This is a genomic window from Mesorhizobium sp. B2-7-1 (genome assembly GCF_006440735.1).
GTDB lineage: Bacteria > Pseudomonadota > Alphaproteobacteria > Rhizobiales > Rhizobiaceae > Mesorhizobium.
Window position 1 is genome coordinate 1 of record NZ_VFUA01000009.1, and the last position, 56,609, is coordinate 56,609.

At 65.1% G+C, this 56,609-nt stretch carries 53 protein-coding genes (1 of these 53 running past the window's edge); 36 read left to right on the forward strand and 17 right to left on the reverse strand.

Annotated features, from left to right (window positions below; genetic code table 11):
- Positions 1-104: 104 nt before the first annotated feature.
- A complete protein-coding gene (locus FJ471_RS05670; protein WP_140802178.1) occupies positions 105-743 on the reverse strand; it encodes a DNA-3-methyladenine glycosylase I in 639 nt (212 codons plus the stop codon).
- Between the two features lie 212 nt (positions 744-955).
- On the opposite strand from FJ471_RS05670, the gene FJ471_RS05675 reads away from it, so the two are divergent.
- Together FJ471_RS05675 and FJ471_RS05680 are read left to right on the forward strand one after the other, a co-directional pair.
- Positions 956-1,696: a L,D-transpeptidase gene (locus FJ471_RS05675; protein WP_140802179.1), complete on the forward strand. Its 741-nt coding sequence runs from the start codon at positions 956-958 to the stop codon at positions 1,694-1,696.
- Between the two features lie 375 nt (positions 1,697-2,071).
- On the forward strand, positions 2,072-2,992 hold the full coding sequence (locus FJ471_RS05680; RefSeq protein WP_140802180.1) for a bifunctional 5,10-methylenetetrahydrofolate dehydrogenase/5,10-methenyltetrahydrofolate cyclohydrolase: 921 nt from the start codon (positions 2,072-2,074) through the stop codon (positions 2,990-2,992).
- 151 nt (positions 2,993-3,143) lie between these two features.
- Here the strand turns inward: FJ471_RS05680 and glcF are convergent, their stop codons facing one another.
- From glcF to FJ471_RS05705, 4 genes are all read right to left on the reverse strand, one after another.
- Positions 3,144-4,469, reverse strand: coding sequence for a glycolate oxidase subunit GlcF (glcF, locus tag FJ471_RS05685; RefSeq protein WP_140802181.1), 1,326 nt, complete (start codon positions 4,467-4,469; stop codon positions 3,144-3,146).
- Positions 4,470-4,481: 12 nt separating this feature from the next.
- Complete coding sequence (locus FJ471_RS05690; protein WP_140802182.1) at positions 4,482-5,699, reverse strand: FAD-binding protein; 1,218 nt, start codon at positions 5,697-5,699, stop codon at positions 4,482-4,484.
- A gap of 242 nt (positions 5,700-5,941) precedes the next feature.
- Positions 5,942-7,438 (reverse strand): FAD-linked oxidase C-terminal domain-containing protein, encoded by a 1,497-nt coding sequence (locus tag FJ471_RS05700; protein WP_140802183.1) that lies wholly within the window; start codon positions 7,436-7,438, stop codon positions 5,942-5,944.
- Between the two features lie 287 nt (positions 7,439-7,725).
- Positions 7,726-9,048 carry a DUF3422 family protein gene (locus FJ471_RS05705; protein WP_140802184.1) on the reverse strand — a complete coding sequence of 441 codons (1,323 nt, stop codon included), beginning with the start codon at positions 9,046-9,048 and terminating at the stop codon, positions 7,726-7,728.
- 208 nt (positions 9,049-9,256) lie between these two features.
- Here FJ471_RS05705 and FJ471_RS05710 point away from each other — a divergent pair, with 208 nt between their 5' ends.
- The 3 genes from FJ471_RS05710 to FJ471_RS05720 all read left to right on the forward strand — a co-directional run bounded on the left by FJ471_RS05710 (position 9,257) and on the right by FJ471_RS05720 (position 12,041).
- On the forward strand, positions 9,257-10,054 hold the full coding sequence (locus tag FJ471_RS05710) for an FCD domain-containing protein (protein WP_140802185.1): 798 nt from the start codon (positions 9,257-9,259) through the stop codon (positions 10,052-10,054).
- 17 nt (positions 10,055-10,071) lie between these two features.
- A complete protein-coding gene (locus FJ471_RS05715; RefSeq protein WP_181179187.1) occupies positions 10,072-11,211 on the forward strand; it encodes an alpha-hydroxy acid oxidase in 1,140 nt (379 codons plus the stop codon).
- A gap of 62 nt (positions 11,212-11,273) precedes the next feature.
- Positions 11,274-12,041 (forward strand): metallophosphoesterase family protein, encoded by a 768-nt coding sequence (locus FJ471_RS05720; protein WP_140802187.1) that lies wholly within the window; start codon positions 11,274-11,276, stop codon positions 12,039-12,041.
- Between the two features lie 39 nt (positions 12,042-12,080).
- On the opposite strand, the gene FJ471_RS35515 is transcribed toward FJ471_RS05720, so the two are convergent.
- Positions 12,081-12,212: a hypothetical protein gene (locus FJ471_RS35515; RefSeq protein ID WP_263498119.1), complete on the reverse strand. Its 132-nt coding sequence runs from the start codon at positions 12,210-12,212 to the stop codon at positions 12,081-12,083.
- Positions 12,213-12,503: 291 nt separating this feature from the next.
- Complete coding sequence (locus tag FJ471_RS05730) at positions 12,504-13,202, reverse strand: type 1 glutamine amidotransferase (protein WP_140802188.1); 699 nt, start codon at positions 13,200-13,202, stop codon at positions 12,504-12,506.
- Positions 13,203-13,287: 85 nt separating this feature from the next.
- Between FJ471_RS05730 and FJ471_RS05735 the strand changes: the two genes are divergently transcribed.
- The 4 genes from FJ471_RS05735 (at position 13,288) to FJ471_RS05750 (ending at position 17,415) form a co-directional block, all read left to right on the forward strand.
- Positions 13,288-13,935, forward strand: a complete 648-nt coding sequence (locus FJ471_RS05735) for a hypothetical protein (RefSeq protein ID WP_140802189.1) — start codon at positions 13,288-13,290, stop codon at positions 13,933-13,935.
- A 31-nt stretch (positions 13,936-13,966) separates the two neighbouring features.
- Positions 13,967-14,701 (forward strand): 16S rRNA (uracil(1498)-N(3))-methyltransferase, encoded by a 735-nt coding sequence (locus FJ471_RS05740; RefSeq protein WP_140802190.1) that lies wholly within the window; start codon positions 13,967-13,969, stop codon positions 14,699-14,701.
- Between the two features lie 205 nt (positions 14,702-14,906).
- A complete protein-coding gene (locus FJ471_RS05745) occupies positions 14,907-16,280 on the forward strand; it encodes a glutamate--cysteine ligase (protein WP_140802191.1) in 1,374 nt (457 codons plus the stop codon).
- A 103-nt stretch (positions 16,281-16,383) separates the two neighbouring features.
- Positions 16,384-17,415, forward strand: a complete 1,032-nt coding sequence (locus tag FJ471_RS05750) for a DUF937 domain-containing protein (protein WP_140802192.1) — start codon at positions 16,384-16,386, stop codon at positions 17,413-17,415.
- A gap of 300 nt (positions 17,416-17,715) precedes the next feature.
- Here the strand turns inward: FJ471_RS05750 and FJ471_RS05755 are convergent, their stop codons facing one another.
- Positions 17,716-18,006 carry a DUF1127 domain-containing protein gene (locus FJ471_RS05755; protein ID WP_041010015.1) on the reverse strand — a complete coding sequence of 97 codons (291 nt, stop codon included), beginning with the start codon at positions 18,004-18,006 and terminating at the stop codon, positions 17,716-17,718.
- Between the two features lie 237 nt (positions 18,007-18,243).
- Between FJ471_RS05755 and FJ471_RS05760 the strand changes: the two genes are divergently transcribed.
- Complete coding sequence (locus tag FJ471_RS05760) at positions 18,244-19,200, forward strand: LysR substrate-binding domain-containing protein (RefSeq protein ID WP_140802193.1); 957 nt, start codon at positions 18,244-18,246, stop codon at positions 19,198-19,200.
- A gap of 3 nt (positions 19,201-19,203) precedes the next feature.
- Here FJ471_RS05760 and FJ471_RS05765 read toward each other — a convergent pair whose 3' ends face one another.
- Positions 19,204-21,414 carry an EAL domain-containing protein gene (locus FJ471_RS05765; protein WP_140802194.1) on the reverse strand — a complete coding sequence of 737 codons (2,211 nt, stop codon included), beginning with the start codon at positions 21,412-21,414 and terminating at the stop codon, positions 19,204-19,206.
- Positions 21,415-21,534: 120 nt separating this feature from the next.
- On the opposite strand from FJ471_RS05765, the gene xseA reads away from it, so the two are divergent.
- Together xseA and FJ471_RS05775 are read left to right on the forward strand one after the other, a co-directional pair.
- The gene (gene xseA, locus FJ471_RS05770) at positions 21,535-23,100 is read left to right on the forward strand and encodes an exodeoxyribonuclease VII large subunit (protein ID WP_140802195.1); all 1,566 of its coding nucleotides are present in this window, start codon (positions 21,535-21,537) and stop codon (positions 23,098-23,100) included.
- 7 nt (positions 23,101-23,107) lie between these two features.
- On the forward strand, positions 23,108-24,226 hold the full coding sequence (locus FJ471_RS05775) for a P1 family peptidase (RefSeq protein WP_140802196.1): 1,119 nt from the start codon (positions 23,108-23,110) through the stop codon (positions 24,224-24,226).
- Positions 24,227-24,255: 29 nt separating this feature from the next.
- On the opposite strand, the gene FJ471_RS05780 is transcribed toward FJ471_RS05775, so the two are convergent.
- From FJ471_RS05780 to FJ471_RS05790, 3 genes are all read right to left on the reverse strand, one after another.
- Entirely contained in the window at positions 24,256-24,507 is a 252-nt protein-coding gene (locus FJ471_RS05780) for a DUF768 domain-containing protein (protein ID WP_140802197.1), read from the reverse strand.
- Positions 24,504-24,707, reverse strand: a complete 204-nt coding sequence (locus tag FJ471_RS05785) for a hypothetical protein (RefSeq protein ID WP_140802198.1) — start codon at positions 24,705-24,707, stop codon at positions 24,504-24,506. The genes FJ471_RS05780 and FJ471_RS05785 overlap by 4 nt, the downstream gene beginning before the upstream one ends.
- Before the next feature lie 180 nt (positions 24,708-24,887).
- The gene (locus tag FJ471_RS05790) at positions 24,888-25,559 is read right to left on the reverse strand and encodes an FCD domain-containing protein (RefSeq protein ID WP_140802199.1); all 672 of its coding nucleotides are present in this window, start codon (positions 25,557-25,559) and stop codon (positions 24,888-24,890) included.
- A gap of 224 nt (positions 25,560-25,783) precedes the next feature.
- On the opposite strand from FJ471_RS05790, the gene FJ471_RS05795 reads away from it, so the two are divergent.
- The 11 genes from FJ471_RS05795 (at position 25,784) to FJ471_RS05845 (ending at position 39,533) form a co-directional block, all read left to right on the forward strand.
- Positions 25,784-26,662, forward strand: coding sequence for a fumarylacetoacetate hydrolase family protein (locus FJ471_RS05795; protein WP_140802200.1), 879 nt, complete (start codon positions 25,784-25,786; stop codon positions 26,660-26,662).
- A complete protein-coding gene (locus tag FJ471_RS05800; protein ID WP_140802201.1) occupies positions 26,659-27,438 on the forward strand; it encodes an alpha/beta fold hydrolase in 780 nt (259 codons plus the stop codon). The genes FJ471_RS05795 and FJ471_RS05800 overlap by 4 nt, the downstream gene beginning before the upstream one ends.
- A gap of 52 nt (positions 27,439-27,490) precedes the next feature.
- Positions 27,491-28,831 (forward strand): amidohydrolase family protein, encoded by a 1,341-nt coding sequence (locus FJ471_RS05805; RefSeq protein ID WP_140802202.1) that lies wholly within the window; start codon positions 27,491-27,493, stop codon positions 28,829-28,831.
- On the forward strand, positions 28,828-29,877 hold the full coding sequence (locus FJ471_RS05810) for a branched-chain amino acid ABC transporter permease (protein ID WP_140802203.1): 1,050 nt from the start codon (positions 28,828-28,830) through the stop codon (positions 29,875-29,877). The genes FJ471_RS05805 and FJ471_RS05810 overlap by 4 nt, the downstream gene beginning before the upstream one ends.
- A complete protein-coding gene (locus FJ471_RS05815) occupies positions 29,874-30,902 on the forward strand; it encodes a branched-chain amino acid ABC transporter permease (RefSeq protein WP_140802204.1) in 1,029 nt (342 codons plus the stop codon). The genes FJ471_RS05810 and FJ471_RS05815 overlap by 4 nt, the downstream gene beginning before the upstream one ends.
- A gap of 51 nt (positions 30,903-30,953) precedes the next feature.
- Positions 30,954-32,195, forward strand: coding sequence for an ABC transporter substrate-binding protein (locus FJ471_RS05820; RefSeq protein ID WP_140802205.1), 1,242 nt, complete (start codon positions 30,954-30,956; stop codon positions 32,193-32,195).
- A gap of 23 nt (positions 32,196-32,218) precedes the next feature.
- The gene (locus FJ471_RS05825) at positions 32,219-33,004 is read left to right on the forward strand and encodes an ABC transporter ATP-binding protein (protein WP_140802206.1); all 786 of its coding nucleotides are present in this window, start codon (positions 32,219-32,221) and stop codon (positions 33,002-33,004) included.
- Positions 32,997-35,216: an ABC transporter permease gene (locus FJ471_RS05830; protein ID WP_140802207.1), complete on the forward strand. Its 2,220-nt coding sequence runs from the start codon at positions 32,997-32,999 to the stop codon at positions 35,214-35,216. Before FJ471_RS05825 ends, FJ471_RS05830 begins: the two co-directional genes overlap by 8 nt.
- A gap of 89 nt (positions 35,217-35,305) precedes the next feature.
- Positions 35,306-37,492, forward strand: a complete 2,187-nt coding sequence (locus FJ471_RS05835) for a flotillin family protein (protein ID WP_140802208.1) — start codon at positions 35,306-35,308, stop codon at positions 37,490-37,492.
- Between the two features lie 63 nt (positions 37,493-37,555).
- On the forward strand, positions 37,556-37,993 hold the full coding sequence (locus tag FJ471_RS05840; protein ID WP_140802209.1) for an SRPBCC family protein: 438 nt from the start codon (positions 37,556-37,558) through the stop codon (positions 37,991-37,993).
- A 10-nt stretch (positions 37,994-38,003) separates the two neighbouring features.
- Entirely contained in the window at positions 38,004-39,533 is a 1,530-nt protein-coding gene (locus FJ471_RS05845; RefSeq protein ID WP_140802210.1) for an SRPBCC family protein, read from the forward strand.
- A gap of 8 nt (positions 39,534-39,541) precedes the next feature.
- Here FJ471_RS05845 and FJ471_RS05850 read toward each other — a convergent pair whose 3' ends face one another.
- Entirely contained in the window at positions 39,542-40,429 is an 888-nt protein-coding gene (locus FJ471_RS05850; protein ID WP_140802211.1) for a polysaccharide deacetylase, read from the reverse strand.
- Positions 40,430-40,531: 102 nt separating this feature from the next.
- Here FJ471_RS05850 and FJ471_RS05855 point away from each other — a divergent pair, with 102 nt between their 5' ends.
- Genes FJ471_RS05855 through FJ471_RS05865 form a run of 3 tightly spaced genes read left to right on the forward strand, consistent with a single transcriptional unit; the run spans position 40,532 to position 42,905 of the window.
- Positions 40,532-41,269: an SDR family oxidoreductase gene (locus tag FJ471_RS05855; RefSeq protein ID WP_140802212.1), complete on the forward strand. Its 738-nt coding sequence runs from the start codon at positions 40,532-40,534 to the stop codon at positions 41,267-41,269.
- Positions 41,266-42,000 (forward strand): glucose 1-dehydrogenase, encoded by a 735-nt coding sequence (locus FJ471_RS05860; RefSeq protein WP_140802213.1) that lies wholly within the window; start codon positions 41,266-41,268, stop codon positions 41,998-42,000. The genes FJ471_RS05855 and FJ471_RS05860 overlap by 4 nt, the downstream gene beginning before the upstream one ends.
- Positions 41,997-42,905 (forward strand): MurR/RpiR family transcriptional regulator, encoded by a 909-nt coding sequence (locus tag FJ471_RS05865; RefSeq protein ID WP_140802214.1) that lies wholly within the window; start codon positions 41,997-41,999, stop codon positions 42,903-42,905. The genes FJ471_RS05860 and FJ471_RS05865 overlap by 4 nt, the downstream gene beginning before the upstream one ends.
- A 96-nt stretch (positions 42,906-43,001) precedes the next feature.
- Here the strand turns inward: FJ471_RS05865 and FJ471_RS05870 are convergent, their stop codons facing one another.
- Both FJ471_RS05870 and FJ471_RS05875 read right to left on the reverse strand, forming a co-directional pair.
- A complete protein-coding gene (locus FJ471_RS05870) occupies positions 43,002-44,309 on the reverse strand; it encodes a glutamine synthetase family protein (protein WP_140802215.1) in 1,308 nt (435 codons plus the stop codon).
- Entirely contained in the window at positions 44,306-45,154 is an 849-nt protein-coding gene (locus FJ471_RS05875) for a MurR/RpiR family transcriptional regulator (RefSeq protein WP_140802216.1), read from the reverse strand. Before FJ471_RS05875 ends, FJ471_RS05870 begins: the two co-directional genes overlap by 4 nt.
- 101 nt (positions 45,155-45,255) lie before the next feature.
- On the opposite strand from FJ471_RS05875, the gene FJ471_RS05880 reads away from it, so the two are divergent.
- From FJ471_RS05880 to FJ471_RS05920, 10 genes are read left to right on the forward strand one after another with little or no spacing between them, the layout of a single operon-like run.
- Positions 45,256-46,032 (forward strand): N-formylglutamate amidohydrolase, encoded by a 777-nt coding sequence (locus FJ471_RS05880; RefSeq protein WP_246684622.1) that lies wholly within the window; start codon positions 45,256-45,258, stop codon positions 46,030-46,032.
- Positions 46,033-46,035: 3 nt separating this feature from the next.
- Positions 46,036-46,683 carry an isochorismatase family cysteine hydrolase gene (locus FJ471_RS05885; RefSeq protein WP_140802217.1) on the forward strand — a complete coding sequence of 216 codons (648 nt, stop codon included), beginning with the start codon at positions 46,036-46,038 and terminating at the stop codon, positions 46,681-46,683.
- Complete coding sequence (locus FJ471_RS35200; RefSeq protein ID WP_246684623.1) at positions 46,680-46,877, forward strand: hypothetical protein; 198 nt, start codon at positions 46,680-46,682, stop codon at positions 46,875-46,877. Before FJ471_RS05885 ends, FJ471_RS35200 begins: the two co-directional genes overlap by 4 nt.
- Positions 46,878-46,880: 3 nt before the next feature.
- Positions 46,881-47,990 (forward strand): ArgE/DapE family deacylase, encoded by a 1,110-nt coding sequence (locus FJ471_RS05890; protein ID WP_246684624.1) that lies wholly within the window; start codon positions 46,881-46,883, stop codon positions 47,988-47,990.
- Between the two features lie 48 nt (positions 47,991-48,038).
- Positions 48,039-49,271, forward strand: coding sequence for an ABC transporter substrate-binding protein (locus tag FJ471_RS05895; protein ID WP_140802218.1), 1,233 nt, complete (start codon positions 48,039-48,041; stop codon positions 49,269-49,271).
- Between the two features lie 9 nt (positions 49,272-49,280).
- Positions 49,281-50,015 (forward strand): ABC transporter ATP-binding protein, encoded by a 735-nt coding sequence (locus FJ471_RS05900; protein ID WP_140802219.1) that lies wholly within the window; start codon positions 49,281-49,283, stop codon positions 50,013-50,015.
- Entirely contained in the window at positions 50,012-50,692 is a 681-nt protein-coding gene (locus FJ471_RS05905) for an ABC transporter ATP-binding protein (protein ID WP_246684625.1), read from the forward strand. Before FJ471_RS05900 ends, FJ471_RS05905 begins: the two co-directional genes overlap by 4 nt.
- 42 nt (positions 50,693-50,734) lie before the next feature.
- Positions 50,735-51,598: a branched-chain amino acid ABC transporter permease gene (locus tag FJ471_RS05910; RefSeq protein ID WP_140802220.1), complete on the forward strand. Its 864-nt coding sequence runs from the start codon at positions 50,735-50,737 to the stop codon at positions 51,596-51,598.
- Positions 51,598-52,575 carry a branched-chain amino acid ABC transporter permease gene (locus FJ471_RS05915; protein WP_181179181.1) on the forward strand — a complete coding sequence of 326 codons (978 nt, stop codon included), beginning with the start codon at positions 51,598-51,600 and terminating at the stop codon, positions 52,573-52,575. Before FJ471_RS05910 ends, FJ471_RS05915 begins: the two co-directional genes overlap by 1 nt.
- A gap of 19 nt (positions 52,576-52,594) precedes the next feature.
- A complete protein-coding gene (locus FJ471_RS05920) occupies positions 52,595-54,928 on the forward strand; it encodes a penicillin acylase family protein (RefSeq protein ID WP_140802222.1) in 2,334 nt (777 codons plus the stop codon).
- Between the two features lie 75 nt (positions 54,929-55,003).
- Here the strand turns inward: FJ471_RS05920 and FJ471_RS05925 are convergent, their stop codons facing one another.
- Positions 55,004-55,780 carry a glucose 1-dehydrogenase gene (locus FJ471_RS05925; protein WP_224668634.1) on the reverse strand — a complete coding sequence of 259 codons (777 nt, stop codon included), beginning with the start codon at positions 55,778-55,780 and terminating at the stop codon, positions 55,004-55,006.
- An 8-nt stretch (positions 55,781-55,788) separates the two neighbouring features.
- Positions 55,789-56,609 carry the 3' portion of a sugar ABC transporter ATP-binding protein gene (locus FJ471_RS05930; protein ID WP_140802266.1) on the reverse strand. It continues 691 nt past the right edge of the window, so only the last 821 of its 1,512 coding nucleotides appear in the window; its start codon lies off the right edge, out of view; the stop codon is at positions 55,789-55,791.

Here is a 56,609-nt window from a genome sequence, read left to right on the forward strand (position 1 = left end):
GAACCCCCTCGCGCAAAACGCGCAAAACTGTTCGCGATGTCCTCGCACACCTGTTCGCGATGTCCCCAGTCCAAACACCCTTGTGGGAGAAGGAAAGAGCGCATCTACTTCGGCCGCTTCAGTTTCTTGCGCTCCTTCTCCACCTCGGCGCGGCAGTAGCAGCCTTCGAGGTGGTCGTTGACCAGGCCCATCGCCTGCATGAAGGCGTAGACCGTGGTCGGGCCGACAAAGCTCCAGCCGCGCTTCTTCAGTTCCTTCGATATCCTGACCGACACCGCCGTCGTCGGATTGGCGCGCAGATGCGCCAGGTCGACGATTTCGGGGCGCTCCTGCGGACCCGGCTCGAACTTCCAGAACCAGGCGGCCAGGGAACCGAACTCGTCGGCCATCTCGCGGGCGCGTTTTGCGTTGTTGATGGTCGAAACGATCTTGCCGCGATGGCGGATGATGCCGGCATTGCCAAGCAGGCGCTCGACATCCGCGTCGGTGAACGACGCCACCTTATCGAAATCGAAGCCGGCGAAGGCCTCGCGGAAATTCTCGCGCTTGCGCAGGATGGTCAGCCACGACAGGCCCGACTGAAAACCTTCCAGGCAGATCTTTTCGAACAGCCGGCGATCATCCGTTACCGGCCGGCCCCATTCATGGTCGTGATAGTGGAGATAGTCCGGCAGGTTGCCGTGCCAGAAGCAGCGCGCCTTGCCGTCGGGGCCGTCGAGAATACCGGCATTTTCAGTCGCCATCGCTCGCAAATCCATTCGTTAATGCGCTTCAGCGCCGTTTTACCGTGGCTTTACCAGATTCCTGAACCGGCCGGTAACCACACCAAAAGGTTTACTGACAAAGCGGCATTTTACGCATTCCGATTCATGTTTTGCTTGCCGCTCCGCGCCAAGGATCGCGAAACCGAGGGCGCCCTCTCCGCCCCGGATCAGTTCGATCAAGGTGCGTTCCGATGAAGACAGCGTTTTGTTCCCTGCTAGGTGCCGCGGCGATCCTGGCCGCCGGCGCCACGACCTCCCTTGCCAATGACCGTTACACCGACCGGCCGCCGGTGATGGTGAGCCCCGACCTTTCGGCGCCCTGGGTGCTGCAGCTTGGCCATGCGCCGGGCATCGTGCGCCCGACCCCGCAGGCAACGCAGCAGCCGCTGCGCCGTCTGTTCCAGGCCCAGCCCGACCGGCAGAGGACGGCGGCCGTCCAGCAGCCGGCCAAGCGCATGGTGATGCGGCCGCAGATCAACCCGGTCTACCTGCCGCAGGAAGTCGCCTATGACGGCCCGGCGAAACCCGGCACCATCGTCATCGACACCCACCAGAATTTCCTCTTCCTGGTCGAGAAGAACGGCAAGGCGCGGCGCTACGGCGTCGGCACCGGCAAGCCGGGCTTCGAATGGTCGGGCACGCACAAGATCACCAACAAGCGGGAGTGGCCGGATTGGCGCCCGCCGGCGGAGATGATCAAGCGCGAGGCGGCCAAGGGCCGCTATCTGCCGACCTACCTGGCCGGCGGCATGGAAAACCCGCTCGGCGCGCGCGCGCTCTATCTCGGCACCACCGAATACCGCATCCACGGCACCAACCAGCCCTGGACGATAGGCGGCGCGGTGTCCTCCGGCTGCATCCGCATGCGCAACGAGGATGTCGTCGACCTTTACGAACGCGTGAATGTCGGAACCACGGTCGAGGTGATATAGTCGCAGCGAATCAGCTGGTTAGACGGCGCAGCAAATTTAGTCTCAAGCTGTTGCCGCCAAGTCATAGTGCGATCCTGCGGGATGTGCTTAAACCGGTAACCGGTGTCGGAGTTTACGGGGGACGGGCCGTGTGGGGATACGGCCGGTCACGAAAAGGGCAGCGCGGGCAACCGCGCTGCCCTTTTCACTTTGAGCTTCTTTTGATGCATGGCGCGGCAAGTCGCCCCGAAGGCACCAGGTTTCGCTTTCGGGGCTGATTTCCCGGCGATCCTCTGCTATTGCACCGCACAAAATCTCAGTTGTTACGCAATTCCGGACAGAAAGCCGCTCCCGCGCCTGTTCCCGAATTGCTCCAGAAGGCAAAAGGTGCCAGCCATGACCCGGACCGACGACAGCCGCTACCTGAAAGGCGGGCCGGTCGCCCAGCGCATCATCGCCTCGGTGCGCGAGGATGCAGCGATCGCCACGGCCGAAGGCTTTCCGCCGAAGCTGGTCTCGATCACCGTCGGCGATACCGCGGCGGTCGACGTCTATGTGCGTAACCAGCGCGCCAAGGCGGCCCTTGCCGGCATCGGCTTCGAGGAGCGGCGCTTCGCCGCCGACATCACCGCCGGTGAACTGGAAGCGGCGATCCACGGCCTCAACGCCGATCCGCGCGTCACCGGCATCATCATCCAGCGGCCGGTGCCGGCGCATATCCCGATCAAGACGCTGCAGGGCGCCGTGCATCCGCTGAAGGACGTCGAAGGCATGCATCCGGCCTCGATCGGCAACATCGTCTACAACCAGCTCGACCTGGCGCCCTGCACGGCGGCGGCTTCGGTCGAACTGCTGAAGGAGACCGGGCTCGAGCTCAAGGGGCTCGAGGTGGTGGTCGTCGGCCATTCCGAGATCGTCGGCAAGCCGATCGCCTTTCTGTTGATGAGCGAAGGCGCGACGGTGACGGTGTGCCACCACATGACGCGCTCGCTGGCTGCCCATGCGCGGCGCGCCGACGCGCTGTTCGTCGCCGTGGGCAAGCCGCGGCTGATCAAGGCGGACATGGTGAAGCCGGGAGCTGCCGTCATCGATATCGGCATCAATTCCGAGGTCGGACCGGACGGCGAAACCCGCATCGTCGGCGACGTCGACACCGACAGCGTCAAGGAAGTGGCATCCTGGATCACGCCGGTGCCCGGCGGCGTCGGCCCGCTCACGGTCGCGATCCTTTTGCGCAACACCATGGTGGCGCTCAACCGCCAGCGCGCGCTCTACCGCGCGACCTATGGCGTGCCGGACCAGCTCGCGGCGGAGTAGGCCGGCACACACCCTCACCCAGCCTCCGCTTCGCTCGGCTGACCTCTCCCCGAGGGGAGAGGAGATTGTCGACGCCGGCGCAAACCTCTTCTCCCCGCCGGGGAGAAGGTGGCCGCGAAGCGGCCGGATGAGGGGGCGCCGGCGACGAGGATCACTCTGCCGCCACAAGCCCTCGCTCGGAAACACCCTCAGGCTTCGGGCCGCCATAGGCCCAGTCGAGCAGCTTGATCGTGTGCACCACCGGCAGCCTGGCGGCGGACGCGATCTGGGTGATGCAGCCGATATTGCCGGTGGCGACAACCGAGGCGCCTGTCGCCTCGATGTTCTTCACCTTGCGGTCGCGCAGCTTGGCCGAGATGTCGGGCTGCAGGATGTTATAGGTGCCGGCCGAGCCGCAGCACAGATGACCCTCGCGCGGCTCGCGGACGACGAAGCCGGCCTTGGCGAGAAGCTCCTTCGGCTGGCGGGTGATCTTCTGTCCATGCTGCATCGAGCAGGCAGAGTGATAGGCGACGATCGTGCCCGGCTTGCGCGCCGGCTCGGGCAGGTCGAGAGCGGCGAGATACTCGGTGACGTCCTTGGCCAGCGCCGAGACATGCGCGGCCTTTTCGGCATAGGCCGGATCGAGGCGCAGCATGAAGCCGTAATCCTTGATCGTCGTGCCGCAGCCGGAGGCGGTGATGATGATGGCGTCCAACCCGCCCTGGTCAATGGCGCGCGTCCAGGCGTCGACATTCTGCCTTGCCGAGGCAAGTGCCGCCGCCTCGCGGCCCATGTGATGGACGAGCGCGCCGCAGCAGCCCTCGCCTTCCGGCACCATGACCTCGACGCCCAGCCTGGTCAGCAGCGAGATGGTGGTGTCATTGATGGCAGGATCGAGCACCGATTGCGCGCAGCCGGTGAGGATCGCGACGCGGCCACGCTTCGCGCCCTGCCCGGCATGTGTGCCTGGTTTCGCCATTGGCGATGCCGACGGGATCGCGGACGGCGCAAGCTTCAGCATGGCGGCGACCGGCTTCAGCGCCGGCAGCTTCTCGAACAGGCCGATGAACGGCCGGCCAAGCCCGGCGAGCTTCAGCGCGGCGCGGAAGCGACGCGGGTAAGGCAGCACGGCAGCCAGCATGGCGCGCGTCAGCCGGTCGAGCAGCGGGCGCTTGTAGGTCTCCTGGATATGGGCACGGGCGTGGTCGACCAGATGCATGTAGTTCACGCCCGAGGGACAGGTCGTCATGCAGGCCAGGCAGGACAGGCAGCGGTCGATATGGGTGACGATCTCCTTGTCCGCCGGCCGGCCGTTCTCCAACATGTCCTTGATGAGGTAGATGCGGCCGCGCGGCGAATCCAACTCATTGCCGAGAGTGACATAGGTCGGGCAGGTGGCGGTGCAGAAGCCGCAATGCACGCATTTGCGCAGGATCTTTTCCGATTCCGCGACGTGCGGATCGGCGAGTTGCGCGGCTGAGAAATTGGTCTGCATCTCTTTTAAGTCCTACGCCATGCGGCCGGGATTGAGGATGGCCTTCGGATCGAACTCGGCCTTGAGCCGCGCCGACAGCGCCGCCAGATGCGACGGCTGCGGCTCGAAAACCGGCAGCGCCGCGCGATGCGAGGGCGAGACGCGCACCAGCGTCGCGTGACCGCCGCCATGCTTACGGATCAGCCCGCGCAGCAAATCAGCCTCCGGATCGTCCTCACGCATCGACAGCCACACCAGCCCGCCCTGCCAGTCGTAGAAGGCATCGACCGCAACCTGCATGCGCAGCGCCATCACCATGTGATGCGCCTGCGACGGCGCCATCGACACGCGCCAGACCGGCCGCGCGCCGCCATCGGCGAAAGGCAAACAATCGCGAATGTCGCGCCAGATGGTCTTCGACGCCTCACCGGCGATCTCTTCGAGCGGACCAGCCTTGCCGAGCAGCTTTCGCAGCGCCTCGATACGATAGACGACCGACGGGCCAAAACCCTCGACGCGCAGCAGCGTGGCGGCGTCGCTGCCATGCTTGCCGCCTGCGACCTTCGCAGCGATGCGCTCCGGCAGATGCGCGGCGCTCGACGCTTCGGCGCTGGAGCCGAGCGCCAGCGCCATGGCGGCGACCGCGGCATCGTCGAGCAGGCCACGGATGGCCAGGGTCACTTCCGTCTCTGCCGCGGGCAGAACCTTGAAGGTGACGTCGGTCAGCACGGCGAGCGTGCCCCAGCTGTTGGCCATCAGCTTGGAAAGATCATAGCCGGTGACGTTCTTGACGACGCGCCCGCCCGACTTGAAAGCCTCGCCACGACCCGAGATGGCGGCGACGCCAAGGATGTGGTCACGCGCGGCACCCGCCTTGAGACGGCGCGGGCCGGACAGGTTCGTGGCGAGCACGCCACCGATGGTGCCGTTCTTGCTCCCTTGGCCCGGCTCGCCGCTGAGCAGCGGGCCGTAATCCATAGGCTCGAAGGCGAATTGCTGGCCGTTCTCGGTCAGCAATTGCTCGATCTCGACGAGCGGCGTGCCTGCCTTGGCCGACAGCACCAACTCGGCGGGCTCGTAGAGGGTGACGCCGGTGAGGCGCGAGAGGTCGAGCGTGTGCTCGGTCTGCAGCGGACGGCCGATGCCGCGCTTGGAGCCGTGGCCGAGGAGCTCAAGGGGTGTTTCTTCCGCCGCTGCCCATTGGACGGTGGAGAGGGTTTCGGCGGAAGAGGATGGGGTGAAGGTGGTCATGGGCGGTGAGCGCCTTTTCTCGCCCCCGCGAAGCAGGGGAGAAGAGATAGGTCGCGTTCCTTCACACCCCTCTCTGTCCTGCCGGACATCTCCCCCGCAAGGGGGGAGATTGGATGTCGCCGAGGCTTTCGCCAACCTCCAGCGTTGGCGGGAAAGCGAGGCGCCGAAGCTGCTAACCTCCCCCCTTGCGGGGGAGATGTCCGGCAGGACAGAGGGGGGTGCTCAAGCGCCAACATTGCCACTCAAAACCTCGGAATATCCGGAAACGCCACCTGTCCCCGATGCACATGCATCCTTCCCAGCTCCGCACACCGGCGCAATTGCGGAAAAACCTTGCCGGGGTTGAGCAGGTGGTTGGGATCGAAGGCGCATTTGACGCGCATCTGCTGATCGAGGTCGATCTGGTTGAACATTTCCGGCATCAGGTCGCGCTTCTCGACGCCGACGCCGTGCTCGCCGGTCAGAACGCCGCCGACCTCGACGCAAAGCCGTAATATGTCGGCGCCGAAGCTTTCGGCCTTGTCGAGCTCGCCCGGCACGTTGGCGTCGTAGAGGATCAGCGGGTGCAGGTTGCCGTCGCCGGCATGGAAGACATTGGCGACGCCGAGGCCGTATTTCTCGGAAAGATCGCGCATGCCGGCGAGCACGCGCGGCAGTTCCTTGCGCGGGATGGTGCCGTCCATGCAGTAATAGTCCGGCGAGATGCGGCCGACCGCCGGAAAGGCGGCCTTGCGTCCGGCCCAGAAGCTCAGCCGCTCCTGCTCCGACTGCGAGATGCGGCAGGTGGTCGAGCCGTTCCTATAGGCGATCGCCTCGACGAGGCCGATCAGGTGGTCGACCTCGACGCCCGGACCGTCGAGCTCGACGATGAGCAGCGCCTCGACATCGAGCGGATAGCCGGCATGGACGAAATCCTCCGCGGCGTGGATCGCCGGGCGGTCCATCATCTCCATGCCGCCGGGAATGATGCCGGCGCCGATGATGTCGGCGACGCATTGGCCGCCCTCTTCGCTGGTCGGAAAGCCGATCAGCAGAGCGCGCGCCGTCTCGGGTTTCTTCAGGATGCGCACGGTGACCTCGGTGACGACGCCGAGCAGGCCTTCGGAGCCGGTCATCACGCCGAGCAAATCGTAGCCTTCCTGGTCGAGATGGCTGCCGCCGAGGCGCACCACCTCGCCATTCATCAGCACCATCTCGATGCCCAGCACATTGTTGGCGGTGAGCCCGTATTTCAGGCAATGCACGCCGCCGGAATTCTCCGCGACATTGCCGCCGATCGAGCAGGCGATCTGGGAGGATGGATCGGGGGCGTAATAAAAGCCCTCCTGCTCGACGGCGGTGGTGATGCCGAGATTGGTGACGCCGGGCTGGGCAACGACGATGCGGTTCGGATAGTCGATCGCCAGAATGCGGTTGAAGCGGCTCATGACCAGGAGCACCGCATCCTCGAGCGGCAGCGCGCCGCCCGAGAGCGAAGTGCCGGAGCCGCGCGGCACGACGCGGATGTTGCGCTCGTTGCAGTATTTCAGCACGCGCGAGACCTGAGCCACCGTTTCCGGCAGCACCACCACCAGCGGCAATTGCCGGTAGGCGGTCAGGCCGTCGCTCTCGAAGGCACGCATCTCATTGGCCGCGTCGACGACCCCCTCGCCCGGCACGATGATGCGCATGTCGGCGACGATCTCGGCGCGCCGGCGCATCGTCTCGGCATCTGGCTTGGGCATGGCTAGGCCGGACATCGGGCATCTCGCTTGACTGGTCAAAATCTTTTACCAGCCTGGCGGTTTTGTTGCAAATGCTGCTTCGGTCAGATGCGCCGGTGAGCGTAATGCCAAGCTTCCGCAGCGGCAATCTGCCGCTGGCGCTCGAATCTCCCCCCTTCAGGGGGAGATGGCCGCGAAGCGGTCAGAGGGGGTCGTCTAACGTAGATCGCCGACTCCGCCTGGCGTAAAGGAAGGCGCTGGAGCTTCACGCGCAGCGACCCCCTCTGTCGCCTTCGGCGACATCTCCCCCTCGAGGGGGGAGATTACTCGCCCGGATGCTTCGCCGGCTCGGAATGCATCTTCCGCACCCGGCGCACGCCCCACCATACAAGCAGGATGGCGACCGGGACGGACGCGGCGGTGACGACTTCGGGCGCGAAAGCGTGACCGAAGATCGAGGCGCCCTTGGCGACATAGCCGATCAGGCCCACGACATAATAGGACACGGCGGCCACGGACAGCCCTTCGACGGTCTGCTGCAGGCGCAGTTGCAGCCGGGCGCGGTTGTTCATCGAGGCGAGCAGGTCGCGGTTCTGCTTCTCGACCTCGACGTCGACCCAGGTGCGCAGAAGCGTGGTGGCGCGGGTGAGTTTGCGCGAGAGGTTGGCCTGGCGCTCCTCGACCGAGCGGCAGGTGCGCATGGCCGGAGCCATGCGCCGCAAGAGGAAGCCCGCCCAGGTGTCAAACCCCTGCACCGGCTCTTCATCCAGTGCTTCGAGCCTTTCGGTGACGATGCCGTCATAGGCGCGGCTGGCGCCGAAGCGATAGAGGCTGGATGCGGCGTCTGCCTCGAGCTCGGCGGCGAGTTCGGTGAGGTCGGCGAGCAGCGTCTGGCTGTCGCGGGTTTCGACCGCCTTCATTTCCAGCGTGGTCTGCGCCAGGCGGTCCTCGATGCGACGGGCGCGGCCGGAAAGCGTCAACGCCATCGGCAGGCCGAGCATGGCCAGCGTGCGATAGGTCTCGATGTCGATCAGCCGCTGCGACAGAGCGCCGGTGCTGGCCGGCGTCAGGCCGCGATCGAGCACCAGCATACGGGTCAGACCGTCGCCGTCCTGGCGGAAATCGGTGATGATGGCGGCGGCGCCCCGCTCGACCAGCGAATAGCACAGGCTGGTCGGATCGAAGCCAGCGACCAGCTTTTCGCTCGCCAGCGTCCATTTGCGGATTTCGAGGCGGATGCCGGAAATCACCGTGCCCGGCGGCGAGAAGCCATTGCCGAAGGGCGAATCCTCCTGCCCTCGGCCGTTTTCGGCCAGCGGGCCTTCCCACAGATAGGTCGAGAATTCCGTATGCCGTTCCCAGCGCAGCGTGCCCTTGCCCCACTTCATGGCATGATGGCGCGCGTAGCGCTCGGGCGCGGCAATGCCCAGCCGCCGCGACAGTTCCGAGAGCACGGCATGGTCGACCGCGGCGCCGCCCTCGGTCATGAAGGAAAGCTGGATCAGCACCCGCGGCTTGTCGATCAACGGATGCGGGCGGGCATGGACCTCGCCCAGCGCGCCAGGTCGCCCTTCATGCGCCGGGAAGCCCATGACACTGCCTTGGGCGCGCGGCTGGAATTCGAGCTTGGACGTCTCGTCCGACACGGCTGGTCCCCTTGATTTCGACCCATCGTGCAATCCGGTCGTCTTGCGGCAATCGGCGGGACGCGTAAACAGCAAATATTGGCGTCCGGCGGCGATGACGCGCGGCAGGCAATGCCCCCGGACTGGGCTAATTGGATAAATAATTTGACCAGTTGGCGAGGGACGCTTTAATCTGGGTTACTTCCATCCCGTTTCTCCAGGCGTCCCTTTGAGCGACATTTTCTCCAGGATCGAGCATTCGCGCACCGCCGACGAGGTGGTGCAGCAGATCGAGAGCCTGATCCTCGAAGGCGTGCTGCGCACCGGCGACCGGCTGCCCGGCGAACGCGAGCTCGCACGCCAGTTCGACGTGTCGCGGCCGATCCTGCGCGATGCGCTGAAGGCGCTGGAAGGCCGGGGACTGCTGACGACCAAGGCTGGCGGCGGCACGCATGTCGCCGACGTCATCGGGCAACTCTTCACCAAGCCGGTGACAGACCTGATCTCCACGCACCGCAAGGCGGTGACCGACTATCTGGAATACCGGCGCGAGATCGAGGCGGTGGCGGCCGAATATGCGGCGCGACGGGCGACGCCGGAGGATCTGGCCCTGCTCGACCGCATCATGGCGCGCATGGACGAAGCGCACCGTACAGGCGATTTCGACGACGAGGCGGAAATCGACGTCGAGTTCCATCATGCGGTGTGCGAATGCGCGCACAACATCATCCTCCTGCATACACTGCGTTCCTGCTATCGGCTGCTGTCGGAGGGCGTCTTCCAGAACAGGCTTCTGGTGTTCAGCGTGCCCGGCGCGCGCGAGGCGCTGATCGAGCAGCACCAGGCGATCCACGCGGCGATCAAGGCGGCCGACCCGATCGCGGCGCGCAAGGCTGCGATGGACCACATCACCTATGTCGAACGCTCGATGGCGGAAGCCGAGCGCAGCGGCGACTGGCAGCGCGTGTCCAGGCTGCGCCTCAGACAACGCTCGGACGACATCGAACCCACACGCAAACGCTCCTAGCCATCAGCGGGAAACCCATCATGAGCGAAATCCTCACCATCGCCGACCTCAAGGACCTGGCACGCCGCAGGGTGCCGAAGATGTTCTTCGACTACGCCGATTCCGGCGCCTGGACGGAGAGCACCTACCGCGCCAACGAAGAGGATTTCGGCAAGATCAAGTTCCGCCAGCGCGTGCTGGTCGACATGAGCAACCGCTCGCTGGAATCGACCATGATCGGCGAGAAGGTGGCGATGCCGGTGGCGCTCGCGCCGACCGGGCTGACCGGCATGCAGCATGCCGACGGCGAGATGCTGGCGGCGCGGGCGGCGGAAGAGTTCGGCGTGCCGTTCACGCTGTCCACCATGAGCATCTGCTCGATCGAAGATGTCGCCTCGGCGACCAAAAAGCCGTTCTGGTTCCAGCTCTATGTGCTGCGCGACAAGGATTTCGTGCTCAACCTCATCGACCGCGCCAAGGCGGCGAAATGCTCGGCGCTGGTGCTGACGCTCGACCTGCAGATCCTGGGCCAACGCCACAAGGACCTGCGCAACGGCCTTTCGGCGCCGCCCAAGATGACGCTTGCCAACATCGTCAACCTGGCGCTGAAGCCGCGCTGGTGCCTGGGGATCGCCGGCACGCCGCGCCGCACCTTCCGCAACATCGTCGGCCACGCCAAGGGCGTCGGCGACGTCTCTTCGCTGTCATCCTGGACGACGGAGCAGTTCGATCCGCAGCTGTCGTGGAAGGATGTCGCCTGGATCAAGGAGCGCTGGGGCGGCAAGCTGATCCTGAAAGGCATCCTCGACAAGGAGGACGCGCTGATGGCGGCGAAGACCGGAGCGGACGCGATCGTGGTCTCCAACCATGGCGGGCGTCAGCTCGACGGCGCCGCCTCGTCGATCTCGGTGCTGGAAGAAATCGCCGATGCCGTCGGCGACAGGATCGAGGTGCATATGGATGGCGGCATCCGCTCCGGCCAGGACGTGCTCAAGGCGCTCTGCCTCGGCGCCAAGGGCACCTATATCGGCAGGCCGTTCCTCTATGGCCTCGGCGCGATGGGCAAGGACGGCGTCACCAAGGCGCTCGAAATCATCCGCAAGGAAATGGACATCACGCTGGCGCTCTGCGGCAAGCGCCTCGTGACCGACATGGGCAAGGAGCAGTTGCGCCGCTAGGGGCTTGTTCACCTGCCTGCGCTAGCTTCGCCCGATATCCCGCACGGGGGAAGAGACTCGCCTTGACCGAAACCGGCATCCATTATCTCGACGCAAGCGGGCCGGAAGGCATGCGGCTTTACGCTATCGGCGATGTGCATGGGCGCCATGACCTGCTCGCCGCCATGCACCGGCGTATCGAGAGCGAACTGGAATATGCGCCTGGGTCCGACTGGCGCATCATCCATCTCGGCGACTATGTCGACCGCGGTCCCGATTCAAAAAGCGTCATCGACTTCCTGATCGAGGCGCAGAAACGCGATCCGCGCAACGTCATGCTCGCCGGCAACCACGACATCGGCATGCTCGAATTCCTTGCCAACGGCGAGCCGGACGGCCTGTTCATGAATTATGGCGGCGTCCAGACGGCGCAGTCCTATGGCGTGGATCTTCTGCGCGACGGCCACTGGTTCGGCAAGGCGGACGCGGCCGCCCGCGGACATATGGCCCTGGTGAAAGCGGTGCCGCGCAGCCATGTCGATTTCCTGCAATCGCTGGCTTTTTCGGTCAGTTTCGGCGACTTCTTCTTCTGCCATGCCGGGATCAGGCCGGGCGTGCCGCTCGACCGTCAGAGCCGGCAGGACCTGATCTGGATCCGTGACGCCTTCCACGACTATCCGGGGCTGTTTTCAAAGGTGATCGTGCATGGGCACACGCCCGTTGCCGAAGCGGACGTGAGGGCCAACCGCGTCAATGTCGACACGCTCGCCTGGAAATCCGGAACGCTGAGCGCGCTCGCCGTCAATGGCGGCGACAAACGCATCCTGACCGTCCAGGGCAAAGCGCTTTAGGCGCGCCCGGCGCAGGCCTGTTCCGATTTTTGATTGGGTTTAGTCCAGCGAGGCGGTGACGCCGTAGCCGTCGACGGCCCGGTGATTGGTCGCTGCGTCGGCGGCATAAATGCCCAGGCCGCAGAGCACGATGGCAGACAGCATGACAAAAGACAGGAGAGCTGCTTTCACGGACGTCATCTCTGGTTAAGCTTTCTGCATCTGGGCACGAGGCGGTTACCAATGCGTTGAAACGATAAAATGCGTCTCAATGTTTCGACGATTTCGCGCTTCTAAGCAGATTCTGTATCGCCGGTGTGTCGGCTAGATCACACAAAAGGTTCATGGTGGTTGCACCGACGATACAAGGCGCGCCCTCTTAGGCGAGCGGCCGGACACAAACCAAGGATGAAGAGCGTTTTCCCCAGGCGGAAACGAAGAGGCGTGCCAAATATGCCACGCTGTGCTCGGTTGGCCGGGTAATTAGATGGTCGCCACCCAGGCGCGCGCAATCGCCAGCCCGGCGGCGTCGGCGTCGGCGCCATTGCGGGCGAGCTCGTCGTCGAGGCGGTCGTTCCAGTCGGGATGGCGCGCGGCGATCGTCGCTGCGAAGGACGTGCTCCAGTCGCGCACCATCGGCGTATCCGCCTCGAAATGGAACTGGAAGCCATAGACGGCTCGGCCGAGGCGGAAGGCCTGGTTTTCGGCGACCGCGCTGCCGGCCAGCCGCACGGCCTTTTCCGGCAGGCCGAACGTGTCGTCATGCCATTCGAAGATCGGGAATTTCTCGGGCAGCGCCGCCAGGACCGCGTCCGATTTGGCGGCCGGCGTCAGCGACACCTTGTGCCAGCCGAACTCGGTGGCGCCGCCGATCTGGTTGGTGCCGCCGAAGGCCCGCGCCAGGAGCTGGCTGCCAAGGCATATGCCGAGAACCGAGCGATCCTTGTCGGCGAAATCGCGCGTCAGGTCGAGCAAATGGGGGAAGTAGGGGCAGATTTGATCGTCGAGCGCATTCTGGGCGCCGCCCAGCATGACCATGGCGTCGTGCCCGCTGCTGTCCTGCGGCAGCGCTTCGCCGTTGTAGGGCTTGCGCAGATCGATGTCCGCGCCGGCTTCCACCAGGGCAGCACCGATCTGGCCGAGGCCCTCATTGTCGAAATTCTGGACGACCAAAACCCGCATCGAAACCCTGCTGACATGAAAATGCTGGGTCGAGCGATATCATGCGGCCCGTGTTTCAGCCAAGATGCGCAGCGGAGAGAAAGCTATGCCACTGCAGAACCGGGTCGACCCCTTCGGCGCCATCCATGCCGTGCCGGAACGCGGCCTGTTTACCGGCAATCGCGGCATCATCCATGATCCGGAGACCAGGACGCTGCTGAGGAAGCGCTGGGCCTTGCCGGCCTGGATCATCTGCGTGTGCCAGTTCCGCAATGTGCGGCGCGAGCCGATGGGCCGCAACCGGCCAGGAGGAAAAGCCGGCTGGACCGAGCTGTTCTTCCTCGACGAGGTGACGGCATTGGCTGCGGGCCATCGGCCCTGCTTCTTCTGCCAGCGCGAACATGCGACCGATTTCGTCGGCCGCTTCGGTTTGGCTTTTGGCTTCGATGAGCCGCGCGCGCCGATGGTCGACAAGCGGCTGCACAAGGAACGGATGGCTTCGGGCGGACAGCCGCCCCTCGTCACCGTGCCGGAGCTTGGCGGCCTGCCCGATGGCACGGTGATCGCGCAAGGCGACGTTGCCTATGCGCTGCGTGCCGGCACGGCACGCAAATGGTCATTCGCGGGCTATGCAGATCCCATTGCCTTCGATCGCCTTGCCGACTGGCCGATGCGCCTGCTGACGCCGGCGACCACCATTGCGGTGCTGCGGCAAGGCTTTGCGCCGGTCTGGCATCCAAGCGCCGATACTTGACGCCGCCGATTGCCTCGCCCATTGCTCGGTGATGCGTGCCAACTACAAAATGCAGCGGCTGTTTGTGCCGGACGATCTGGGCACAGGTGTCGAATTCGACGCCGGACAGCAGCAGAGCCATTATCTCGCCCATGTGCTGCGGCTCGCCGAAGGCGCCGAAATTCTGCTTTTCAACGGCCGCGACGGCGAATGGTCGGCTGCGATCGCCGCGAAGTCCAAGAAGGCGGTCAAGCTGAAAGTGCTGGAGCTGCAGCGGCCGCAGCCGCCACTGCCCGACCTCGTCTATTGCTTCGCGCCACTGAAGCAGGGCCGGCTCGATTACCTTGTGCAGAAGGCGGTCGAGATGGGCGCCGGCATCCTGCAGCCGATCATCACCCAGCACACGCAAGTGGCAAAGCCCGGCATCGACCGGCTGCGCGCCAATGTCGTCGAGGCGGCCGAGCAATGCGGCATCCTGGCGGTGCCGGAAGTGCGCGAGGCGGAGAAGCTGGAACGGCTGCTTGCCAATTGGGACGAGGAGCGGCGGCTGATCTTCTGCGACGAGGATGCCTCGACCAACAATCCGCTGCCGGCCTTGCAAGCGGTCAAAGAGAAGAAACTTGCGCTTCTGGTGGGTCCGGAAGGCGGGTTCTCCGAGGACGAGCGCAAGATGCTGAGGGCCTTGCCTTTCGTCACCGCGATCCCGCTCGGACCCCGCATCCTGCGCGCCGACACGGCGGCGGTGGCCGCACTTGCCGCGATCCAGGCGACGATCGGCGACTGGTGATCAAATCCTGTTGAGCCTGGCTCAGGATTTTTTGCTTGATCGGCTGCCGGCATTTCGTCCATCTAGCGCCGGCGGCCGTCCGGCCACTGCAGCACCGCACCTCCTTTTCGTGGAGCAAAGGGCGCTGTAAAATTTAAAGTCTTGCGCAGGACGTCCAACGGAAATCGGTGCCGGTTTTCGGAGATCATGCGCACGGAGGGGCTAGATGGCGCGCGACACAACCGATACCCAGCCCATAGAAGGCATCGACGAACTGGTGGGCTATCTGGCCGCCGGCAACAAGCCGCGCGAAAAATGGCGCATCGGCACCGAGCACGAGAAATTCCCCTTCTATGTCGACGGCAACGCGCCTGTACCCTATGGCGGCGAGCGCGGCATCCGCGCCATCCTCGAGGGCATGCAGGAAAAGCTCGGCTGGGATCCGATCATGGATGCGGGCCGCATCATCGGCCTTGTCGAGCCGACCGGCCAGGGCGCGATCTCGCTGGAGCCAGGCGGCCAGTTCGAGCTTTCCGGAGCGCCGCTGGAGTCGATCCACCAGACCTGCCGCGAGGGCAACGCCCATCTGGCGCAGGTGCGCGAGATCGCCGAGCCTATGGGGATCCGCTTCCTCGGCCTCGGCGGCAGCCCGAAATGGTCGCTGGCCGACACGCCGAAAATGCCGAAGTCGCGCTACGAGATCATGACGCGCTACATGCCGAAGGTCGGCACCAAGGGCCTCGACATGATGTACCGCACCTGCACGATCCAGGTGAATCTCGACTTCGAGAGCGAGGTCGACATGCGCCGCAAGATGCAGGTGTCGCTGAAGCTGCAGCCGCTGTCGACGGCGCTGTTTGCCAACTCGCCCTTCACCGAGAGCCGGCCGAACGGGCTGCAGAGCTGGCGCGGCGACATCTGGCGCGACACCGACAACCAGCGCTCCGGCATGCTCGAATTCTGCTTCTCGCCCGATTTCGGCTTTGCCGACTACGTCGAATGGGCGCTCGACGTGCCGATGTATTTCGTCATCCGCGACGGCCACTATCACGACATGACCCGCTACACGTTCCGTGAGTTCATGGCGGGCGCGGCCCGCAATGATATCCCTGACGGCCTGCCGACGATGGGCGACTGGGCAAATCATCTCTCGACGCTGTTCCCCGATGTGCGGCTGAAGCGTTTCCTGGAAATGCGCGGCGCCGACGGCGGGCCGTGGCGGCGCATCTGCGCCCTGCCCGCCTTCTGGGTCGGGCTGCTCTATGACGAGCAGGCGCTGGACGCCGCCGAGGCGCTGACCGCGAGCTGGACCTACGAGGAAGCGCTGGCGATGCGCAACGCCGTGCCGGAGCTGGGCATTGGCGCGCCGTTCCGCAACGCCACCTTGCGCGACATCGCCCGCGACGTGCTCGCCATCTCGCGCACGGGCCTGAAGAACCGGGCCAGGAAGAACCGCGACGGCTATGACGAGACGTCCTTCCTCAACACGCTCGACGAGGTGGTGGCGCGCGGCACCACCAGCGCCGAGGAGATGCTTTCGGCCTACCACACGCGCTGGGGTGGCTCGATCGAGCCGGTGTTCATGGAATATGCCTATTAACCGTCCGGGGTTCCGCGTGACGGTGGCGCGACGAAAGCCGCTTCAATCAGGAATGGAAACGAACTAGGTTTCTTCCACGAGGATGTTCTCGGAGGAGATGCCAATGCCTTCCTTGTTCGACATATTCGCCCAAGCCCAGAACGGCGCCGGCATGCAGGCGCTGGCCCAGCAGTACGGGCTCTCGATGCAGCAGACCCAGGCCGCGGTCCAGGCGCTGCTGCCCGCCTTCTCGCAGGGGCTGCAGCGCAACACCGCCGACCCTTACGGGATGGGCGCATTCATGACGGCGATGGCGAGCGGCCAGCACGCCAAGTATTTCGAGGACGCTACCAGAGCCTTTTCGCCGCAAGGCATCAATGAGGGCAACGGCATTCTCGGCCATCTGTTCGGCTCGAAGGATCTGTCGCGCGCCGTGGCGAGCCAGGCCGCGCAGGCGACGGGACTGAGCCAGCAGGTGCTGCAACAGATGCTGCCGGCCATGGCTTCGATGATGATGGGCGGGCTGCTCAAGCAGACCAACAGCCAGATGCAGGCCGCCGGCGGTTTCGGCGGCGGCAACAATCCGCTCGGTGAGATCATCGAGGAGATGATGCGGCAAAGCGGCGTCGCGCCGACCCCGCAGCGACGCCAGGCGCCGCAGCCGGCGCCCAGTCCCTATGGCGAGAACCCGCTCGGCAAAGTGCTGCAGGACATGTTCGGCGGCGGCGCTCCGCAGCCGCAGCCGCAAAGCCAGCCCCGGCAGGCCCCCAATCCTTACGGTGAAAATCCCCTCGGCAAGGTGCTGCAGGATATGTTCGGCGGCGGCGCTCCGCAGCAGCCCCAGCAGACTCAACCGCAACAGACGCAGAGCCCCTATGGCGACAACCCGCTCGGCAAGATCTTCGAGGAGATGTTGCGCCAGGGCGGCGGGGGTTTCGGCCTGCCTGGCGGGCAGCCGGCGCCGCAGCCGCAACAGCGCCAGCCGCAGCAGAGCGCGCCGCAACAGCCGCAGACCAATCCGAGCGGCCGTCCGCGAAACCCGTTCGACGATATCTTCGGCAAGATGTTCGAGACCGGCGCGCAGCAGCGCGACGAGTATGAGAAGAACGTCGGCACGATCTTCGACCAGTTCAAGCGCGACATGGACCGGCGGTAGGTTTTTCACCGATCCAAGGTGTGTCGAGATTCAGGTCAGGCCGAGTCGAAAACGGCGGATTCCGAGAACCGGAGCGGAGCGTACTTGAGTACGTGAGCACCGGAAGCCGCCGTTTGCAGGCCGGCCTCACCTGAATGGCGGCACAGCTTAAAAAAATGCCCGGTCCTGGAGGAGGAACCGGGCAATGTGCAGGCTGGCCGGCGGGGAACCGGCAGGGAGTGTGGGAGCCTGCATGAAACTTGGTCGCGCCGGGTCCTAAAAAGGTTCAAACGCGACCGGAAATCCAGACAAGCCGACCGTTCAGGCGACCTGACGAGCGAGGTCCTCGATCGTGTCGGCGCGCTCGCTGGCGATCGCGCGCAGCTTCACCGTCGGATCGCGGCCGAACGGCACGGCCACGGCGACATGGAGGTCGGCGCGGGTCAGGCCGATATCGGCAAGCTCGGCGTCCGACATCTCGCCCAGGCGATAGAAGGCGCGGCGATTTTTCCAGGCGACATAGGCGTTGGCGAGAGCATTGAGCACGCGCGTCGCAACGGCCGGACGCGTGGTGATGCGCGGGGTCTCGGAAGCGAATTCAATCGTGGTCATGTCAGTCTCTCCTTCCAGGAGTCGAGCGGACGAAACCAGGCAATCGGCGCCTTGGGAGAAGCGCCGTTCCGGTCTCGATACACTTAAAGTGATGCATGTCGTCGCCCCAAAATTGGGGGCCACTTTTGGGCGACATGCAGTGCCTCATGTGGACAATGCCAATTTGCCATCGCGCGATTGATTAATCCAACGAATGTTTTTAATCTCTAGCATCAACATCAATGATGGGTTGGACCGATGAAAGCGCCGCTTGACCTCGATCAGTTACAGACCTTCATCTCGATCGCCGATACAGGAAGCTTCACCCGCGCGGCCGAGGAGGTGCACCGCACGCAGTCGGCCGTGTCGATGCAGATGCGCCGGCTGGAGGAGCGGATCGGCAAGCCGCTGTTCGAGAAGGACGGCCGCACCAACAAGCTGACCGAGGAGGGCGACAGGCTGCTTTCCTATGCGCGGCGGCTGATCTACCTCAACCGCGAGACCTTGGCCGCCTTCGACGACCAGCGGCTCGAAGGCACGATCCGCATCGGCACGCCGGACGATTACGCCGACCGCTTCCTGCCGGAGATCATGGCGCGCTTCTCGCGCTCCAACCCGCGCGTCGAGCTGACGGTCGTCTGCGAGCCGACGCCCGGGCTGGTCGAGCACATCAAGCGGGGCAATCTCGACCTGGCGCTGGTGACGCATAACGACACGCGCGGCCAGTCGGAGGTGGTGCGGCGCGAGCCGCTTTTGTGGGTGACCTCGGCCAACCACGCCACGCATGAACAGGAAACCCTGCCGATGGCGTTCGGCCGGCCGAACTGCATCTGGCGCCGCGCCGCGGTCGACGTGCTCGACCGGCAAAAGCGCGACTACCGCATCCTGTTTTCGAGCTTTTCGGCTACCGTCATAACCGCCGCCGTGCTTTCGGGCCTGGCTGTCTCGGTGCTGCCGGAATGCGCGCTTCGGCCCGGCATGCGCGTGCTCGGCGAGGCCGACGGCTTCGGCCAGTTGCCGGACTGCCGTATCGGCATCATGCGCGGCCAGACCTCGCAGCCGGAGATCGTCGATGCTTTGGCCCGCCACATCGCGGAAAGTCTCGACAACATCTCGGTGCCGATCAGCGAAGAGGCGGGAAGCTTCGACTTCGCCGCGCTCGCCTTTGCCAAGATGAAGCGGGTCAAGGCGAACCAGATCATGCCTGGGTGGTAGCAGTCAGGCGCGGACAGCGGAACGTTCCCGGTCGGCTGACGAAAGGCCCGGCAGTGCAAGCAATTGGCCGGGCTCCAGCGGCGGCGACAGCAGATAACCCTGCAACTGGTGGCAGCCCATGCCGACCAGCAAGGCCTTTTGCGTGTCGGTCTCGACGCCTTCGGCGGTCACCTCGACCTTAAGCGCCAGCGCCAGCTCGATCAGCGTCTTGGCGATTGCGCGGGCGCTTTGGTCCTCATCGAGCAGACGCACGAAAGAGCGGTCGATCTTCAACTTGTCGATCGCCTGGCGGCGCAGATAACTCAGCGAGGAATAGCCGGTGCCGAAATCGTCGAGCACGATGCGCACGCCGGACTGGCGCAGCGCGGCAATCACGGTGCCGATCGTGTCATTGTGCTCGAGCAGCACGCTTTCGGTGGTCTCGAGCTGCAGGCGGGACGGGTCGAGCCCAGTTTCTCTCAGGATTTCGGCGACCTCTTCGGCAAAGCCGATATCACGCAGCTGCATCGGCGAGATGTTGACGGCGATCCAAGGCAATTCGGTCCCGACGGCGAAGCGGCAAGCTTCGCTGAGCACCCATTTGCCGAGCTCACCGATGAGGCCGCGCTCTTCGGCAATCGCGATGAATTGCGCCGCGGGCAAGGCGCCATGCACTTCATGCCCCCAGCGGATCAGCGCTTCGGCCCCCAGTATCGCGCGGCCGTCGGCGGCGAAAACCGGCTGATAGGCGAGCTTTATGCCACCTTCGCCCTCAAGCGCCTTGCGGAGTTCGGATTCGACCTTGCGCTTGCGCAACAACAGATCATCCATGTCGCCGGCGAACACCTCGTAGCGGCCACGACCGTTCTTCTTGGCCTCGTAAAGCGCGATGTCGGCCTTGCGCAGCAGGTCGTCCGCGTCGATGTCCGATCCGGACGACAGCGCGATGCCGACGCTCGCGCTCACGAAGACCTGGTCGTCGATCAGCCGGAACGGCTCGCGCAACTTCAAGAGCAACCTTTCGGCGATGTCCTCGGCGCTGCCGACATCGGGAACGTCGAGCAGGATGATGGCGAACTCGTCGCCGCCGAGCCGGGCGACGGTGTCGACTTCACGGATCGTGTGCTTGAGCCGCGCCGCCGTCTGGCGCACGAGCTCGTCGCCGGCCGGATGGCCGAGCGTGTCGTTGACATGCTTGAAACGATCGAGGTCGAGGTAAAGCAGCGCCACGCGTGTCTTGTCCTGGCCGGCGAACAGCAACGTGCGCCGTAGGCGGTCATCGAACAGCGCCCGGTTGGGCAGGCCGGTGAGCATGTCGTGGAAGGCGAGATATTGCGCCTCGTCCTGACTTGTCTGCAACGCGGCCGAGGCGCGACGCAACCTGCGCAACAGGAACACCAGCACGCCGCCCGCCAGGAGCAGCGCGATCGCCAGGGCCGGCGCGATCTTGCGCACCAAAGCAAGGCCGGGCCGCAATTGATCCCAGCCGATATAGCCGAGGATGACGCCGCGCGAATCGACCAGCGGCACCGCGGCCAGGCCGGCCGGCTCGGACAGCGGCACTAGGCGCGCGCCCTCGAGCAGATATTTTCCGGCGAGCTTGCCGATCACGGCGTCGTTGATGAATTCGACCGAGACATGCAGGTATTCGGTGCTCGGCGCCTGGGTAACCCTGTCCGAGCTCGGCACCAGCGGCATGACGCTCAATATCGCCGGCTTGCCGTCGAGCGACACCAGGTCCTCGGCAGCCAACCTCACGGGCTGGCCGGACATGTCGGCTTTGGGCGGTCGCGCGAGCATGCCGCGCAGTTTTTCGATGGTGGGGAGAAGGGCGGGCTGATCCTGGCTATAAGCGGACGGGTCGGCCACCTTGCCTTCGCGCATGACGTGGATCGGATGGTTGGCGCTATCGAGAATGTAGACCCGGTTATGGCCGTAATAGGTGTACATCCAGACGCTGAGATTGTCGGCCATCCAGGCTTGGTTGCCGGCCTTTGCGTTGACGACGGAATCGTCCCAGACCGAAACGCTTTCCTGCTCCCGCTCAACAGCCGCGATCTGGTCCTGCAGGCCATCGGCGATGAACATCTTCTGCCGTTCGAGCGAGGCGTTATCGGCCTGGCCGGCGGCGTAGAAGCCGAAGCCGACGACGATGGCCAAAGCGAAAGCGGCGAGCGTCAGCACGGTCAGCGTGACCTGACGCGTCAACGGGCTGCTGTCGTGGCGTGCGCTCATCACGTCCCTGGCCTGCTCTCCTGCTGCCAGTCAAAGCAAATCGGGTTTAAGATCGCGTTATAATATTAGCGCCGTTTCTCCGTGCTTGACGCGCGCCGATAAGCGCTCCCCAATCGCCACATGAGTGAAACAGCAACCGAATCACGCAGCAACGCCACCGAATACACGGTGAGCGAGATTTCCGGCGCGCTGAAGCGCACTGTCGAGGACGCCTTCGGCAATGTGCGGGTGCGTGGCGAGATTTCCGGCTATCGCGGCCCCCATTCGTCCGGCCACGCCTATTTCGCGTTGAAGGACGACCGCGCTCGGATCGATGCCGTGGTCTGGAAGACCACCATGGCGCGGCTGAAGTTCCGCCCCGAGGAAGGCATGGAGGTGATCGCCAGCGGCAAGCTGACGACCTATCCCGGGAAATCCAACTACCAGATCGTCATCGACAATCTGGAGCCGGCAGGCGCCGGCGCGCTGATGGCGCTGCTGGAAGAGCGCAAGCGCCGGCTCCAGGCCGAAGGCCTGTTCGACGCCGGCCGCAAGCGGCGGCTGCCGTTCATGCCCAAAGTCATCGGCGTCGTCACCTCGCCGACCGGCTCGGTGATCCGCGACATCATCCACCGCATCAAGGACCGGTTTCCGCTTCATGTGCTGGTCTGGCCGGTGAGGGTCCAGGGCGACACGACGGCAAGGGAGGTCACCGCAGCCGTCAACGGCTTCAACGCGTTGACAGGGGACGGTCCCATCCCCCAGCCCGATCTGTTGATCGTGGCGCGCGGCGGCGGCAGCCTCGAGGACCTCTGGGGCTTCAACGACGAAGGGCTGGCGCGCGCCATTGCTGCGTCCGGCATTCCCGTGATCTCGGCCGTCGGCCACGAGACCGATACGACGCTGATCGACTTCGTTTCCGACATGCGCGCGCCGACGCCGACGGGCGCGGCCGAGATCGCCGTGCCGGTCAGGGCGGATCTGGAGGCAACCTTGGCCAGCCTCGGCGCGCGGCTCAACGCCTGCGCCTCGCGGCACCTGGAGCGCAAGCGTCAGGCGGTGCGCGCCGCGGCACGCGCGCTCCCCTCGCCCGACCAGTTGCTGGCGCTGCCGCGCCGCCGTTTCGACGACGCGACCAGCCGCCTCGGCCGCGGGCTGACGGTGAATATTGAGCGCAAGCGAGCGACGCTGGAGCGGCAAAGGCTGACGCCGGCGACCCTGTCGCTGCGCCTCAACGAAGCGCGCACGCTGACCGGCCGCGACATTGCCCGGGCGCGAGCCGCGTTCTTCGCCATCGTGCGCGAACGGCGCGCGCGCTTCCAGCGCACATCGACACGCCTGTCGCCGGCGCCGATCGCCAGGCGGCAGAAGCTGCAGTCCGACGCGCTGGCCGGACTGTCGCGCAGGCAGGACCAGGCGCTGGCACGGCGGCTCGACCGGCTGCGCGCGGCGCTGACCCAAGCGGACCGGCTGCTTTCGACGCTGTCGCACAAGGCCGTGCTGGCGCGCGGCTTCGCGCTGGTCAAGGACGCCGACGGCGCCGTCGTCAAGCGGGTCGCGGAGCTTGCGCCGGGCGCGGCGCTGCAGCTTGAATTCGCCGACGGCAATGCCGAAGCCATCGCCACCAGCGGCGGGGCGCGGCCGAAGCTGGCCGCGAAATCGCCCGCTAAGGCCAAGGAGCCGGGCAATCAGGGCTCATTGTTCTGAGGTTTGCATGGGCAGCCACGATCCGCATCTTATCACCCCGTCGGGCAAGCCGCGCCTGCGCTCGTTCGGCATCGCGCTCGACGGCACGCCCGGCCGTTTCAACGCCATCACCGATGTGCCGGGCGTGTCGGTGGGCTACACGACGCTGATTTCCGGCGAGGGTCCGCTGCAGGTCGGCAACGGCCCGGTACGCACCGGCGTCACCGCGATCCTGCCGAGGCCGACCGCCGATCTCGCGACGCCGGTATTCGCCGGCGTGTTCAGCCAGAACGGCAATGGCGAGTTGACGGGAACGCATATCATCGAGGAAACCGGTGCCTTCAACTTGCCGGTCACCATCACCAACACGCATTCCTGCGGCGTCACCCGCGACGGCACGCTGCGCTGGATGCACAAGGTGCTGCCAGGCGCGCTCGATACAGGCTGGGGCCTGCCGGTGGCGGCCGAGACCTATGACGGCTTTCTCAACGACATCAACGGCCACCATGTCGGCTTCGAGCATGTCGCCTCAGCGCTCGACAGCGCCAGCCGCGGGGCCATCGACGAAGGCAGCGTCGGCGGCGGCACCGGCATGATCACCTTCGGCTTCAAGGCCGGATCGGGCACCGCCTCGCGCATCGTCGAATGGCAGGACAGGCGTTATACGCTGGGTGTTTTCGTGCAGTCCAATTTCGGCCAACGGCGCAATTTCACCATTCGTGGCCGGCGCATCGGGCCGGAGCTTGCCGACCCGGCGATCCGCGAGGCGACGGCGCGCGCCGAAAAGGGTTCGATCATTGCCATCGTCGCCACCGACGCGCCGTTCCTGCCGCATCAAATGAAGCGGCTCGCCAGGCGCGTGCCGCTCGGCATCGCCATGACCGGCGGCTATGGCTACCACAGTTCGGGCGACATTTTTCTTGCCTTCTCGACCGCCAATCCGGAGGCCGCCCAGGCGGCTTCCGGCCGCATCGCCCGCGCTGAGTTCATCCCGGACGTCGACATCGACCCGTTCTTCGACGCGGTCGTGCAAGGCGTCGAAGAAGCGATCCTCAACGCATTGGTGGCGAATGAGGATATGACCGGACGCGGCGGCAATTTCGTGCCGGCGCTGCCGAAGGAATGGCTGAAGGAAAAATTTGGATAGAACGCCGGCGGCCTGTGGCAGGCGGGTATTTATTCCGCCGGCTTGTCGGGCTTCGCTTCGCTGGTGCCCTCTTCGGCGGCTTCCTCGAGGCGCGACGCGATCAGTTCCTGGATATCGCCGACCTCTTCCTGGATGTCCTCAAGCAGAATGCCCGCCTCGGCGGCCTTGGCGCAGCACTCCCTGGCGAGGGTCTCGGCCTGCTCGATCTTGATCGGCGAGTGCTGGCATTGGACTTTCTCGCCAATCCATCCGCGCAAGAACTCGATCGCATGTTCACTCATACTGCTTCTTCCCTGGCGGCAAAGCCGGTTGGTAGCCATGAACGTCGGCACCCCGCAAAGGATGCATGCCCCATTCGAGCCGAGTCGGCCTCGACCGGCAAGACATCTTGCCCGTGGTACGCGAAACCGAAGGAATGGAAAGGTTCGAGGTGCACGTTCAGATCGTTGAGAATGATGGGATTGTTGGCCGGGATCGACATAAGGCCGTCGTCGTTGTTTTTGTTGGCTTTTTTCTATCTTCGACAGCGCATTTGTATCACGATGGGTAGCACAGACTGTGTCACAGCTTTCCGGTCAACGCTGCCTCGGCCCGCGCCGAAGCAGGCGCTATATAGTGGCATCCTCATGCAATGTCGACTCGGGGTCCTTCATCGGGGCGACTACCTCCCCAGAAGATTGCGCTCGACGGTCCTCAGATGCGTCAGCATGGCGTTGCTGGCGCCCTCGGAGTCGCGTGCCAGCAATGCATCCAGGACGACCTGGTGCTCGCTGCAATAGGTGGCGCGGCGCTCCTCCGAGAAGGAACGCTTCTTCATCTCGAACCACGGCCGCTGATTGCGCAGGATGCGCATGAGATTGTGGATCTCCTTGAGGAAGTCGTTGCGCGAACATGCGAAGATGCGGTGATGGAATTCCGCGTCCCAGTGCTCGAACGTCGGCATGTCCTGGGACGCGCAGGCGATCTTGTGCGCCTCGCGCACCGCGTTCAGTTCGCCGGCGCTGGCATTGGTCGCGGCGAAGGATGCCGCCGCCGGCTCCAGCAACTGCCTGATCTCCATCATGTCAGCCGGGCTGGTCCCTTCCATGCGCGCGACGGTCGCGGCCATGGAAGCGGGATTGGCTGCCGTCAAAAAGGTCCCACGACCCACATGTCGCACGACCGTGCCGTCATCCTCGAGCAGGCCGACGGCGCGACGCACCGTGTTGCGCGCCACGCCGAACTCGCTCGCCAGGTCACGCTCGGGCGGCATACGGCCGTTTTCCATCCATTCGCCCAGCGAAATCCGTTTCTTCAAGGCGATGGCGATGTCGTTTGCAACCAGCTTGGGCATGTTTGGCAGCGTTTATCTGATCCAATAATGAACCATTCATAGCAGCTTTTCGTGCGCCCGTCCATCATGCTAGCCTGCAAATGGGTCCGCATTTACATGACTGCGAGCGGTGGAACTATTTCATACAGCCAATTCGAATCCGGCTTGCGGCCTAAGCCAATTGGCGCTAGCGTGTTTCAAAAGAGCGGAAAATTGGCTCAAAATTGGTTCACGGGAGGAACTTCATGCGGGTCGCGACTTTCTCGCTCGCCGGCGAAAGGCGGGTCGGCCTGGTCGATCTTGCCGCCCAGACCGTCGCCCCCTTCGATTTCCCGGTCGAACGCGCCGAAGCCGGTCTGCTGGCGCTGATCGAACGCAATGGAGCCTGCCTGCCGCGCACCCTTTCCCCGATCCCGCTGGCGGGGGTAGAGATCGAAGCTCCGATTCCACAGCCGCGCCGCAACATCTTCTGCGTCGGCAAGAACTACCATGAGCACGCGCACGAGTTTGCCCGCTCAGGCTTCGATTCCAGCGCCGGCGCCGGCGCGGTGCCGAAGCACCCGATTATCTTCTCCAAAGTGCCGGAATCGGTCGTCCCCAACCACGCCAGCGTGCTGATCGATTCCACTGTCTCGACGGCGATCGACTATGAGGCGGAGCTCGCCGTCATCATCGGCAAGGGCGGGCGCGGCATCTCGAAGGAAGACGCCCTCGACCACGTCTGGGGCTACACGATCGTCAACGACGTCACGGCGCGCGACCTGCAAGGCAAGTACAGCCAGTGGCTGATCGGCAAATCGCAGGACACGTTCTGTCCGATGGGTCCATGGGCCGTCACCCGGGACGAGTTCGATCTCGCCAGTGCCGGCATCCGCTGTTTCGTCAATGAGGACCTGCGCCAGGACTCGCGGATATCGCTGCTCATCTTCGATATCCCGACCATCATCTCCACGCTGTCGCAAGGCATCACGCTCAAGCCCGGCGATATCATCGCCACCGGCACGCCCGTCGGTGTCGGCATCGGCTTCGATCCACCCAGATATCTCAAGCCCGGCGATGTCGTGCGCATCGAGATCGACGGCATCGGCACGCTGGAGAACCGTTTCGTGGAGAGGCCGCAATGACGACCGTGAGTGTCGGCCAGGTCGTCGCGGAAGTGGCAGGCGAAGGCGCGGCCGTGGTGATGATCCACGGCCTCGGCGGGACCTCGAACATGTTCCAGCCGCAGATGGGGGCGCTGTCGGGTTACCGCGTCATCCGGCTCGACCTGCCGGGGTCGGGCCGCTCGCCGCGGCCGATCGAGCCGCTGACCATCGAAGGAATGAGCGAAGCCGTGATCCGCGCCATGGCCGGCATGGGCGTGACGTCAGGGCATTTCGTCGGCCATTCGATGGGCACCATCGTGTGCCAGCAGATCGCGGTGACGCAGCCCGCGCTGGTCGCCTCGCTGACGCTGTTCGGCGCCCTGGCAGAACCGGGCGAGGCAACCCGGCAGGGGCTCGGCAACCGGGCGCGCCTGGCGCGCTCCGGCGGCATTTCCGACATCGCCGATCAGAGCGTCGCCAATGCGATCTCGGCCCACACAAGGGAGACATCTCCCGCGGCGGCGGCCTTCGTGCGCGAATCCATCACCCGCCAGGACCCAGAATCCTATGCCCGCACCTGCGAGGCCCTGGCCAAAGCCACCGCGGTCGATGCGCGCCGGATTTCGGCGCCGACCCTGCTTGTCACCGGCGATGCCGACACCGTCAATCCGCCGGGCGTCGCCCAGGCGCTTGCCGACAAGATCAAGGGAGCCGTATTCTCCTCGCTCGATCGGTGCGGACACTGGGCCACGGTGGAAAGTCCGCGGGAAAGCAGCTCCAGGCTCGCCGATTTTTTGAGACGGGTTGATAGGTGAGGATTTCGGATCGGGCGTAGACTTACGCGCTCGGCAAGTTGGGAGGCTTGTTATGGCAGACGAAAGCTGGGCCGGAAACGGATCGGGAAGCACGCTCTTCACCAATGTGCGCGTGCTCGACGCATCAGGTGAATACCCCTACACCGGCGAAGTGCTGGTGCAGGGCAACCGCATCAAGCAGATCACCAAGGGCTCGTCCCGCTTCGGCTCCTCCTCGTCGTCTTCCTACAACGGCGGCGCGCCGGGGGGCGCAACCGTGATCGACGGCATGGGCGCGACGCTGATGCCCGGCATGATCGACGCGCATCTGCATCTGTCCTGGAACAACGCGCCCGGCATCGATCCCATCCAGATGATGGAGATCGAGGAGCACATGCTGGTCACCATGGAGATGGCCAAGCTGGTGCTCGACGCCGGCTTCACCGCCGGCCGGGGCGCGGCCGCCGCCAAGCCGCGGCTCGACGTCGTCGCCAAGAAATTCATCAACCAGGGCCGGTTTCCAGGCCCGCGTTACCTCGCGGCCGGGCCTGAGATCACCACGGTCGGCGGCCTCGGCGATTCCGCGCCCTCGCATATTCCGCATGAGGGCCTCAATCTCGGCATCGTCGTCTCCGGCCCGGAGGAGATCCGCCGCACGGTGCGCCAGCTGATCAAATACGGCGTCGATTCCATCAAGCTCAACCTGTCCGGCGAGAGCATCACCGGCATGGGCGCGGAAGAGACCCCGATGTCGGAGGAAGAGGTCGCGATGGCCGCTTCCGAGGCGCGCTGCCGCAACAAGGTGCTGTCGGCGCATGCGCGCTCGTCCGGCTCGGTCAAGCAGTGCGTCCGCCACGGCATCCAGAACATCTACCACGCTTCCTTCGCCGACGAGGAAGCGCTCGACATGCTCGAGGCGGTCAAGGACAAGCATTTCGTCGCGCCGGGCATCGCCTGGCTGATCAACACCGCGCGCTATGCCGAGCAGTGGGGCATCAAGCCGGGCTCGCCGCTGTCGCTCGAATATGAGCGCGAGCTCGAGATGTGCATCGACACGATGAAGAAGATGCACCGGCGCGGCATTCGTGTGTGCATCGGCGGCGACTACGGCTTCGCCTGGACGCCGCAGGGCACCAACGCCAAGGACATCCAGACCTTCGTCGAGATGCTCGGCTTCTCGCCGATGGAGGCGATCCAGGCCGGCACCAAATATGGCGGCCAGATCATGAACATGGGCGATGAGCTCGGCCTGATCAAGGAAGGCTACCTCGCTGACATCCTTTTGATCGACGGCGATCCGATTTCGGATGTGCGCATCCTGCAGGACAAGAACCGCATCCTCGCCATCATGAAGGACGGCAAGTTCCACAAGGCGCCGCGCATGAACGAGCAGCGCCGGCGGCTGACCGCATGAGCATACTCGACCAGCCATCGTCCTCTTCGCTGTCGGGCGGCGGCGTGACGCGCCGCCAGGTCTGGGGCCTTGTCGGCCTGTTGGCCGCGGCGATCGTCGCCTGGCTGGTCTTCGCTATCTGGCCCGCCTGGCTGAATGCGATCCTGATCTCCAAGAAGGCGTTCGTCAGCGCCATCCTCAACGGCCTGACGCTCGCCGGCCTCTATTTCCTGGTCGCCAGCGGGTTCACCCTGATCTTCGGCCTGATGCGCAACATCAACCTGGCGCACGGCTCGCTCTACCTGCTCGGCGCCTATATCGGCTACGAGGTCACCAGCCGCACCGGCTACTGGCTGCTCGGCGTCGCCGCGGGCTTCGTCGTCATGGCCATCATCGGCGTCGTCATGCAGGTTTTCGTCTTCCGCCGCCTGGAGGGCGACGACCTCAGGCAGACCCTGGTCACCATCGGCATCTCGATCGTCGCCGCCGACCTTATGCTGGCGGTGTGGGCCGGAGGCACCTACCAGATCGCGACGCCGGAATGGCTCGACGGCGCCCTGACCTTGCCCGTCATCACCGCGGTGCGCTCGAACGGCGCCTCGGTCTTCCTGACCTATCCGCTTTACCGCGTGGTGGTGCTGGCGGCGGCGATCGTCATCGGGGTCGGGCTGTGGCTGATGCTCAACAAGACGCGCGTCGGCATGATGATCCGCGCCGGCGTCGACGACCGCGCCATGCTGTCGGCTTCGGGTGTCAATGTGCATGCGGTGTTCGCCATCGTCTTTGCGGTCGGCGCCGGGCTTGCGGGTTTCGCCGGCGTCGTCGGCGGGTCGGCGCTCTCGGTCGCGCCGGGCGAGGACGTGCGCTATCTGCTCGCCTCGCTGGTGGTGGTCATCGTCGGCGGCATGGGCTCCATCACAGGCGCGGCGATCGGAGCGCTGCTCATTGGCCTCGCCGAACAGATCGGCCTCGTCTACTTCCCGACCTATGGCGTGGTGCTGACCTTCGTCATCATGGTGGTGACGCTGGCGGTGCGGCCGCAAGGCATCATGGGGAAGGCGCGATGAGCCTGGCCACAGCCGCCGACGGCGCGGCGCCGCAGCAGAACTGGCTGGACAGGATCGGCGCGGGTCACGTCATCCTGGCCGTCGCGCTCCTTCTCTACCCGCTGGTGGCATCGGATTTCTTCCTGACGCAGATCGCCGGCTATTCGATGATCTTCGGCGTGCTGGCGCTGTCGCTGATGCTGCTGGCCGGCTATGGCGGAATGCTCAGCCTGGCCCAGATCACGGTCGCGGGCATCGCCGCCTATGCCGTCGCCATCCTCGGCAGCAACACTTCCAACGTGCTCGGCTTCGGCTGGCCGTGGTGGATCGTCGTCCCCTTCGCGGTCGCCGCGGCAGCGGTGACATCGGCGCTGATCGGCTGGATCTCGGTGCGCACGGAAGGCATCTACACGCTCATGATCACGCTGGCGATCGCGACCGCGACCTTCTACTTCGCCCAGCAGAACTACGCGATCTTCAACGGCCATTCCGGCTATGCCGGCATCCACGCGCCGGTGTTCTGGGGCATCGACTGGCGGGATCCGAAACCCTTCTATTTCCTCTGTCTCGGCCTTGCGATGCTGTCCTACGCGGCGGTGCTCTACAGCTCCCGCTCCACCTTCGGCATGACCTTGCAGGCGATCCGCGACAACCCGCGAAGGATGCGGGCGCTGGGCTACCATGTCACCGCGCACAAGGTCTTCGCCTGGTTCCTGGCCGGCATCCTCGCCGGGCTCGCCGGCGTGCTTCTGGTCTGGTTCAACGGACGCGTCTCGCCCGGCACGATCGGTGTCGACGTGGCGATCGACATCCTGATCATCGCCGTCATCGGCGGCCTGCGCCACCCGATCGGGCCGTTCGTCGGCGCGATCGTCGTCATACTGATGCAGACCTTCGCCATCGACATCGTCGGCGCCGAGCGTTTCAACACGCTGATCGGGCTGGTGTTCCTGGCGATCGTCTTCGTCTCGCCGGATGGAATTCTTGGGTTGTGGGGGAGGATCAAGCCACATCTTGCCCAGGGATCCTTGCGCGCCGGCCCCTAGCGGCTGGCGCGGATGAACGACTGCTGACCAATCAAACGGGAGGAACCGAAAATGCACAGACGTACACTTCTGGCCCTGGCGCTGTTCACCGGGCTGACCGCGCCTTCGATGGCGCTCGCCGCCGACGACACGATCAAGATCGGCCTGCTCGCCACTTTCGAGGGACCGTTCACGGTGCTCGGCGAGGACGGCGAACGCGGCGCCATGACGGCGGTCGCCGAGACCAACGGCACCGTCGCCGGCAAGAAGATCGAGATCGTCAAGGGCTCGTCCGATGCCTCGCCCGACAGCGCCGTGCGCGCCGCGCGCAAGCTGGTCGAGCAAGACGGCGTGAAGGTGCTGGTCGGCCCGCTTTCGGGAGATGAAGGCCTCGCCGTCAAGGATTACGCCAAGACCAAGCCCGACGTGACGTTCATCAACGGAACCTCGGCCGCGCAGGACACGACGCTGCGCAATCCGGCCGAGAACTTCTTCCGCTTCTCCACCGACGGCGCGCAGTGGATGGCAGGCCTCGGCACCTATGCCTTCAACGAGAAGGGCTACAAGAAGGTCGCCACCGTCGCCGAGGATTATTCCTTCCCCTACACGCAGGTCTTCGGCTTCATGGCCGAATTCTGCAAGGCCGGCGGGCACGTGCCGTCGAAATCCTGGGTGCCGATCGGCAACAAGGACTTCTCCTCCGTCATCGCGGCGATCCCCGAGGATGTCGACGCCATCTATGTGGCGCTCGGCGGCGCCGACGCCGTCAACTTCCTGACCCAGTACCAGCAGGCCGGCGGGTCGGCTCCGCTGATCGGCGGCTCGATCACCGTCGACCAGACCGTGCTGACCTCCAAAGGCAAGCTGCGCGACGTGCTCAAGGGCACGCCCTCGGCTGGACCGACGGCCGATACCAATGACGCGCCGGCATGGAAGGCGTTCGTCGACGCCTACAAGAAGCAGCCGGGCGCCTTCCCCTCGCCGTCGCTCTTCGCCCATGGCTATTATGTGAACATGAAGGCGACGCTGCTGGCGCTCGACCAGGTCGGCGGCGACGTCTCCGACGGCGGCAAGAAGTTGCGCGAGGCCTTGTCGAAGCTGTCCTTCGACACGCCGACCGGCAAGGTGTCGCTCGACAAGAACCGCAATGCCGTCGCCGACATCTTCCTGACCGAGGTCACCGAAGGTTCGGACGGCAATCTCCTGAACAAGCTGGTCAAGGTCGTGCCGCAGGTCAATCAGACGCTCGGCATTCCCGAAGACGAGTTCATGAAGCTCGGGGCGGTCAACCGCGACAATCCGAGCTGCCCATAACAGCACCTGCAAGAGCATCGTCAGTGACCGAAAACCTGGCCGCGAACCGTCTGCAGAGCTCCGGTGCCTACGCGCTGGAGCTCGATGGCGTTGCGCGGCATTTCGGAGCGCTGGTGGCGCTTTCGGGCATCGACATGAGGATCGCGGCCGGCGAGCGGCGCGCGGTCCTCGGCTCCAACGGCGCCGGCAAGACCACCCTGTTCAACGCCGTGACCGGCGACTTCCTGCCCACCGCCGGCCGCATCCGCTTCTTCGGCGAGGACATCACCGACCTGCCGCCGCATGAGCGCATCCGCCGCGGCCTGCGCCGCACCTATCAGATCTCGCAACTGTTCAAGGGACTGTCGGTCCTCGATTCCATCTTTCTCGCCTGCCGGGGCGTCTCGCGCCGGCGGTTTTCGCTGTTGAGGCCCGCCGACGACGACGTCAACATGGTACAGGCGCGATCGATACTCGAGGCCGTTCATCTCGAAGCCCATCGCGACGCACTGGTGGCGACGCTCAGCCACGGCCAGCAGCGCCAGCTCGAAATCGCGCTGGCGCTCGCCGGCGCGCCGCGCTTCATACTGTTCGACGAGCCGGCGGCTGGTCTTTCGCCGACCGAGCGGCGCGACCTCGTCGCCATCCTCAACGCGCTGCCCAAGCATATCGGTTTCATTATCATCGAGCACGATCTCGACGTCGCCCTGCGCGTGGCGGACTACGTGTCGATGATGCACAATGGGCACCTGTTCAAGGAAGGCACGCCGCAGGAAATCGAGGCCGATCCGGAGGTCCAACAGATCTATCTCGGAGGCAAGCATGGCTGAACGCTCCGCCGGCAAAAGCGCCAGGGCGGTGCTGAAGATAGAAGACCTGCAGGTCTTCTATGGCGAAAGCCATGCGCTGCAGGGGATTTCGCTGACGCTGGAGAGCGGCGTGCTTTCCGTGGTCGGCCGCAACGGCATGGGCAAGTCGACGCTGTGCAACACCATCGTCGGATTGAAACGCGCGCGCTCCGGCTCGATCCGCTTCGACGGCCGCGAGATCACCGCGTTCGAGCCGCACGAGATCCACCGCCTCGGCATCGGCTATGTGCCGCAGGGGCGGCGCGTCTGGCCGAGCCTGACGGTCGATGAGCATCTGCGGCTTGCCGCCGGCAACCGGCGTGACGCCGCCTGGACGGTCGAGCGTGTCTACCAGACCTTTCCGCGCCTGGCGGACCGCCGCCACAATGGCGGATCGCAACTGTCGGGGGGTGAGCAGCAGATGCTCGCCATCTCGCGCGCGCTGCTCAGCGAGCCGAAGCTCCTGGTGATGGACGAGCCGACCGAGGGCCTGGCGCCGATCATCGTCGAGCAGGTCGAAAAGATGCTGGTCGACCTTGCCGCGGAAGGCGAGATGGCGGTGCTCGTCATCGAGCAGAATATCGGGGTGGCGACCGCCGTCTCCAGCCAGGTCGCGATCATGGTCAATGGCCGGATCAACCGGCTGATGGACGCGGCCGCGCTCGCCGCCGACCGCGACCTGCAGCAGCGGCTGCTCGGCGTCGGACGCCACGCCGAGGAAGCGCCGGTCACGCCAACGGAAGCGGCGCAGGCAAAGGAGCAACTGGCGGCCGTCTATCGCGTCGACCGCGCGGCCGCCGGATCCGTCGAACCGGCGGGGGGCGATGGCGTCTACCGGCCCGTCACCCAATTGCCCAACCGCTGGAACGTGCCGGTCACCGAACTGAGGCAGGCGGCCGTCGACAAGACCGCGCCCCAGGACGACCCGAGGAAGGTCTTCGCCATCCCCTTCGCGGAGCGCATCGGCAAAACCGTGCTGGTCGTCGGCACCTTCGACACCAAGGGCAAGGAATTGCGCTTCGTCGCCGATCGGCTGAAGTCGCTCGGGCTGCCTGTCCGCACCGTCGACCTGTCGACATCGGGAAAGCCGTCGAGCGCGGACGTGCCCGCCATGCAGGTGGCCGGCATGCACATGCGCGGATCCTCGGCCGTGTTCACCGACGATCGCGGCGGATCGGTCAGCGCCATGGCGGAGGCTTTCGCGCGCTGGATCGAGCGCGAGCCGCGCATCGGCGGCGTCATCTCGGCGGGCGGCTCCGGCGGCACCACGCTGGCGACATCGGGCATGCGGGTCCTGCCTGTTGGCATCCCCAAGCTGATGGTGTCGACGGTGGCGGCGGGCGACGTCGCCAAATATGTCGGCGGCGCCGACATCATGATGTTCCATTCGGTCGCCGACGTTCAGGGGCTGAACTCCATCACCGAGCAGGTGCTGTCTAACGCCGCCCACGCCATGGCCGGCATGGTCGCGCAATTGCCCAATGCGGAGGCGTGGGACGCCAGACGCAAGCTGGCGCGCCCTGCCCTGGGCATCACCATGTTCGGCGTCACCACGCCGGCGGTGCAAGCGGTGACGAAGCGGCTCGAAGCCGACTATGATTGCCTCGTCTTCCACGCCACCGGCATCGGCGGGCGCGCCATGGAGAATCTCGGCGATTCCCGGTTGCTGTCGGCCTTCCTCGACCTCACCACGACCGAAGTGGCCGACATGATCGTCGGCGGCGTCTTCCCGGCGACCGAGGATCGTTTCGGGGCGGCGATCCGCACAAGGCTGCCCTATGTCGGTTCGGCCGGTGCGCTCGACATGGTCAATTTCGGCCCGCGCGAGACGGTGCCGGAGAAGTTCCGCGGCCGCAAATTCGTCATCCACAATCCCAACGTCACGCTGATGCGCACCACCCGCGACGAGAACCGCGCCTTCGGCGAATGGATCGGCGGGCGGCTCAACGCCATGGACGGGCCGGTGCGCTTCCTGCTGCCCGAGGGCGGCGTTTCGCTGCTCGACGCGCCCGGCCAGCCCTTTCACGATCCGGAAGCCGACAACGCATTGTTCGAAGCGATCGAGAAGACCGTCCGGCGGACGCCGCAACGCCATGTCGAGCGGGTGCGCGCCAACATCAACGACACGCCTTTCATCGACGCGGTGATCAGCGCTTTCCACGCGATCGGCCCAAAGCTGCAGAGGCGGGCATGAACAGTTGGACTTTACCGGACGGCGGACGGATCTTCGAAATAGGTGCCGGGCGCCTGGCACTGACCGGATTGTGTAGGGGAGAATAAATCATGGACGCGCAGAGCTTTGGCGCCTTCCTGTTGTGGCTGATCGTTGCCGCGGTCGTCGTGGTGATCGCCGTCTACATCCTGCGATGGCTCTATCGCCGCTCGACCAAGGAGACGGCGTTCGTGCGCACCGGCTTCCTGGGGGAGAAGGTGGTGGTCAATGGCGGCGCCTTCGTCATCCCGGTGCTGCATGAGATCACCCCGGTCAACATGGGTGTGCTGCGCATCGAGGTTCGCCGCGAGGACGCACTGGCGCTGATCACCAGGAACCGCATGCGCGTCGACCTCATCGCCGAGTTCTTCGTGCGCGTCGGCGCGAGCCACGAGTTCGTCGCCGCCGCGGCGCAGACACTCGGCCGCCGCACGCTGCAACCCGACAGCCTGCGCGAATTGCTGGAAGGCAAGTTCGCCGGCGCCATGCGCACCGTCGCCGCGCAGATGACGCTGGAGGAGATGCATGAGCTGCGCGGCGACTATGCCGACAAGGTCCAGGCGCTTGCTTCGGATTCGCTGGCCGCCAACGGGCTCGAGCTGGAAAGTGTCGCCATCGTCGACCTCGACCAGACCAGCCTCGAATATTTCGATCCGTCCAACGCCTTCGATGCCGAAGGCCTGACGCAGCTGACGGAGTCCATCGAGACCAGACGCCGCATGCGCAACGAGATCGAGCAGCGCACTCTCGTCGACATCCGCAACCAGAACCTCGACACGCAGCGCAAGGTGCTGGAGATCGAGCGCGACACCGAATATGCGCGCCTGGAGCAGGAGCGCGAAGTCGAGATCCGTCGCGCGGCGCAGCGCTCCGAGCTCGCCAGGGAGCGCGCCGTGCGCGACCAGGAGGCCGAACAGGCGCAGCTTTCCGCGCGCGAGGCGGTGGAGAAATCGCGTCTCGCCCAGGAGCGGAGCATCACAGAGGAACGCATCCGTAGCGAGGAGGACACGCAGCGCCGCGAGATCGCGCGCCGCCGCGCGCTCGACGAGGCCGAGATGAAGATGCGCGAATTGACCGAGCGCGAGCAGATCGCGCTCGGACTCTCGCTGGAGAAGGCGCGGATCGAACGCGAAGGCGCGCAGAGCGGGCTTGAGATCGAACGCAAGAAGTCGCTCGAGATCGCCGAACTCGAACGCCAGATCGCGCTGGCCGAAAAGGCGCTTGAAGTGACCAGGGCGGAGGCGGAGAAGCGCCGCGCCGAGATCGTCGAGAACCAGGCGACCGAGACCGCCAGGATCGAGCAGGAACGCGCCGTCGACGAGGTGCGGATCGACAGGGAGCGCCATCTCGAAGCCTTGCAGATCGCCAAGCGCCAGGCCTTCGAGGAAGCCGAAATCTCGGCCGGCGAAGAGGTCGAGCGGGCCCGCATCACCACCGAGCGCGGCATCGAGGAGGCTCGTCTCATCAAGGAGCGAGACATTCGCCAGCTCGGCGTCGACCGCGACCAGAAGATCGAGATCGCTGAAATCCAGAAGGCCATCGACATCGCCAAGAAGACGCAGGAACGCTCTTCCGCCATCGCCGCTTCGGAAGCCGTTCGCGCCAAGGCGATCCAGGCCGAGGAACAGGCCCTGACCGCCCGCGAGCGCGAGATTGCCGAGCGCCGCAAGCTGACCGACCTGATCGCCGCTAGCCGAGAGGCGGAGCGCGAGGCCCTTCGCGTCACGGCCGCCGCCGAGGCCGAGATGAAGGCCGCAAAGAGCCTGGCGGAGGCGCAGAAGATCGCGGCCGTCGCCGCCGCGGAAGCGGAAAAGATCCACGCCCTTGCCGCGGCCCAACGCTACGAGGTCGACGCGACCGGCCACCGGCAGATCAACGAAGCGGAAAACCTCCTCTCCAGCGAGGCGCGCGCCGGGCGCCTGCGCGGCAAATTGCTCGACCACATGGAAGGCATCATCCGCGAGAGCGTCAAGCCGATGGAGAAGATCGACGGCATCAAGATCCTGCATGTCGACGGCATCAATGGTGGGTCGGGCGGCAACCGCAACGTCACCGACGAGGTGATCGATTCGGCGCTGCGTTACCGGGTGCAGGCGCCGATGATCGACAATTTGATGAAGGAGATCGGCATCGAGGGCGGTTCGCTCGGACGGATGACCGACGTGCTGCGCGACGCCAAGGACATTTCGAACCTCGCCCGCGACAAGAAGGGCAAGGGCAAGGCCGCCAAGGACGACGATGACGACCGCGACCATTGACCAGGCGTCGCCAAGCTCGTTCCACGAGGATAATCGGCTTTGCCGTGTCGGCGGTCGCCCGGCATGACCAAGGTCTATGTCTCCTCAGTCATCCCGGCCCCGGCCGCGGACGTCTGGAAAATCGTGCGCGACTTCAATGGCTTGCCGGGCTGGGCGCCTTTCGTGGCCGAAAGCCGCATCGAGCAGAACGCGCATGCCGACCGGATCGGCTGCATCCGCAGTTTCACGCTCAAGGACGGCGGACGCATCCGTGAAAAACTGCTGGCGCTGTCGGACTACGACCTCTCCTGCAGCTATGCGATCCTGGAGAGCCCGATGCAGGTGGAAAACTATGTCGCCACTCTGTCGCTGACGCCGATAACCGACGGCAATTTGACGCTGGCCGAATGGCAGGCCGAATTCGATTGCGCCCCCGGGCGTGAGGCGGCGCTGACGCAGCAGATCGGCAGCGGCGTGTTCCAGGCCGCGCTGACGGCGCTGAAGCAGCGCTTCGGACGCTGACCCGCCGCGAATGGTCCAGGTTCGCCAGAGCACCATCATCGATGCCCCGATCGAGGAGGTCTGGGCGATCCTGCGCGACTTCAACGGCCACGACCGCTGGCACCCGGCCATCGCGTCGAGCGAGATCGACGGCGGCGAGCCGGCCGACGCGGTTGGCGCCGTGCGCCATTTCCGGCTGGCCGACGGCGGCGAGTTGCGCGAGCAGCTTCTGGCGCTCTCCGACAAGGATCGCCGGCTGAGCTACTGCCTGCTCGAGGCGCCGCTGCCGTTGATGGGCTATGTCGCATCGATACGGCTGAAGCCGGTGACCGACGGCAACGCCACCTTCTGGGAATGGCGCTCTGAATTCGATCCACCGGCGCATCGCCGCGACGAACTGGTGAAGCTGGTCGCCGAAGACATCTATCGCGCCGGCTTTGCCGCGATCCGCAATCTCCTCGCACGCCGCGACGCCGCCATGCCGGCCGAGGCAAGGCCGGCCATCATGCCGTCGAGGCCGACAGGCGCCGCATCCCGTTCGATCCCCGCGCCGGCGATCCTCGCACCGTCCCTCGACACGCGAGAAACGACGCGCGCGATTCTTGTCGAGCGCTATGGCGGACCGGAAGTGCTGGAACTGAAGGAAATCGCATTGCCGCCGCCTGCGCCCAGCGAGGTGCGGGTCCGCCACACGGCGATCGGCGTCAACTTCATCGACGTCTATTGCCGCACCGGCTTCTTCGATCTGCTGCGGCTGCCCGGCGTTCCAGGCATGGAGGCGGCAGGTGTCATCGAGGCGGTTGGTTCGGCGATCTCCGGCCTGTCGATCGGCGATCGCGTGGCCTATGCCTGCCCGCCGGTCGGCGCCTATGCCGAGCGCCGCAACATGGCGCCCGATCTGTTGGTGCGCCTGTCGGACGACATATCGGACGAAACCGCCGCCGCGAGCCTGCTCAAGGGCGTGGCGGCCAGTTTTCTCCTGCACGACGTCCATGCCGTCAGACCGGGTGAAGTCGTGCTCATCCACGCCGCCGCCGGAGGCATCGGCCAGTTGCTGGTGCAATGGGCACGACATCTCGGCGCAACTGTGATCGCAACCGTGTCGAGCGACGACAAGGCGCGCATCGTCGAAGGTCTCGGCGCGCATCGCGTCATCGTCTATTCGCGCGAGGATTTCGCGGAGGCGGTCATGCGGCTCACAAACGGCGCCGGCACGGATGTCGTCTATGATGCCGTCGGCGCCGACACGTTCGGCGGCTCGCTCGCCGCGCTCGCCGTGCGCGGACATCTCGTCAGCTTCGGCCAGGCATCGGGACCGATCGGCAACTGGGACGTCGGCCGTTTCGCCTCCAAGTCCATCACCGTTTCGCGGCCCAATTACGGGCACTATACCGACGCGCCCGAGAAGCTCGCGCCGCACGTCGACCGCTTTTTTGCGGCATTGCGCCAGCGCGCCGTCAGGGTCGGGCAGCCTGCGTCCTACGATCTGGCCCAGGCCGCGGACGCCCATCGGGACCTGGAAGCCCGCAGGACCAGCGGAGCACTCGTCCTGTTGCCGTAGCCAGCCGGTCAGAGCGATGAGAAGCTGTTGACGCCGGTGCGCATCGGGTTTTCCGACTTCCACTTTTCGAGCGGGTTCTCCGCTTTCCATTCGGCGGCATAAGCGCCGAGCGTGGTGAAATGCACGCCCGCGCAGGCCTTCATGCGCTGGATCAGCCGGTCGAGCATCATGATGCGGTGGCCGCGGCCAATGAATTCGGGATGCATGGTGAGCGTGTAGATGCCGCCCTTGCAGTTCTGAAGCGCATACTGGAAGTCATCCCACCAGATTTCCTCGATGTCGCGCGGATTCGAATAGCCCTGGTTCCAGCCGGCGACGACCTCGAAGGCCGGGTAGTCGTCCAGCCCCCAGGTCACGGGAAGCTCGACGATATCGGTCGCAGGGCCGAATTTGTAGGGCTCGTCCAGGCCCCACTTGTCGTGCTTGCGCAGATAGTAGGGATAAAAATCATGCGCCATGCAGCTCGAATCGTAGAGGAAGCCGAACTCTTCCAGGAGCTCAACTGTGTTCTCGCTGAAATCCCAGGCGGGAGAACGATAGCCGGCCGGGCTGATGTCGAGCTTTCGGTAGGCGGCGAGGCCATTCTCGATGATGCGGCGCTCATCGTCCCTGCCGAACTTAGCTGGGTTCTCATGCACCCAGCCGTGATGGCCGAATTCGTGGCCGTCGTCGCGGATCGCCCGGACGAGATCCGGGAAAGCCAGGATGTTGTGGCCGGGAATGCAGAAGGTTCCGGGAATGTCGTGCTTTTTCAGGAGCGAAAGCACGCGTGGCGTCGCCACGACCGTGAACTCGCCGCGCGACACCATGGAGGGATTGCGGCTTTCCATGGTCCCGATCCATGCCGAAGGACCGTCGACGTCAAAAGTGAGGGCCACCGAGAGATCGTGTTTCATGACTTCTGCTGCTCCCGGACAGAAATGTTGAATTTTTGATATTTTGATGCAAGCTATGGGAATATGTAAAAAATTCAAGACTGCTTTTCGAGGAGTTCCGAAATGCGATTCAAAGGCAAGCGCGCCGTCGTCACCGGCGCGGCGAGCGGGTTAGGTCTGGCCACGGCGCAGAGGCTTCGCGCCGAGGGCGCCGACGTGCTCTCAGTCGATCGCAACGCCGATCTGGTCGACGCCATGGCCACGCCTAGGCTGCTGATCGACATCGCTTCGAAGGAAGCGCCGGAAGCGATCATGCGGACAGCGATGGACACGCTCGGCGGCATCGACTTCCTCGTCAACAATGCCGGCCTTGGCCGTCTCATCACGCTCGAGGAGAGCGACGACGACTATATCGACGACACCATGGCCATCAATCTGCGCGCCACGATCCGCCTCACGCGCGAGGCGCTACGCGTGATCAGCCGGCCGGGCGGCTCGATCGTCAACATCGCGTCGATCTTCGGCGAGGTTGGCTTCCCGCGCTCGGTGATCTACGGCACGACCAAGGGCGCGATCGCGCAGTTCACCCGCAACGTTGCGGCGGACGTCACCCAGCACGGCATCCGCGTCAATGCGATCGCGCCGGGGCTCATCGAAACGCCGAGCAATCGCGAATTCGTCCACAACGACCCCTGGTACAAGCGCAACATGATCGACACCATCCCGGCCCGCCGCAGCGGCCAGCCGCCGGAAATCGCTTCGGTCGTCGCCTTTCTCTGCTCGGACGATGCGTCCTATGTCAGCGGCCAGGTGCTGGCCGTCGACGGCGGCTGGCTCGGCACGCGCGGGGTTTACGCATGAGCGGCGGACGGGGCGAGCTTGAAGGCCGCGTCGCCGTCGTCACCGGCGCCGCCGGCGGGATGGGCGGCGCGATAACCCAGGCTTTTCTGGCGGCAGGATGCCGCGTCGTGGCCACCGACCTGAAGCCGGAGCCACTTCCCGAAGCCGGCGGCGCCCTGTCGCGCCTGTCGCATGACGCATCGAGCGAAAGCGACTGGCGCATAGTCGTCGCGGAAGCGGTAGGCCGCTTCGGGCGGATCGATATCCTGGTCAACAACGCCGCTTATTTCGAGCCTGCATCCTTCGTCGACACGTCGGCAGCGGACATGGATGCGCATTACCGGGTGAACCAGCGCGGCGTGCTGATCGGCATGCAGGCGGTCCTGCCCGCCATGCGATCGGCGGGACGCGGGACGATCGTCAACATCTGCTCGGTGGCGGCGCTCAGCGGCTCGACCGGGGCCTTCGCCTACATGTCGACCAAATGGGCGATCCGCGGCATGAGCCGGGCGGCCGCGCGCGAGCTCGCCCCACTCGGCATCCGCGTGAACGCCATCATGCCGGGGCTGATCGACACGGCGATGATGGCGTGCAACCCGCCGGAGCGGAATGCCGGCATCATCGGCGCCATCCCCGCCGGCCGCGCGGGACGATCCGAAGAAGTCGCCGAGGCAGCACTTTATCTCGCGAGCGACCGCTCCGCCTATCTGACGGGCTCAGAGATCGTCGTCGACGGGGGCCTCTCCGCATGAGGATCCGCGAGCGCCTGACGAGCGAGGATTTCGTCTTCACCAATTCGGAGAAGAAGGTCGTCCGCGAGCTCCTCAACAACTATCCCTCCGCCGCGCTGGTCTCGGCATCGCATCTGGCGCGCTGCGCCGGCGTCAGCGATCCGACGGTGGCGCGGCTCGCCAACAAACTTGGCTACGAGCGCTTCGCCGACATGCAGCAGGCACTGCTCGACGAGGTGGCGTCCCACCTCAATTCACCGATGACGATGCTGTCTTCGTCGAGCCGGTCGCTCGGCAGCCGCGAGGTCTGGCAAGGCTACCTGCAGGCCGTGGCCCGCGACCTTGGCGTGATGGAGCGGGAAATCCTCCCGGCCCAGTTCGCCGATGCGGTCGACCTGATCAGCGACCCCAAGCTGCGCCTGAGTTGCCTTGGCGGCCGCGTCAGCGGCTTCCTCGCGGCGATGCTGCAATGGCATTTGCAGCAGATCCGGCCCGGCGTGCAATTGTTGACCCACGACCGATCGCAACTTGCGGACCGGCTCGTGGATTTCGGCAAGCGCGACCTTCTGGTCGTCTTTGACATCAGGCGCTACGAGATCGACGTCGTGCAGTTTGCGGAAGCCGCCGCGGGGCGCGGGGCGCAGATTGTCCTCTTCACCGATCGCTGGCGGTCCCCCATCGCGCAAAGGGCGACGATCGTCTTTTCGGCGCCGGTCGAAACCGTGTCGCCTTTCGATACGATGACGCCGTCGCTCGCGCTGATGGAAGCGCTGATCGCGGCCGTCGCCCGCAAGCACGGCGATTCCTTCGCCAAGCGGATGGAGCGCATCGAAGCGACGCGCGCGCCCTACAATATCACCGTCGACCAGAAACCGCTCGCGACCGCCACGCCAAGCCGCCGCGGTCGCAAGCCGAAAGGGGTTTAGGGCGTTTCACCGTTTTACGAAAACGGCGAAACGCCCTATCTCTTGTTTTGACGCAATTCCGGACGGAAAACCGCGCACACTTTTCCTGGAATTGCTCTAGTAAACCGCCTCATAGGCTTTGCATTGATCGAGCACGCTGCGGTCGCCGAGGAACTTCAACTCGCCGCGCTTGTGGTCGCGGTAGACCTCGCAGAAGCCGGCGGGGAACCAGCCGCGCACGGTCTCGTTGGCCATCATCCGCTCGATTGCCTCGCCAAGCGATTGCGGCAACCGGGTGAAGCCGCGGGCCGCGAGCGCCGCGGGATCGAGCAGCGAAAGATCTTCCTGCGTCGCCTGCGGCGCCTCGAGCTTTTCCACAATGCCCTGCACTCCGGCATGAACGATAGCCGCGAGCGCCAGATGCGGCGATGCGGCGGCGTCGGCCGCGCGGAATTCGATGTTGTATTGCCTGGCCACGCCCTCCGGATCGCGCGCGGTGGTCGGGCATATCCGCACCGACGCTTCCCGGTCGCGGACACCGAGATTGTTGAAGGCCGCGCTCCAGCGATGCGGCGTCAGCCTGAGAAAGGAAACCGACGACGGCGCCGTGAAGGCGACGATGCTGTCGAGATATTTCAGCACGCCCGCGACGAACCCTTGCGTGATCGCGGACATGCCGTGCGGACCGCTTTCGTCATAGGTCGCGGGGCGGCCGCTGGAATCCTCGAAGCTGAGATGGATATGGACGCCATTGCCGACACCGTCGGGATGGCGGATCGGGGTGAAGCTTGCCTCGTCGTCGAAGCGTCGCGCCGTGGCGCGGACCATCTCGCGCAGGACAAGGCCGGCATCGGCCACGCGCACGCCGCGCTCCGGGCTGATCGTCACCTCGTATTGACCGACGCCGTATTCTTTCATCACCGTGTCCGGCTTGAGGCCGGCCGTCTTGATCGCGGCCATCAGCGTTGCGGCGAATGCCGCCCGGTTGCGGTAGCCCTCCATCGAATAGGCACCGCCGCCGTCGCTGGCCTTGAGATGGAACTCGTGTTCGAAGGCACCGATCAACCGGACACCCGCGACGTCGTCCAGCTTCTTCAGCGCCGATTTCAGGATGGAGCGCGTGCAGCACTCCCAGGGAGCGCCGTCGAGGGTCAGGATGTCGCCGAGCATGAAGTCCTCGGCGGGGCTGCCATCCTCGAAATCCACCGTCACGCGGCTGTCCCGGTCGGGCACCAGCAAGAGATCGCCAAGCGAACCATACGGGCTTTCAGCAATCGCATCGAAGCAGGTGATCTGTACGTTGGTGGGCGTCCAGCCCACGCCGCGCCCTGCCCGCTTCTCAATGAGATCGAGAGGAAATGCCTTGCCCCGAACACGCCCCGAAACGTCGCATGTCGCGACGAAGAGCAGGGGTTCCCTTATCATTTTGTCGACTTCCTTTCCTTGTCCAGCCGCAAGGCGTCCCAGGCGCGGATGCGGCTGCTAGTGGAATTCCAATCCCGTTCGGAAATGTGGGTGATCATCGCATCGACCGTGACCATGGCGCCGATGTAGGTGTCCCATGCCGTTCCGTTGTCGATCGAGAGCGCGATGACCTCGGTCGCTTCGCTCGAGGCCGGCGACAGCCATTTGTCGGTGAAGAGCAGGACTTCGATGCCGCTCGCCTGCCTGGCCGTGCGCACGAGCTGCTCGAGGCGCGGCTGGTAGCGGCGAAAATCGAACACCACGAAGACGTCGCGCGCCTTCATCCGCAAGATGTATTCCGGCCAGACTTCCGGATCGGGCGGGATGTGAAAGACGTCGCGCCGGATCTGGCGCAGATGGCGCGAAAAATGCTGCGCCATGGGGTCGCTGATGCGGCCGCCGATCAGATAGATTGCTCGCCTTTCGTCCGCCACCATGCTGCAGATGCGCTCGAACTGCACCTGCGTCAGCGCGGCGGGAACCGCGCGCACCAGCTGGCTCGCGCGTTCGACATAGGCTTCGAGGAAGTTCGCGCCGTGGGAGCTTTTGCCGTGCAGCTCCACCGGCGAGCGATGCCACTCCTTGAGCTCGCCGATGAGCTTGTGCTGGAAATCCTGGTAGCCCTGGCAGCCCAGCTTGGCGACGAAGCGCGTGATCGAGGGGGCCGATACACCGGTCTTGTCGGCGAGCGTCTGGATCGTCTGCAGCCCGGCAAACGGATAGTCCGCCAGCAACGTCGAGGCCAGCTTCCGCTCGGCCGGCGTCAATGCGCTCTCAAGCTCTTCGATCTGTGCCCTGAGTTCCATTCCCATCTTCCTCCCACGCAGAAAAAATTTAGTCAATTGTCATTTTAAGTTTGACATTGATGAAAATTTTTCATCATCCTTGCCCAGACAGAGAAGGCATTATGAATATTTCCAATCAACCACAATCGACGCTTCTCGGCGCTTCCGATCCCTCCCCCGTGGAGATCGTCAATCCCGACGGCAGCGGCGATGTGCTCCTCGTCTGCGAACATGCCGGCCGAGAGATCCCATCCTCACTGGGAGACCTCGGCATCGCGGCGAGCGAGATGGACAGGCATATCGCCTACGACATCGGCGCGCGCGATCTTGCCTTGATGCTCTCCAAGCGCCTCGATGCGCGCCTCGTCGCGCAGCGATACAGCCGGCTGGTCATCGATTGCAACAGGCCGACGGAGGCCGACGACTCCATACCGCCGGTCAGCGACGGGACGGAAATCCCGGCCAACAGGAACCTGGACGCCCGGGAACGGGCGCAGCGGGCCACCGAGATTTTCGAGCCGTTCGACCGCGCGCTGGCGCAGGCGATCCGGGACCGCAGGCCGAAGGCCATCTTCGCGATCCACAGCTTCAATCCGGTGCTGCGGGGCGTGTCGAGGCCGTGGGACATCGGCTTCCTCTACAGGAAGGACGCGCGGACTTCGCCTGCGCTCAGACAATATCTCCTTGCCGCCGCGCCGGATCTTTCGATCGGCATGCAGGAGCCTTACACGATCAGCGATCGATCCGATTGGTTCGTACCGGTGCATGGCGAGCGCAACGGCATCGCCCACAGCCTGATCGAGGTGCGAAACGACAACATTTCTCACCCTGAAGGGGTGGCGCGTTTCGCTGACCTTCTCGCGGGCGCGATCGACGGTTTCACGAAGAGAGGCGACTAAAGAATGGAACTGACACGCAACGTTCCGCTGGTGCCGGAACAATCCTGCATCCTGTTCATCGATGTGCAGAATTTCTCGGCGCATCGCGACGGCGGCGAGTTCAAGGACCTCAGCAAAGCCGAGTTCGAGGAAAAGTACGGCTGGTTCTTCAAGCGCATCCAAGGCCAAACCATACCGAACATGAAGCGTCTTCTGGGTGGCTTCCGAGCCGTCGGGATCGAGGTCATGCACACCACGATCGAAAGCCTGACCAAGGACGGCCGCGATCGCAGTCTGGATTACAAGATCACCGGCTTCCATGTGCCGAAGGGATCCTGGGACGGCAAGGTCATCGACGAACTGGCACCCGCGGATGACGAGATCTGCCTTCCCAAGACCTCCTCCTCGGTCTTCGTCTCCACGCATATCGACTACATCCTGCGCAATCTCGGCGTGCGCCAGTTGGTGATCTCCGGGCTTCTGACCGATCAGTGCGTGGAAAGCGCGGTCCGCGACGCCTGCGACCTTGGATATCTCGTCACCCAGGTGACCGATGCCTGCGCGACCTATTCGCAGGAGCGCCACGACAATTCGCTCCGCACCATCAAGGGCTATTGCCGCCAGGTGACCACCGATCAGCTTCTCGATGAATTGAAGGGGCTCGCGAAATGAGCGACACGATTTCCGCCGTCTGGAAGGCGGTCGAAGAGGACCGCGACTATGTCGTCGGGCTGACCCGGGATATCGTGCGGATACCATCCGTCAATCCGAAATTTCAGGCCGATCCCGCGATCAACCGCGAGGCCGACGTACAGACCCGTCTCGCGGGCGAACTGGAAGCGCTCGGCTTCGGGATCGACCGTTAGGACGTGTTTCCGAACCGGCCGAACCTGACGGGCGAATGGGCGGGCAACGACGAGAAAAGCCTCATTCTTTGCGGCCATGTCGACGTCGTGCCGGTGGGCGATCAGTCGAAGTGGGATTGCGATCCGTTCGGCGGCGACATCAAGGACGGCCGCATCTGGGGCCGCGGCGCTGTCGACATGAAGGCCGGCGTCGCCGCCTGCGTGGCGGCGGCCCGCGCGGTCCGCAAGGCAGGGGTCAAGCTCGACGGCCGGCTCGCCATCCACACCGTGGTCGACGAGGAGGCCGGCGGCTTCGGGGCGATGGACCTCGTCAAGCGCTCGCGCCTGGCGAAAAGCGCTATCATCGCCGAGCCCACCTGGGGCAACATCGTGCCGGCCGAAGGTGGCCTCACCTGGGTGCGCGTGACAATTTTCGGCAAGCAGGCGCATACCGGCTGGCGGTTCAACTCGATCTGGCCGCAGCCGCATGTCGAGGGCCGTCTCACGCCCGGCGTCAATGCGATCGAACTGGCCACACGCTTCCTGATGGCGCTGCGCGATTTCGAGACCTCGCGCTGCCGCGACAACTGGCATCCGCTGGTGCCTGCCGGCCTCGCCACGATCAATCCGGGCGTCATCCGCGGCGGCGCGGGCATAGGCCCCGACGGCACGCCAGCGATCATGACCAACGCGGCCATCATCCCCGACATCGTCACCATCGATCTCGATTACAAATTCATGCCGCAGGAGAAGTTCGAGGACGTGAAGGCGGAGTTCGAAAACTTCGTCCACCATTTCGCCGCCTCCGACGCCTGGATGCGGGATCATCCGCCAGCGATCGAATGGGACCTCTTCGGCCTCAACTTTCCGCCGATGAACACGCCGGTCGACGCCCCGATCGTGCAATCGCTCAACAGGCGCGCCACGGAGGCGCAGGCCAAGGCGCCCGTGATCAAGGGTTTCGAAGCCGTCACCGACGCCGCGCATTACGCCGGCGCCGGCGTGGTGCCGGTGATCTACGGACCGGCCGGCGATGGCTTCCACGGCGACAATGAATGCGTGGATATCGACAGCCTGATCGAGACCACGAAGGTCATCGCCGCGGCCATCATCGACACGTGCGGCACCGCCTGAACAGACCGACCGACAATCCAAAAAAGCAAAATATCAAGGGGTAACGACATGATCACCAGACGCGTTCTTATGGGAGCAGTATCGGCCGTGGCGCTCTTTTCCACGTCCGCATTGGCCTATGCCGACACCATCAAGCTCGGCGTGCTCGCGCCGCTCACCGGCCCGGCCGCCGCCGACGGACAGGAAATGGTCAACGGCGCCAAGCTTGCCGTCGACGAGCTGAATGCCGCAGGCGGTATAGCCGGCCACACTTTCGAAGTCGTCGTGGCCGATGTCGGCGACGGCAATCCCGACAAGGTCGCGACGGCGGTCGAGCGGCTGCTCGGCGACCACGACATGGGCGGCGTATTCACCAACTATGCATCGAGCACCAATTTCGAAATCGAGATGCTAGCCGAGCAGGACATGGTCTACATGATCGCCGCCAACTCGCAGCAGACCCACGATATCATCGCGCCAAACCCCGAGAACTTCCCCACCGTGTGGTCGCTGACCCCGTCCTATGACGGCTACAACACCGAGATCGTCCCGGTGATCAAGGAACTGTCGGAGACGGGCAAGATCAAACTACCGAACAAGAAGGTCGCGATCATCTCCTCCGACAACCCCTACTCCAAGGGCATCGCGGAAGGCATGGCCAAGGCCTTCGGCGCCGATGGCTGGGAAATCACCCAGAACGATCTCGTGCCCTTCGGCGAAGTCAGCGACTGGCGCGCCTTCCTCGGCAAGGTGCGCAAGGATCCGCCGGCGCTGCTGATCAACACCGACTATCTGTCGGCCAATGCCGCGACCTTCATGACCCAGTTCATGGAGAACCCGACCGACAGCCTCGTCTTCATCCAGTACGCGCCGTCCGTTCCCGAATTCCTGAAGTTGACCAAGGAGAAATCGTCCGGCGTGGTCTACAACATGCTGGGCGGCCTGCTCTTGTCGCCGAAGAACCCGCGCGCGCAGGAAGTGCTCGACAAGTACAAGGCCAAGTACAACATCGAATCCGGCGGCGCCGGCGCCCTGACCTACGAAGAGGTCATGATCTACGCCGACGCGCTGACCAAGGTCGGCGACCCGGCCAAGCGCAAGGAAATCGGCGAACAGATCGGCAAGACCGACAAGCAGACCTCGATCGGGCGCATCACCTTCGACCCGGCGACGCACCTGTCGGTGCAGAACACCGAAGGCGTTCCGCTGCAGTTCTACCAGATCCAGGACGGCAAGCGCGTCCTCTTCTATCCAGGCAAATATGCGACCGGCGACTTCGTCCAGCCGGCATGGATGAAGTGACACGGTCCGATGAACGACACGATCCTTGAGGTCGTCGACGCCAGCAAGCACTTCGCCGGGTTGAAGGCCGTCAACGGCGTGAGCTTCGGCGTCACGCGCGGTGAGATCCTGGGCATTGCCGGCCCGAACGGCTCGGGCAAGAGCACGCTCTTCAATCTCATCACCGGCGTTCCCTTCGGCCCGACCTCCGGCGAGATACGCTTCCAGGGCCAGCGGATAGACCGCTGGCCCGCCCATCGCATCGCCCGCGCCGGGCTTGCCCGCACATTCCAGAAGGATGCGGAATTTCCGGATCTGACGGCCGACGAGACATTGCTCGTCTGCGGCACCTATAACGGCCGGCTCGGCCGCGCCGCGGCGCTGACGCGTTCCGACGAGGTGCTCGGTCTCGTGGGGTTTACCGACGCGCGGCGCGGCATCCCCTCGCGCAACCTGTCGGTCTATGAAAAGAAGCAACTGATGATCGCCTCGGGGTTGATGTCGCGCCCGGCCGTGCTGATGCTCGACGAACCCGCGTCCGGCCTCACCAAGCCCGAGATCGAGAGCCTGGACAGGCTGCTCGTGGCGGTCAACGCCTCCGGCGTGACCGTGCTCTTGATCGAACATGTCCTCAGCCTGCTGCTTTCGATCTCCCAGCGGCTCATCGTCCTCAACCAGGGCTCGGTCCTGGCCGAGGGCAATCCGGCCGAGGTCGTCCGCAACGAGGAGGTGATCACCGCCTATCTCGGAGGGCGCAAGCAATGACACCCCTCCTTGACGTCAAGGACGTGCAGGCCGGTTATGGCGATATGCGCGTGCTGCACGGCCTTTCGCTGCACATCGGAGCGGAGGAATCGATCGGTCTCTTCGGCCCCAACGGCCATGGCAAGACGACCTTGCTCAAGACCATTTCCAGCCTGGTGCGGCCCACGGCAGGCTCGATCACCTTCGACGGCATCGACATCACCGGCCGCAAGCCGCCGGCCATCGTCGAGGCCGGCCTGATCCACGCGCCGCAGGGCAACACGCTGTTCGGCAACATGCGCATCGCGGAGACGCTCGAACTGGCCGCCTTCAGCAAGCGGGCAAGCAACGGCGCCCAGAAGCGCCTCGACGAGGTCTACGCCCTCTTCCCGCGCCTCGCCGAACGCAAGACGCAGCTCGCCAAGACGTTGTCGGGCGGCGAGCGGCAAATGCTGTCGATCGGCTGCGCGCTGATGTGCGCGCCGCGCCTTTTGATGCTGGACGAGCCGACACTCGGCCTCTCTCCTCGCCTCAAGGAGGAGCTCGGCGCGGCAATCGGCGAGATTTCCAAAAGCGGCGTGCCGCTCATCGTGGTCGAGCAGGACATCGAATTCCTCCTCTCTCACCGACCGGCTATATCTGGTGGAGCATGGCGTCGTCGTGCGCGAGATCGACCGCGCGAGCGCGCCCGACCATGAAGAGGTCATGCGGCTCTATTTCGGCGAAGGAGGGACCCACTGATGGATACGCTCCTCGCCACGCTGGTCTCCGGCCTGGTGCTCGGCTCGCTCTATGCCCTGATGGCGAGCGGGCTCAGCCTGGTCTGGACGACGCTCGGCGTCTTCAACTTCGCCCATGGAGCGCTGATGATGGTCGGCGCCTTCATCGCCTGGACGGTGAGCGAAGCGGTCGGGGCCGGTCCCGTTGCGGGCGTCGTCGCCGGCACGCTCGGCGCCGGCCTGATCGGCATCGTCATCGAGCGGCTCGTCATCCGACCGTTTTATGCCAGCCGCAACATGCTGCTCGTCACGGCCATGACAACACTCGCCGTCACCATCATCCTCGAGCGCGGCGCGCAGATGATCTGGGGACCGCGCCTGAAGCAGCTTCCGCCTCTCGTCGATGGCGAGATCAGGCTGTTCGGCAACGCGATCTCCGCGCATGAAGCCTTGCTGCTGGTGGCTGCGCCCGTGATCCTCATCGCGCTGTGGCGCTTCACGGTCTCGAGCAAGATCGGACGCAGCCTGCGTGCCGTCGGCCAGAACCAGGATTCGGCGGCGCTGATCGGCGTCGACGTGCCGAAGGCCTTCGCGCTCGCCTTCGCCATCTCGGCGGCGCTCGCCGGCCTCACCGGGGCGCTTCTCGGCTCGATCCGCTTCATCACGCCCGCCATGGGCAGCGAGCCGCTGACCAAGGCGATGATCGTCGTCATCTTCGGCGGTCTCGGCAGCCTCGGCTCGACGGCCGGCGCGGCCTATCTGATCGGCTTCATCGAGGCCTTCCTGGTGCTCTGGGTCGGCCTCTACTGGACGCCCTTCGCGCTCTTCCTGCTGATGATCCTCGTCCTCTTGCTCAGGCCGAACGGAATATTCGGAAAGAGATGATGACCAGAAACAACCTCCTGCTGCTTGCGCTCTTCGTGGTCCTGGCTTTCGTGCCGCAGGTCTTCACGGACGGCTATGTCAGGCACCTCTTCATCATCGCCTTCATCTACGCGATCATCGCGTCGAACTGGAACCTCAGCCTCGGTCATTGCGGCATCTTCAATTTCGGCCACATGACCTTCTTCGGCATCGGCGTCTACACGGCGGCCATCCTGACCAAGACCACCGGCGTCAATCCCTGGCTGGCAATTCCCGCCTGCGCGATCACGGCGGCGATCTCGGCCGTGATCATGGCGGCGCCGGTTGCCCGGCTCAAAGGCATCTATGTCGTGCTCGTCACCTTCGCGGTCAACCAGCTGGTGATGCAGCTGGTGCTCAGCCAGGCCGACCTGACGGGCGGCGCCAAGGGCCTGGTGCGCCTGCCGTTCCTCACCATCGGCGACTACAGTTTCATCCGCGACTACAAGCTCGGCTACTACTACCTGGCGCTGATCCTGCTCGGCCTATCCACGGCGTTCCTGATCCTTGTCGCCGGTTCGCCTTTCGGCAAGTCGCTCAAGGCGGTGCGCGATGCCGAGGACTATGCGACCGCGCGCGGCATCTCGGTGGCGCGCACGAGAATTTCGGTGCTGGTGCTGAGCGCCATCTTCACCGGCATCGCCGGCGGCTTCTACACCGTCTATCTGCGCGTGGCCTCGCCTGAGGTCTTCGGCTTCAGCACGATGTCGCTGGTGCTTTCGATGGTGCTGATCGGCGGCATCAACAGCGTGCTCGGCCCGGTGATCGCCGCGCTGGCGCTCACTTTCGCCAGCGAAGCCATGGCGGGGATTGGCGGCTTCGAGGATGCGCGCTACATCGTGATCGCGGTCGCCATGATCCTGGTGCTGAGGCTCGCACCGGGCGGCCTGATCCAGATCCTCGAAAGGCTGATGCCGACAGGGCGAAAGCCTGCAACGCCGACGAGGAGCCCAGCCTGATCCGGGAGCATCGATGGTCATGAACCAGGAAGAATTCGCCGTCGAGGGCCTGAGCTCGGCAGCCAGCATCGTCGTCGACCGCTGGGGAATCGCCCATATCCGCGCCGAAAATTTCCTCGACATGTTCTTCGTCCAGGGCTTCAACGCGGCGCGCGACCGGCTCTGGCAGATCGATCTGTGGCGCAAGCGCGGCCTCGGCCTGCTGGCGGCGGATTTCGGCCCGGGTTACCTCGAACAGGACCGCGCCGCCCGGCTTTTCCTCTATCGCGGCGAGATGCGGGCGGAATGGGACGCCTATGCCCCCGATGCGGAGGCGATCTGCCGCCATTTCGTCGCCGGCATCAACGCCTATGTCGAGCTTTGCGGACACCAGCCACAGAGGCTGCCGCCGGAATTCGCCGCCCTTGGCACCCGCCCGGCGAAATGGCAGCCGGAAGACGTCGTGCGGATCCGCAGCCATTCGCTGATGCGCAACGCCGTTTCGGAGGTGATCCGCTCCAACATCCTTGCGGAGCTCGACGCCGAACTCGACGCGCTCCGGCAGAAGCTGGAGCCGCCGCACGACCCGCTTGCCGGCCGCGATCGCCCCGCCCCGCTGCCGCTCGACTGCCTCGATACGTTCAAGCTCGCTATCGCGCCCGTCACCTTCGGCAGCGAAAGACTGGCGGCAGGCATCGGCGATGCCCGCGCCTGGCGCAAGATGACGCCGCTCGGCGACGTCGTGCGGGACACCAGCCTGCAGGGCTCCAACAACTGGGTGGTGTCGGGCGCGAGAACCGCCAGCGGCCGGCCCATACTGGCCAACGACCCGCACCGCACCCATGCGGTGCCGTCGCTGCGCTACATCGTCCACATCGCCTCGCCCGAATTCAACGGCATCGGGGCCGGCGAGCCGGCGCTGCCGGGCATTTCGATCGGCCACAACGGCCACTCGGCCTTCGGACTCACGCTCTTCCTCGGCCATGACCAGGAAGACGTCTATGTCTACGAGACGCATCCGGAGGATCCCGGCCTCTACCGTTACGGAGACGGCTGGGAGGCGTTTCGCGACATCGGCGAGACCGCCACGGTCAAGGGTTGCGGCGAGGCCGCGCTCGCCCTGCGTTTCACCCGCCACGGACCGGTAATCGCCGAATATCCTGACCGGCGTCTGGCGGTGGCGATCCGCACCGTCTGGACCGACCCCGGCACCGCGCCCTACTTCAAGAGCATCGCCGCCATGCGCGCGACCAGCTTCGAAGCGTTCCGCGGCCATATCGGTGGTTGGGGCGTGCCGGCCGTCAACCAGGTCTATGCCGACGCCAAGGGCGACATCGGTTGGGCCGTCGGCGGGTTCAGTCCCATACGCCCCAACTGGGACGGGCTTCTGCCCGCATCCGGCGACGGGCGGCATGAATGGCAGGGCTTCCTGCCCGGTCATGCGCTGCCCTTCAGCCACAATCCGGCGAAGGGCTATTTCGCCACCGCCAACGAGTTCAACCTGCCGGCCGATTGGCCGACGGACCGGCCGATCGGCTATGAATGGCTGGAGCCATCGCGCGCCCAACGCATCGACGGCGTGCTGGCAGCCGACGAACGCCACAGCGTGGACGCTTCCCGCAGCCTCCAGACCGATGTGTTCTCGGTGCCGGCGAAGCGGGTTGTCGGCCTGGTGTCGGCGCTGTCCGGACGCAACGAAGCGGAGACGGCGGCCATGGGGATACTCTTCAGCTGGGATTTCCGGCTGACCGCCGACAGCCCTGGCGCCGCGCTCTACGAGCTCTGGTGGGCGAACCGGTTGAAAGCGGCCGTCATCGCTCATGCCGTCGCCAAACCGGAGCTGAGGCCGCTGCTCGCGCCCGGCGACACCGCCGGCATCCTCGATCGGCTTGAAGCCATGGCGGCCGATGCCCCGGAGGAGTTCGCCGCGCTGGCGCTGGGCAGTCTGGCGAAAGCCTACGACGCATGCCGGCAGATGCTCGGCCCCGACACGAGGCAATGGGCATGGGGCCGCCTGCACGAGGCGCTTTTCGAGCATCCGGCGGGAGCGGTCGCCGATGCCAGGGGTCGATGGGATGTAGGCCCCTTCCCCTTCGGCGGCAGCGACAGCACCCCGATGAACGGCTCCTACCGGCCCACCGACTTCCGGCTCACCATCGGCGCCTCCTTCCGGATCGTCGTCGATGTCGGCGACTGGGACAACAGCGTCTGCATCAACACGCCGGGCCAGTCAGGCGATCCACGGTCGGACCATTACGGCGATATGGCGCCGCTCTGGGCCGCCGGCGACTACGTGCCGCTGGTCTATACCGACAAGGCCGTCGAAGCCGCGGCAATGCTGACCTGGACACTGGTGCCACAAGGAGCCGCATAGTCTCGGCGGCGCCATTGAAAGTTACTCGCATTGCCCGCGCCAACGATCTGCACTTGAATGCGAGCAGCCGTGAACTCAACGGGCAAGATAGCCGCCGTCGACCGCCAGGACATGGCCAGTGACGATCTTGGCGGCCGGTGACGCCAGGTACAGGACCGCGGCCGCCACATCGGCCGTATCGGCGAAAGCGCGCATCGGCATCAGGTCCAGCAACGTCTTCGACATCTGCGGGTCGTCGAGCAGTGCCTTGGTAAACTCCGTCCGGACCCAGGTGGGGGCGACGGCGTTCACCCGGATGCCACGCGGCGCCCACTCGACCGCAAGGCCGCGGGTCAGGTTGATCAGCCCGCCCTTGCTGGCATGGTAGGAGGCGATCGGGTAGATGCCGCCGCCTGAGACACCCATGATCGAGGCGATGTTGACGATGGCGCCGCCGCCAGCCTTGGTCATTTCCTCCGCCGCCCTGCAGGAGCAGTTGAAAGCGGCGTTGAGATTGACCTCCATGACCTCGCGCCAGACTTCCATGCTGGTTTCCAGGGCCGGCGTCCGGCGCACCAGCGCGGCATTGTTGACCAGGATATCCAACCGTCCGAAATGCGCTACGGCGGCGCCGAAGGCCTGCGAGACCTGCTCCGGGCTTGAGATGTCCGCCGTCAGCGCAAGCGCATTGCCTCCTTGCGCGGTGATCGCGGCAGCCGCATCGACCGCCGCATCGCCATCCCGGTCGAGCACGGCAACACCGGCGCCGGCATTCGACAGAAGCAGCCCCGCCTCCTTGCCGATGCCGCGTCCGCCACCGGTGATCAGCGCCACCTTGCCCGTAAGCGAAAAGAGTTCCTGGACCGTCATCATTCCTGACCTCAATGGATCGCCGCGTACATGATCTTTTCCTCCGTCGCCTCGGCCGAGGAGAACTCCTCGACGATGCGGCCCTGACGGGCCACCAGGATGCGGTCGGAAAGGCTGAGTATCTCGGGCAGGTAGGAGGATATGACCACCACCGCGATGCCTTGCGCCGCCAGCGAGCGGATGAAGTCGTGGATCTCCTGGATCGCGCCGACGTCGACGCCGCGTGTCGGCTCGTCGAAGAACACGACCTTGGGGTTCTGCACCAGCGACTTCGCCACGACCACCTTCTGCTGGTTGCCGCCCGACAGCTCGATGATCTTGGCACGGCTGTTGATGGCGCGGACCTTCATGCGCTGCACCCATTCGTTGCCGACCCGGGACTGCTCCTTGCGCGACAAAAGCATCGTGCGGCCTTCCGGCGTGGAGATGCGCCCGAGATAGATGTTCTCATCGATGCGCATGGTCTCGAAGAAGCCGTTCAGCTTGCGGTCCTCGGTGATGTAGACGATGCCGTCGGCGACAGCCTGGCGCGGTATGCGATAGCGGATCGGCTTGCCGTTCAGGTAGATCATGCCGCCATAGATGAAATTGCGCTTCAGGACGCCGCTGACGACCTTGGCGATCTCGGTGCGCCCCGAGCCGATCAGGCCGGAGATGCCGGTGATCTCGCCGGCATACACGGAGAACGACATGTTGCGGACCATCTTGCCCATGATGACGTTCTGGACCGACAGCACCTTCTTCCTGCGGGTGCCGTGCGCCTGCGGCTTGCGGGCGTCGGCGTAGTAGGTCTGCGACAGGTCGCGCCCGACCATGTGCTTGACCAGGATTT

Excerpts from the sequence above, each read along its gene's own strand:
- FJ471_RS05670 (WP_140802178.1), bottom strand. The coding sequence starts at position 743 with ATGGCGACTGAAAATGCCGGTATTCTCGACGGCCCCGACGGCAAGGCG.
- FJ471_RS05675 (WP_140802179.1), top strand. The coding sequence starts at position 956 with ATGAAGACAGCGTTTTGTTCCCTGCTAGGTGCCGCGGCGATCCTGGCC.
- FJ471_RS05680 (WP_140802180.1), top strand. The coding sequence starts at position 2,072 with ATGACCCGGACCGACGACAGCCGCTACCTGAAAGGCGGGCCGGTCGCC.
- glcF (WP_140802181.1), bottom strand. The coding sequence starts at position 4,469 with ATGCAGACCAATTTCTCAGCCGCGCAACTCGCCGATCCGCACGTCGCG.
- FJ471_RS05690 (WP_140802182.1), bottom strand. The coding sequence starts at position 5,699 with ATGACCACCTTCACCCCATCCTCTTCCGCCGAAACCCTCTCCACCGTC.
- FJ471_RS05700 (WP_140802183.1), bottom strand. The coding sequence starts at position 7,438 with ATGTCCGGCCTAGCCATGCCCAAGCCAGATGCCGAGACGATGCGCCGG.
- FJ471_RS05730 (WP_140802188.1), bottom strand. The coding sequence starts at position 13,202 with ATGCGGGTTTTGGTCGTCCAGAATTTCGACAATGAGGGCCTCGGCCAG.
- FJ471_RS05735 (WP_140802189.1), top strand. The coding sequence starts at position 13,288 with ATGCCACTGCAGAACCGGGTCGACCCCTTCGGCGCCATCCATGCCGTG.
- FJ471_RS05740 (WP_140802190.1), top strand. The coding sequence starts at position 13,967 with ATGCGTGCCAACTACAAAATGCAGCGGCTGTTTGTGCCGGACGATCTG.
- FJ471_RS05745 (WP_140802191.1), top strand. The coding sequence starts at position 14,907 with ATGGCGCGCGACACAACCGATACCCAGCCCATAGAAGGCATCGACGAA.
- FJ471_RS05750 (WP_140802192.1), top strand. The coding sequence starts at position 16,384 with ATGCCTTCCTTGTTCGACATATTCGCCCAAGCCCAGAACGGCGCCGGC.
- FJ471_RS05755 (WP_041010015.1), bottom strand. The coding sequence starts at position 18,006 with ATGACCACGATTGAATTCGCTTCCGAGACCCCGCGCATCACCACGCGT.
- FJ471_RS05760 (WP_140802193.1), top strand. The coding sequence starts at position 18,244 with ATGAAAGCGCCGCTTGACCTCGATCAGTTACAGACCTTCATCTCGATC.
- FJ471_RS05765 (WP_140802194.1), bottom strand. The coding sequence starts at position 21,414 with ATGAGCGCACGCCACGACAGCAGCCCGTTGACGCGTCAGGTCACGCTG.
- xseA (WP_140802195.1), top strand. The coding sequence starts at position 21,535 with ATGAGTGAAACAGCAACCGAATCACGCAGCAACGCCACCGAATACACG.
- FJ471_RS05775 (WP_140802196.1), top strand. The coding sequence starts at position 23,108 with ATGGGCAGCCACGATCCGCATCTTATCACCCCGTCGGGCAAGCCGCGC.
- FJ471_RS05780 (WP_140802197.1), bottom strand. The coding sequence starts at position 24,507 with ATGAGTGAACATGCGATCGAGTTCTTGCGCGGATGGATTGGCGAGAAA.
- FJ471_RS05785 (WP_140802198.1), bottom strand. The coding sequence starts at position 24,707 with ATGTCGATCCCGGCCAACAATCCCATCATTCTCAACGATCTGAACGTG.
- FJ471_RS05790 (WP_140802199.1), bottom strand. The coding sequence starts at position 25,559 with ATGCCCAAGCTGGTTGCAAACGACATCGCCATCGCCTTGAAGAAACGG.
- FJ471_RS05795 (WP_140802200.1), top strand. The coding sequence starts at position 25,784 with ATGCGGGTCGCGACTTTCTCGCTCGCCGGCGAAAGGCGGGTCGGCCTG.
- FJ471_RS05800 (WP_140802201.1), top strand. The coding sequence starts at position 26,659 with ATGACGACCGTGAGTGTCGGCCAGGTCGTCGCGGAAGTGGCAGGCGAA.
- FJ471_RS05805 (WP_140802202.1), top strand. The coding sequence starts at position 27,491 with ATGGCAGACGAAAGCTGGGCCGGAAACGGATCGGGAAGCACGCTCTTC.
- FJ471_RS05810 (WP_140802203.1), top strand. The coding sequence starts at position 28,828 with ATGAGCATACTCGACCAGCCATCGTCCTCTTCGCTGTCGGGCGGCGGC.
- FJ471_RS05815 (WP_140802204.1), top strand. The coding sequence starts at position 29,874 with ATGAGCCTGGCCACAGCCGCCGACGGCGCGGCGCCGCAGCAGAACTGG.
- FJ471_RS05820 (WP_140802205.1), top strand. The coding sequence starts at position 30,954 with ATGCACAGACGTACACTTCTGGCCCTGGCGCTGTTCACCGGGCTGACC.
- FJ471_RS05830 (WP_140802207.1), top strand. The coding sequence starts at position 32,997 with ATGGCTGAACGCTCCGCCGGCAAAAGCGCCAGGGCGGTGCTGAAGATA.
- FJ471_RS05835 (WP_140802208.1), top strand. The coding sequence starts at position 35,306 with ATGGACGCGCAGAGCTTTGGCGCCTTCCTGTTGTGGCTGATCGTTGCC.
- FJ471_RS05840 (WP_140802209.1), top strand. The coding sequence starts at position 37,556 with ATGACCAAGGTCTATGTCTCCTCAGTCATCCCGGCCCCGGCCGCGGAC.
- FJ471_RS05845 (WP_140802210.1), top strand. The coding sequence starts at position 38,004 with ATGGTCCAGGTTCGCCAGAGCACCATCATCGATGCCCCGATCGAGGAG.
- FJ471_RS05850 (WP_140802211.1), bottom strand. The coding sequence starts at position 40,429 with ATGAAACACGATCTCTCGGTGGCCCTCACTTTTGACGTCGACGGTCCT.
- FJ471_RS05855 (WP_140802212.1), top strand. The coding sequence starts at position 40,532 with ATGCGATTCAAAGGCAAGCGCGCCGTCGTCACCGGCGCGGCGAGCGGG.
- FJ471_RS05860 (WP_140802213.1), top strand. The coding sequence starts at position 41,266 with ATGAGCGGCGGACGGGGCGAGCTTGAAGGCCGCGTCGCCGTCGTCACC.
- FJ471_RS05865 (WP_140802214.1), top strand. The coding sequence starts at position 41,997 with ATGAGGATCCGCGAGCGCCTGACGAGCGAGGATTTCGTCTTCACCAAT.
- FJ471_RS05870 (WP_140802215.1), bottom strand. The coding sequence starts at position 44,309 with ATGATAAGGGAACCCCTGCTCTTCGTCGCGACATGCGACGTTTCGGGG.
- FJ471_RS05875 (WP_140802216.1), bottom strand. The coding sequence starts at position 45,154 with ATGGAACTCAGGGCACAGATCGAAGAGCTTGAGAGCGCATTGACGCCG.
- FJ471_RS05880 (WP_246684622.1), top strand. The coding sequence starts at position 45,256 with ATGAATATTTCCAATCAACCACAATCGACGCTTCTCGGCGCTTCCGAT.
- FJ471_RS05885 (WP_140802217.1), top strand. The coding sequence starts at position 46,036 with ATGGAACTGACACGCAACGTTCCGCTGGTGCCGGAACAATCCTGCATC.
- FJ471_RS35200 (WP_246684623.1), top strand. The coding sequence starts at position 46,680 with ATGAGCGACACGATTTCCGCCGTCTGGAAGGCGGTCGAAGAGGACCGC.
- FJ471_RS05895 (WP_140802218.1), top strand. The coding sequence starts at position 48,039 with ATGATCACCAGACGCGTTCTTATGGGAGCAGTATCGGCCGTGGCGCTC.
- FJ471_RS05900 (WP_140802219.1), top strand. The coding sequence starts at position 49,281 with ATGAACGACACGATCCTTGAGGTCGTCGACGCCAGCAAGCACTTCGCC.
- FJ471_RS05905 (WP_246684625.1), top strand. The coding sequence starts at position 50,012 with ATGACACCCCTCCTTGACGTCAAGGACGTGCAGGCCGGTTATGGCGAT.
- FJ471_RS05910 (WP_140802220.1), top strand. The coding sequence starts at position 50,735 with ATGGATACGCTCCTCGCCACGCTGGTCTCCGGCCTGGTGCTCGGCTCG.
- FJ471_RS05915 (WP_181179181.1), top strand. The coding sequence starts at position 51,598 with ATGACCAGAAACAACCTCCTGCTGCTTGCGCTCTTCGTGGTCCTGGCT.
- FJ471_RS05920 (WP_140802222.1), top strand. The coding sequence starts at position 52,595 with ATGAACCAGGAAGAATTCGCCGTCGAGGGCCTGAGCTCGGCAGCCAGC.
- FJ471_RS05925 (WP_224668634.1), bottom strand. The coding sequence starts at position 55,780 with ATGATGACGGTCCAGGAACTCTTTTCGCTTACGGGCAAGGTGGCGCTG.